The sequence below is a fragment of the Paenibacillus antri genome, from assembly GCF_005765165.1.
GTDB classification, from domain to species: domain Bacteria; phylum Bacillota; class Bacilli; order Paenibacillales; family YIM-B00363; genus Paenibacillus_AE; species Paenibacillus_AE antri.
Window position 1 is genome coordinate 1 of record NZ_VCIW01000019.1, and the last position, 57,671, is coordinate 57,671.

Annotated in this window: 52 protein-coding genes, 1 rRNA gene, 1 other RNA gene and 1 riboswitch (1 of these 55 running past the window's edge); of the genes, 16 read left to right on the forward strand and 38 right to left on the reverse strand. The window is 61.0% G+C overall.

The window, feature by feature from the left end:
• The 17 genes from FE782_RS23485 to rpoE form a co-directional block, all read right to left on the reverse strand.
• Positions 1-58 (reverse strand): 16S ribosomal RNA (locus tag FE782_RS23485); the annotation flags it as partial.
• A 270-nt stretch (positions 59-328) separates the two neighbouring features.
• Positions 329-598: a pro-sigmaK processing inhibitor BofA family protein gene (locus FE782_RS23490; RefSeq protein WP_238392634.1), complete on the reverse strand. Its 270-nt coding sequence runs from the start codon at positions 596-598 to the stop codon at positions 329-331.
• A gap of 7 nt (positions 599-605) precedes the next feature.
• Positions 606-959: a DUF2508 family protein gene (locus FE782_RS23495; RefSeq protein WP_238392635.1), complete on the reverse strand. Its 354-nt coding sequence runs from the start codon at positions 957-959 to the stop codon at positions 606-608.
• 202 nt (positions 960-1,161) lie between these two features.
• On the reverse strand, positions 1,162-1,761 hold the full coding sequence (gene recR, locus FE782_RS23500; RefSeq protein WP_138196797.1) for a recombination mediator RecR: 600 nt from the start codon (positions 1,759-1,761) through the stop codon (positions 1,162-1,164).
• Positions 1,762-1,774: 13 nt separating this feature from the next.
• A complete protein-coding gene (locus FE782_RS23505) occupies positions 1,775-2,095 on the reverse strand; it encodes a YbaB/EbfC family nucleoid-associated protein (protein ID WP_138196942.1) in 321 nt (106 codons plus the stop codon).
• 80 nt (positions 2,096-2,175) lie between these two features.
• Positions 2,176-3,963, reverse strand: coding sequence for a DNA polymerase III subunit gamma/tau (gene dnaX, locus FE782_RS23510; RefSeq protein ID WP_138196798.1), 1,788 nt, complete (start codon positions 3,961-3,963; stop codon positions 2,176-2,178).
• 116 nt (positions 3,964-4,079) lie between these two features.
• Positions 4,080-5,504, reverse strand: a complete 1,425-nt coding sequence (locus FE782_RS23515) for an ATP-binding protein (RefSeq protein WP_138196799.1) — start codon at positions 5,502-5,504, stop codon at positions 4,080-4,082.
• Positions 5,505-5,645: 141 nt separating this feature from the next.
• Positions 5,646-5,743: signal recognition particle sRNA small type (ffs, locus tag FE782_RS23520), an RNA gene on the reverse strand.
• 65 nt (positions 5,744-5,808) lie between these two features.
• Positions 5,809-6,204 carry a hypothetical protein gene (locus FE782_RS23525; RefSeq protein ID WP_138196800.1) on the reverse strand — a complete coding sequence of 132 codons (396 nt, stop codon included), beginning with the start codon at positions 6,202-6,204 and terminating at the stop codon, positions 5,809-5,811.
• 64 nt (positions 6,205-6,268) lie between these two features.
• Positions 6,269-6,466, reverse strand: coding sequence for a 50S ribosomal protein L31 (gene rpmE, locus FE782_RS23530; protein ID WP_138196801.1), 198 nt, complete (start codon positions 6,464-6,466; stop codon positions 6,269-6,271).
• Positions 6,467-6,579: 113 nt separating this feature from the next.
• The gene (locus tag FE782_RS23535) at positions 6,580-7,827 is read right to left on the reverse strand and encodes a radical SAM family protein (protein WP_138196802.1); all 1,248 of its coding nucleotides are present in this window, start codon (positions 7,825-7,827) and stop codon (positions 6,580-6,582) included.
• Between the two features lie 36 nt (positions 7,828-7,863).
• The gene (gene rho, locus FE782_RS23540; protein WP_138196803.1) at positions 7,864-9,228 is read right to left on the reverse strand and encodes a transcription termination factor Rho; all 1,365 of its coding nucleotides are present in this window, start codon (positions 9,226-9,228) and stop codon (positions 7,864-7,866) included.
• Between the two features lie 81 nt (positions 9,229-9,309).
• Positions 9,310-10,569, reverse strand: a complete 1,260-nt coding sequence (murA, locus tag FE782_RS23545) for a UDP-N-acetylglucosamine 1-carboxyvinyltransferase (RefSeq protein ID WP_138196804.1) — start codon at positions 10,567-10,569, stop codon at positions 9,310-9,312.
• A gap of 153 nt (positions 10,570-10,722) precedes the next feature.
• Complete coding sequence (gene fba / locus FE782_RS23550; protein ID WP_138196805.1) at positions 10,723-11,577, reverse strand: class II fructose-1,6-bisphosphate aldolase; 855 nt, start codon at positions 11,575-11,577, stop codon at positions 10,723-10,725.
• Between the two features lie 144 nt (positions 11,578-11,721).
• Positions 11,722-12,120, reverse strand: a complete 399-nt coding sequence (locus FE782_RS23555) for a response regulator (RefSeq protein WP_138196806.1) — start codon at positions 12,118-12,120, stop codon at positions 11,722-11,724.
• Between the two features lie 202 nt (positions 12,121-12,322).
• Complete coding sequence (gene pyrG, locus FE782_RS23560; protein ID WP_138196807.1) at positions 12,323-13,924, reverse strand: CTP synthase; 1,602 nt, start codon at positions 13,922-13,924, stop codon at positions 12,323-12,325.
• A gap of 198 nt (positions 13,925-14,122) precedes the next feature.
• A complete protein-coding gene (gene rpoE / locus FE782_RS23565; RefSeq protein ID WP_238392644.1) occupies positions 14,123-14,647 on the reverse strand; it encodes a DNA-directed RNA polymerase subunit delta in 525 nt (174 codons plus the stop codon).
• A 452-nt stretch (positions 14,648-15,099) separates the two neighbouring features.
• Here rpoE and FE782_RS23570 point away from each other — a divergent pair, with 452 nt between their 5' ends.
• Entirely contained in the window at positions 15,100-16,263 is a 1,164-nt protein-coding gene (locus FE782_RS23570) for a S8 family peptidase (RefSeq protein WP_138196809.1), read from the forward strand.
• 21 nt (positions 16,264-16,284) lie between these two features.
• Here FE782_RS23570 and argS read toward each other — a convergent pair whose 3' ends face one another.
• The gene (gene argS / locus FE782_RS23575) at positions 16,285-17,961 is read right to left on the reverse strand and encodes an arginine--tRNA ligase (protein ID WP_138196810.1); all 1,677 of its coding nucleotides are present in this window, start codon (positions 17,959-17,961) and stop codon (positions 16,285-16,287) included.
• On the reverse strand, positions 17,958-18,383 hold the full coding sequence (locus FE782_RS23580; protein ID WP_138196811.1) for a YwiB family protein: 426 nt from the start codon (positions 18,381-18,383) through the stop codon (positions 17,958-17,960). The genes argS and FE782_RS23580 overlap by 4 nt, the downstream gene beginning before the upstream one ends.
• A 137-nt stretch (positions 18,384-18,520) precedes the next feature.
• On the opposite strand from FE782_RS23580, the gene FE782_RS23585 reads away from it, so the two are divergent.
• Positions 18,521-19,351, forward strand: coding sequence for an AraC family transcriptional regulator (locus FE782_RS23585; protein ID WP_138196812.1), 831 nt, complete (start codon positions 18,521-18,523; stop codon positions 19,349-19,351).
• A gap of 32 nt (positions 19,352-19,383) precedes the next feature.
• Here the strand turns inward: FE782_RS23585 and FE782_RS23590 are convergent, their stop codons facing one another.
• The 3 genes from FE782_RS23590 to speE form a co-directional block, all read right to left on the reverse strand.
• Positions 19,384-20,007 carry a DedA family protein gene (locus FE782_RS23590; protein WP_238392636.1) on the reverse strand — a complete coding sequence of 208 codons (624 nt, stop codon included), beginning with the start codon at positions 20,005-20,007 and terminating at the stop codon, positions 19,384-19,386.
• A gap of 127 nt (positions 20,008-20,134) precedes the next feature.
• A complete protein-coding gene (gene speB / locus FE782_RS23595; RefSeq protein ID WP_138196813.1) occupies positions 20,135-21,004 on the reverse strand; it encodes an agmatinase in 870 nt (289 codons plus the stop codon).
• Entirely contained in the window at positions 21,001-22,035 is a 1,035-nt protein-coding gene (gene speE, locus FE782_RS23600) for a polyamine aminopropyltransferase (RefSeq protein ID WP_338016914.1), read from the reverse strand. The genes speB and speE overlap by 4 nt, the downstream gene beginning before the upstream one ends.
• Between speE and FE782_RS23605 the strand changes: the two genes are divergently transcribed.
• Together FE782_RS23605 and FE782_RS23610 are read left to right on the forward strand one after the other, a co-directional pair.
• Entirely contained in the window at positions 22,018-24,102 is a 2,085-nt protein-coding gene (locus FE782_RS23605; RefSeq protein ID WP_202914595.1) for a transglycosylase domain-containing protein, read from the forward strand. The genes speE and FE782_RS23605 overlap by 18 nt on opposite strands.
• A gap of 254 nt (positions 24,103-24,356) precedes the next feature.
• Entirely contained in the window at positions 24,357-25,184 is an 828-nt protein-coding gene (locus FE782_RS23610; protein WP_158299512.1) for an alpha/beta hydrolase, read from the forward strand.
• Positions 25,185-25,458: 274 nt separating this feature from the next.
• Here FE782_RS23610 and FE782_RS23615 read toward each other — a convergent pair whose 3' ends face one another.
• The 3 genes from FE782_RS23615 to FE782_RS23625 all read right to left on the reverse strand — a co-directional run bounded on the left by FE782_RS23615 (position 25,459) and on the right by FE782_RS23625 (position 31,926).
• Entirely contained in the window at positions 25,459-29,733 is a 4,275-nt protein-coding gene (locus tag FE782_RS23615; protein WP_138196816.1) for a carbohydrate binding domain-containing protein, read from the reverse strand.
• Between the two features lie 209 nt (positions 29,734-29,942).
• Entirely contained in the window at positions 29,943-31,340 is a 1,398-nt protein-coding gene (locus FE782_RS23620; RefSeq protein ID WP_138196817.1) for an extracellular solute-binding protein, read from the reverse strand.
• Between the two features lie 76 nt (positions 31,341-31,416).
• A complete protein-coding gene (locus FE782_RS23625) occupies positions 31,417-31,926 on the reverse strand; it encodes a YwhD family protein (RefSeq protein WP_238392637.1) in 510 nt (169 codons plus the stop codon).
• Between the two features lie 97 nt (positions 31,927-32,023).
• On the opposite strand from FE782_RS23625, the gene FE782_RS23630 reads away from it, so the two are divergent.
• The 6 genes from FE782_RS23630 to FE782_RS23655 all read left to right on the forward strand — a co-directional run bounded on the left by FE782_RS23630 (position 32,024) and on the right by FE782_RS23655 (position 39,187).
• Positions 32,024-34,069 carry a M1 family metallopeptidase gene (locus FE782_RS23630; protein WP_138196818.1) on the forward strand — a complete coding sequence of 682 codons (2,046 nt, stop codon included), beginning with the start codon at positions 32,024-32,026 and terminating at the stop codon, positions 34,067-34,069.
• A gap of 36 nt (positions 34,070-34,105) precedes the next feature.
• On the forward strand, positions 34,106-34,918 hold the full coding sequence (locus FE782_RS23635) for a hypothetical protein (protein WP_138196819.1): 813 nt from the start codon (positions 34,106-34,108) through the stop codon (positions 34,916-34,918).
• A gap of 454 nt (positions 34,919-35,372) precedes the next feature.
• Positions 35,373-35,518, forward strand: a riboswitch (cyclic di-AMP (ydaO/yuaA leader).
• A gap of 2 nt (positions 35,519-35,520) precedes the next feature.
• Positions 35,521-36,168, forward strand: coding sequence for a C40 family peptidase (locus FE782_RS23640; RefSeq protein ID WP_138196820.1), 648 nt, complete (start codon positions 35,521-35,523; stop codon positions 36,166-36,168).
• A 301-nt stretch (positions 36,169-36,469) separates the two neighbouring features.
• The gene (locus tag FE782_RS23645) at positions 36,470-37,585 is read left to right on the forward strand and encodes an HD-GYP domain-containing protein (protein WP_158299513.1); all 1,116 of its coding nucleotides are present in this window, start codon (positions 36,470-36,472) and stop codon (positions 37,583-37,585) included.
• 39 nt (positions 37,586-37,624) lie between these two features.
• Entirely contained in the window at positions 37,625-38,311 is a 687-nt protein-coding gene (locus FE782_RS23650) for a Crp/Fnr family transcriptional regulator (protein ID WP_138196822.1), read from the forward strand.
• A gap of 111 nt (positions 38,312-38,422) precedes the next feature.
• Positions 38,423-39,187 (forward strand): exodeoxyribonuclease III, encoded by a 765-nt coding sequence (locus tag FE782_RS23655; protein ID WP_138196823.1) that lies wholly within the window; start codon positions 38,423-38,425, stop codon positions 39,185-39,187.
• 72 nt (positions 39,188-39,259) lie between these two features.
• Here the strand turns inward: FE782_RS23655 and FE782_RS23660 are convergent, their stop codons facing one another.
• The 3 genes from FE782_RS23660 to FE782_RS23670 all read right to left on the reverse strand — a co-directional run bounded on the left by FE782_RS23660 (position 39,260) and on the right by FE782_RS23670 (position 41,182).
• Positions 39,260-39,712, reverse strand: a complete 453-nt coding sequence (locus FE782_RS23660; protein WP_138196824.1) for an SRPBCC family protein — start codon at positions 39,710-39,712, stop codon at positions 39,260-39,262.
• Complete coding sequence (locus FE782_RS23665; RefSeq protein ID WP_138196825.1) at positions 39,709-40,053, reverse strand: MerR family transcriptional regulator; 345 nt, start codon at positions 40,051-40,053, stop codon at positions 39,709-39,711. The genes FE782_RS23660 and FE782_RS23665 overlap by 4 nt, the downstream gene beginning before the upstream one ends.
• Before the next feature lie 271 nt (positions 40,054-40,324).
• The gene (locus tag FE782_RS23670) at positions 40,325-41,182 is read right to left on the reverse strand and encodes a sulfurtransferase (RefSeq protein WP_138196826.1); all 858 of its coding nucleotides are present in this window, start codon (positions 41,180-41,182) and stop codon (positions 40,325-40,327) included.
• 135 nt (positions 41,183-41,317) lie between these two features.
• On the opposite strand from FE782_RS23670, the gene FE782_RS23675 reads away from it, so the two are divergent.
• From FE782_RS23675 to trhO, 4 genes are all read left to right on the forward strand, one after another.
• Positions 41,318-41,851, forward strand: coding sequence for a GNAT family N-acetyltransferase (locus FE782_RS23675; protein WP_138196827.1), 534 nt, complete (start codon positions 41,318-41,320; stop codon positions 41,849-41,851).
• 106 nt (positions 41,852-41,957) lie between these two features.
• On the forward strand, positions 41,958-42,764 hold the full coding sequence (motA, locus tag FE782_RS23680; RefSeq protein ID WP_138196828.1) for a flagellar motor stator protein MotA: 807 nt from the start codon (positions 41,958-41,960) through the stop codon (positions 42,762-42,764).
• Entirely contained in the window at positions 42,739-43,509 is a 771-nt protein-coding gene (gene motB / locus FE782_RS23685; RefSeq protein WP_138196829.1) for a flagellar motor protein MotB, read from the forward strand. The genes motA and motB overlap by 26 nt, the downstream gene beginning before the upstream one ends.
• 117 nt (positions 43,510-43,626) lie before the next feature.
• Entirely contained in the window at positions 43,627-44,541 is a 915-nt protein-coding gene (gene trhO, locus FE782_RS23690) for an oxygen-dependent tRNA uridine(34) hydroxylase TrhO (protein WP_138196830.1), read from the forward strand.
• 70 nt (positions 44,542-44,611) lie between these two features.
• Here trhO and FE782_RS23695 read toward each other — a convergent pair whose 3' ends face one another.
• On the reverse strand, positions 44,612-45,616 hold the full coding sequence (locus FE782_RS23695; RefSeq protein ID WP_138196831.1) for a bile acid:sodium symporter family protein: 1,005 nt from the start codon (positions 45,614-45,616) through the stop codon (positions 44,612-44,614).
• A gap of 136 nt (positions 45,617-45,752) precedes the next feature.
• Between FE782_RS23695 and chrA the strand changes: the two genes are divergently transcribed.
• Complete coding sequence (chrA, locus tag FE782_RS23700; protein WP_138196832.1) at positions 45,753-46,934, forward strand: chromate efflux transporter; 1,182 nt, start codon at positions 45,753-45,755, stop codon at positions 46,932-46,934.
• Between the two features lie 70 nt (positions 46,935-47,004).
• Here the strand turns inward: chrA and FE782_RS23705 are convergent, their stop codons facing one another.
• From FE782_RS23705 to FE782_RS23740, 9 genes are all read right to left on the reverse strand, one after another.
• Positions 47,005-47,487: a nucleoside deaminase gene (locus FE782_RS23705; protein ID WP_138196833.1), complete on the reverse strand. Its 483-nt coding sequence runs from the start codon at positions 47,485-47,487 to the stop codon at positions 47,005-47,007.
• Between the two features lies 1 nt (position 47,488).
• Positions 47,489-48,694: an ATP-binding protein gene (locus FE782_RS23710; protein WP_138196834.1), complete on the reverse strand. Its 1,206-nt coding sequence runs from the start codon at positions 48,692-48,694 to the stop codon at positions 47,489-47,491.
• A gap of 115 nt (positions 48,695-48,809) precedes the next feature.
• The gene (locus tag FE782_RS23715; protein WP_158299514.1) at positions 48,810-49,523 is read right to left on the reverse strand and encodes a Na-translocating system protein MpsC family protein; all 714 of its coding nucleotides are present in this window, start codon (positions 49,521-49,523) and stop codon (positions 48,810-48,812) included.
• Between the two features lie 77 nt (positions 49,524-49,600).
• Positions 49,601-49,921 (reverse strand): hypothetical protein, encoded by a 321-nt coding sequence (locus tag FE782_RS32400; protein ID WP_158299515.1) that lies wholly within the window; start codon positions 49,919-49,921, stop codon positions 49,601-49,603.
• Between the two features lie 119 nt (positions 49,922-50,040).
• The gene (locus FE782_RS23720; RefSeq protein WP_138196836.1) at positions 50,041-50,574 is read right to left on the reverse strand and encodes a DUF420 domain-containing protein; all 534 of its coding nucleotides are present in this window, start codon (positions 50,572-50,574) and stop codon (positions 50,041-50,043) included.
• A 126-nt stretch (positions 50,575-50,700) separates the two neighbouring features.
• Positions 50,701-52,833: an ABC transporter ATP-binding protein gene (locus FE782_RS23725; RefSeq protein WP_138196837.1), complete on the reverse strand. Its 2,133-nt coding sequence runs from the start codon at positions 52,831-52,833 to the stop codon at positions 50,701-50,703.
• A 58-nt stretch (positions 52,834-52,891) separates the two neighbouring features.
• Positions 52,892-54,649 carry an ABC transporter ATP-binding protein gene (locus tag FE782_RS23730; RefSeq protein WP_138196838.1) on the reverse strand — a complete coding sequence of 586 codons (1,758 nt, stop codon included), beginning with the start codon at positions 54,647-54,649 and terminating at the stop codon, positions 52,892-52,894.
• 908 nt (positions 54,650-55,557) lie between these two features.
• Positions 55,558-55,815: a hypothetical protein gene (locus FE782_RS23735; RefSeq protein ID WP_138196839.1), complete on the reverse strand. Its 258-nt coding sequence runs from the start codon at positions 55,813-55,815 to the stop codon at positions 55,558-55,560.
• 36 nt (positions 55,816-55,851) lie between these two features.
• A complete protein-coding gene (locus FE782_RS23740) occupies positions 55,852-57,336 on the reverse strand; it encodes a catalase (protein WP_138196840.1) in 1,485 nt (494 codons plus the stop codon).
• A 195-nt stretch (positions 57,337-57,531) separates the two neighbouring features.
• Between FE782_RS23740 and FE782_RS23745 the strand changes: the two genes are divergently transcribed.
• A protein-coding gene (locus FE782_RS23745; protein WP_158299516.1) for a 5'-nucleotidase C-terminal domain-containing protein crosses the window boundary here: on the forward strand, positions 57,532-57,671 show its start. 1,897 nt of this gene lie beyond the right edge of the window; only the first 140 of its 2,037 coding nucleotides appear in the window; its start codon is at positions 57,532-57,534; the stop codon falls past the right edge of the window.

Sequence of the window (57,671 nt, forward strand, 5' to 3'; positions counted from 1 at the left end):
GCATGTATTAGGCACGCCGCCAGCGTTCGTCCTGAGCCAGGATCAAACTCTCCAAAAAGGGTAGTTCAAACTGCGCTCATTACAAGCTAGCTTTAAAACATTTGCTATGAGCCGAAGCTCATAGCGCGTATGCGCTCGTTGTTCAGTTTTCAAGGAACAAGCTGTCGGCTCAAGGCCGGACTATTAATTTACCACAACCGAAACCGTCATTGCAACCGGTAATGTCTTCCATCGCCGTTTGCCGCTTTGCATTTCGGCGCCATCGTTCTCACGACGACAAGCAATAATATATCACAGCCCAATTCTCGAAGTCAACACCCTTTTTATTTCAAACGACGACCAAAAATTTCAACCCGATCAGCGCCGCCAACCCCGGCACCCCGAGCGCGGCGACCGTCGTTATCGTCACCATGTTGATCGGCAGATGGAAATGCGTATATGGCTCGGCGAGCCCAAGGAAATATAGCAAAATGCCGGCGATCGCGATGTTCAGCGCGACGACGCCGAGCCAACGAAAGCCGATGCGTCGACGCAGCGTTACGAACGCGAGACCTAGGATCGATCCGACGAACACCCATAACCAAATCGAAGTCAGCATGTCCTCTTCACCCCTCCAATGTGCGTCCGCTTTCCCGAGCGCGGGTCGTATTCGTCGATTGCGCGTATACGCCGAACCCGGACGCCTTCATCGCTTTCGCCTGCTTCAGCAGCATGCCGTACCGCTTCTCCGCCGTCTCGAGCGCGAAGATCGCGTAATCGACTTCGTCGTCCCCGAGAACATGGTCGAGTCGATGCTGCGCGCACGCCCATTCGCGATGCGCGATTCGAAGCTCCCGCAACAGCTCTTCATGTTCGTTGCCCGCGGGCGCGAACGCGGCGGGCTTTGCCTTTTTCGCAGGCATCATCCGTGTTCCCAGGCTTCTGACTTGCTCCGTCCATCGCTTCCACTTCGCTTGCATGTCCCGTCCCCCGATATCTCGCAGATACCCGAACCTAACCGGGCTCTATATAGATATAAGTACGAGCTCCTCGAAATAGAACAGCAACCTGTCCCACCAACCTAGTCCCAATCCCGCCGGCGAACAAGAAAAGACCCGAGGCGCGTTCGCCCCGGGCCGTCCGCGATCCGACCGTACCCGGCCCGACGCGTATCCCAAAAACTTAACTTAACTCTCTTCTTCCTTCCAGCGCCTTCGACAACGTGACTTCGTCCGCGTACTCCAGGTCCCCGCCGACCGGCAAACCGTGCGCGATGCGCGTCACCTTGATTTGGAACGGCTTCACGAGCCGGGACAAGTACATCGCAGTCGCTTCCCCCTCGATGTTCGGGTTCGTGGCGAGGATCAGCTCCTGTACCTCGTCGTCGGCCAATCGCCGAAGCAGCTCCGCCACCCGGATATCGTCCGGCCCGATGCCCTCCATCGGAGAGATCGCGCCTTGCAGCACGTGGTACATGCCGTGATATTCCTTCGTCCGCTCCATCGCGACCAAATCCCGCGCTTCCTGCACGACGCAGATGACCGAACGGTCCCGCTGCTTATCGGAGCAGACGCGGCACGGATCCGTATCCGTAATATTGCAGCACACGGAGCAGTACAACAGATTCCGCTTCACGTTCACCAACGCCTTGGCGAAGTTCATGACGTCCTCTTCCTTCATTCGAAGCACGTAGAACGCCAAGCGAGCCGCGGTCTTCGGTCCGACGCCGGGCAGTCTGCTGAAGGAATCAATCAATTTCGCTATCGGTTCCGGGTAGAACAAAAAGAACGTCTCCTTAGAACAATCCCGGGATGTTCATGCCGCCCGTGAATTTGCCCATGTCTTGGTTCGCCAGCTCTTCGGCTTTCGTCAGCGCGTCGTTCACGGCCGTCAGCACGAGGTCCTGCAGCATCTCCACGTCTTCCGGATCGACCGCCTCCGGCTTGATCGTAACGGACAAGACGCTCTTCTGCCCATTGACGACGACCGATACGACGCCGCCGCCGGCCGTGCCTTCGACCGTCTTGGTCGCGAGTTCCTCCTGCGCCTTCAACATCTGCTCCTGCATCTTCTTCACTTGCTTCAACATCTGATTCATATTGCCGCCGCCGCCCATGCCGCCGCGATTTCCGCCCCGCATCATCCGTAACAGCACCTCACACGTAAGAATGGAATTGATTTTTCCTGAAAATGATCCTACTCTTTCACCACGACGAGGTTTTCGCCGAAGACGTCGATCGCCTCGTTAATCCAGTCTTCCTTGTACTTCTTCCCGTCGGCCGGTTCCGACCCGCCGTCGTCCGGCGTCAGCTCCAACACTTCCGCGGCGGCGGTCGTGCCGGCCGCCGTCTCCTCCGCCGCCTTCCAGTCCTTCAGCAGCATCGTCGCCAATCGAACCGGCCGCCCGAACACCTCGGCCATCGCGCTCTCGATCAGTTCCTTGTTCGCCGGCTTCTCGGTCGTGTCCCGATGGAACGTGTTCTTGAACGCCACCAAGACGACGTCTTCCGTCGCCGACACCGGTTCGCCGTCCACGAGCCAAGCGTGAACCGTGATCTTCCGCTCCTTGACCCGCTGCAGCACGTTCTGCCAATCCCGCATCGCGAGCCGATACGGCTCGGAATCGCGAGAAGCCAGGAACGGCTGCAACGCCGCGGGCGTCTTCATCGGCTTCGGCGGCGGCGGCGGCGCTTTCGCGGGCGCGGCTGACGCGGTCGCGCCGCCGGCGCTCTCCGCCGGCGCGGCCGGACGCGACTCGAGACGCTCGACCCGCGCCGCGAGCCGCCGCAGCTCCGCCGATAAGCCGCTCACGTCGGCGCCGCTAGAGGCGGCCGCGGCCACGCCGCTTCCGGCGGACGCCGCCGAAGTCGCAGCCGCCGCGGCGGCATCGCCCGGCCCCGGCACGCACAGCTTCAGCAGCGCGACCTCCAGCATCGTCTGCGGCATCGCGGCGTATTTCATCTCGCCGAGATATCCGTTCACGATGTCGATCATCTGGAAGAGACGATCGTTCGCGAACGCGCCCGCCACGGCGGAGAGCCGATCCCGTTCAGCGGGCGCCAGCCGGTCTGTCACTGCATTGGAGCCCGGCACGAGCTTGACCAGCAGCAGATCGCGCAAGAACGACAAGAAACCCTCCAGACACTTGTCCGCGCTCTTCCCGTCTCGCATCAGCTTGTCGACGAAGTCGAGCACGAAGCCGACATCCTGCTTCAGCACCGCTTCGGCCAAGGCGCCGTATTGCTCGCCGGCGACGCCGCCGGTCATCGCGAGCACGCCGTCCGCCGTCACGCGTCCGCCTGCGTACGACGTCGCCTGATCGAGCAGACTAAGCGCATCGCGCATGCCGCCGTCCGATAGACGCGCGATCAACGCCAGCGCTTCTTCGTCGGCGTCGATCGACTCGGCCTCGCAGATGCGGCGCATCCGCGCCGCCTGCTCGACCGGCGTAATCCGCCGGAAGTCGAACCGCTGGCAGCGCGAATGAATCGTCGCCGGCACCTTATGCGGTTCGGTCGTCGCCAGAATGAACAGAACATGCTCCGGAGGCTCCTCCAACGTCTTCAGCAGCGCATTGAACGCCTCCGTCGTGAGCATGTGCACCTCGTCGATGATGTACACCTTGTATCGCACTTCGGTCGGCGCGTATTTCACCTTGTCCCGAATGTCGCGAATTTCCTCGACGCCCCGGTTCGACGCGGCGTCGAATTCGCTGACGTCGATGCAAGCGCCCGACGTAATCCGCCGGCATGCGTCGCATTCGTTGCAAGGCTCCGCCGACGGGCCGCGTTCGCAGTTGACGGCCTTCGCCAAAATCTTCGCCGTACTCGTCTTGCCGGTGCCTCGCGGCCCGTTGAACAAGTAAGCGTGCGACAGCCGGCCTTCGCGGATCGAATTCTGAAGCGTCTGCGTAATATGCTGTTGTCCGATAACGTCCTCGAACGTCTGTGACCGCCATGCGCGGTACAACGCCATGCGCGCCATACGCTTCCCCTCTGACTTCCTCGGTCGCTCCCGCCGCTTCGGCAGTGCTCCTCATGATCCTTCTTATTATACCAGTTCGACGAAGAACGTAACAGGTCGGGAAAGACGAGACCTCCTTACGGCTTCGCGTAAGGGATCGATACGACGAAGATCGTGCCGTAGCCCTTCGAAGATACGCGAAGCGTCCCGCCCATATCGTGCACGATGCGTTGGCACACCGCCAGCCCGAGGCCGGTGCCTTCTTCTTTCGTCGTGAAGAACGGATCGAAAATTTTATCGATCAAGAACGGCGGGATGCCGGGCCCCGTATCCTGGACGTACACGTTTAACCGCTGCTGGATTCGGTCCGTCTTCTCCGTGATCGTCAGCGTGCCGCCTTCGGCGGCCATCGCCTCGATCCCGTTCTTGCTCAAATTAATGAACACTTGCTTCAGCAATTCCCGGTCCGCCACGATCGGCGGCGGATCGAGCTCCGCCCGGTACTCGACCGTCACGCCGTGGAGGATCGCTTCGTTATTGATGATCGGCAGAATTTCGCGAATAACGGCCGCCGCGTCGATCACCGAGAACGTCGTGTCCTTCGGCTTGCTCAGCAGCAAGAACTCGCTGACCAGATCGTTGATGCGATCGATCTCGCTGAGCATCAGCTCCGCGTAGCCGAATTCCTTGGTCATGCCGCGCTCCCCGAGCGACTTCTTCAAGACTTGAAGGAAACCCTTGATCGACGTCAGCGGATTCCGAATTTCATGCGCCGTGCCCGCCGCGATCTGACCGATCATGGCCAACCGATCGCTGCGCTGCACTTGTTGCTCGAGCGAGCGTAAGTTCGAGACGTCTTTGAAAATGACGTAAGCGCCCGCGACCCGCCCCTCGGCATCCTTCAACAAGCTCGTGTCCATGATCAGCTCGAAGCGTTCGCGATCGTTCGTCCAGGAGACGGCGTGATTTTTCACGACCATGCCGTCGAGCAGCGTCCGCTGCACGAGACGATGCTGCACCGGCACGCCCTCGAACACGTCGTCCATCGACCGGCCGATCGCCGCCTCGCGGCTCACGCCGAGAATGCGGCAGGCGGTATCGCTGATCTCGACCAGCTCGAATTCCGGATTGATCAACAACACGCCTAAGTTGACGTCCTTCATGAAGGCGCCGGCGAACCGTTGCAGCATATTCAGCCGGGCATCCCCGTTCAATCGATGCAGCGACAAGACGTAGCGAACACGCTCCGCACCTTCGACCCGGAACACGCTGTACTCGGTGGTCAGCGCGGCAACGCCGGGCGCGCGCAGCGCGAGCGTCGGGCGCGACGACCCGATCGCCCCCTCCAGCACCTCCTCGAACGAAGAAGCGTCTACGGTAAGCTCCGCGAACGGCCGGCCGACCAATTCCTCGGGGCGCAGGCCGAGCGCCGACGCCACGTCCGATTGCGCATAACAGATGCGGCCGTCGCCGTCGAGGACCAAAAACAATCCATCGAAGATGTTCGTTAATTCATCCTTCCGATTCGTCGTATGTACCGTCCACCAATGAGGTTCTAGCATGCCGCACACCGCCTTCCCAGTTGCCGGATATGGATATGTTTCGCTTCGGGCGGCGCCATTTCCTTCCAAGCCTAAGAAAAAACGCCCCGTCCGGCGGCGGGTTCCCGCAACCGGACGAGGCGTATGCTTTGTGAACGAAAGAAGAGGCCGGGAACCCCGGCACATGAGACATCCTACTTACGGCTGCTTCCTTCCGGACCTGACCGGGTTCGTAGGCACCCATTGCCAGGGCCCCGACCGAACTTAAGTATACTCCATCTCGATAGGAAATAGCAAGACGAGTCCAACCATTCCCATACCCATGTCACTCGAATCGGATATGGTAGTCGTACCGCGGCACATTGCCCTTCAGCAGCAAGTAAGCGTCCGACCGAATCGCGGCGGCATCCGCCGGCGTCAGGTTATCCATGCGGATCGTCACCGTCACGTCCGTGCCGCTCATGAGAATCGACGATCGCTTGTCGAGATCCATTTCTCGCAGCGCCTGCCGCATCAACTGGCGATCCTTCGTGTAGTTATGATGGGACGGGTTCGTCCGAAAATTCGGATTCGAATTGCTCATCCCGAGATATCCGTCTTCCGCGTATTGATTCGCGTCCATATGGTTCGGCTCGCTCCCGCAGCCGCCGACGAGCAGCAGCGCGGACAGCAATAACATCGTTAGGGGGATGCTCCGATTCGTTCCCCGATCGCTCTTCATAAGAAAAAGGCACCTCCTGCCGTTATCGTACCCGGCCGAGGCGCCCCTGTATGCTTGGTAATGATTAGATGCCGTATTTCTTCTTGAACTTGTCGACGCGGCCGCCGACATCCAAGAACTTCTGCTTACCAGTGAAGAACGGGTGGCAGTTGGAGCAAATTTCGACGCGAAGGTTCGGCTTCACCGAGCCCGTCTCGAACGAGTTGCCGCAAGCGCACGTTACCGTCGTCACATTATATTTCGGTTGGATCGCAGTTTTCATGTGGGAGTCCCCTCTTTCCGCCCTGAATCTGTGGTCGATCCAGAGTAAAATTCATAGCAGATGTGATTATATCACGCGCCCGCACCGTTTGCAACAAGACAAAATTCCCCTTGTCAAGTCCGAAGCGGAACGTGCGTGTACGAGCCGATCTTCACGTCGGGCAGCTCGGCTTCCAAAATTTCGATCGCTTGCTTCATGCCGAGCAGCTCGCCTTGCGGCTTCGGAATGATCGCGAGGTAGCTCTCCGGGTCGATGTTCAGATTGCGCAGCTGAATCAGCTTCAGCTTCGTCCGGCGCGCGAATTCGATCATCGCTTCGAGCTCTTCTTCGCGGTCGGTCACGCCCGGGAAGATCAAGTAATTGATCGACGTGTAGACGCCCTTGCTCTCCGCGTAGACGAGCGACTTCTCGACGTTCTTCAGCGTATACCCGCGCGGCTTATAGTATGCGTTGTAATGCTCGTCCAACGCGCTGATCGTGCTTACGCGCATCAGATCGAGCCCCGCGTCCACGATGCCGCGAATATGGTCGCTGAGTCCCGCGTTCGTGTTGATGTTGATGTAGCCGAGGCTCGTCTTCGCCCGGACGCGCTTGATCGCCTCGATGATCGTCGGCGCCTGCGTGGCGGGTTCGCCCTCGCAGCCTTGGCCGAAGGAGATGATGCTCTCCGGCGTTCGCAGATGCTCGAGCATGATCTCGACGACCTCGTCCACGGTCGGCTTGAACTTCAGGCGCGTCTGCGGCGCCGGGAAGCCGCTGTCGTCCGGCTGCTCCGAGATGCAGCCGAAGCAGCCCGCGTTGCAGGAGAACGAGACCGGTACGGCCCCCTCCCACCGCTGCAGGAACGTGTTCGACGCCGTCAGGCATTCGTATCCGAGCGCGCAGTGGGACAAGTGCTGGAACAAGCGATTGTCCGGATACGCTTCGGTCAGCCGCTTGACGCCCGCTTCCAACAGATCCACGTCGCAGTTCTTCGGATTCCACCGCTCCGGATCGTCCGATTGCCGCGCGGCGACGTAGAACGCGCCGTCCTTCCAGACGACGGCCGAATAGCCGAACAACGGCAGCGGCTCCGCGCCCGGCCGCTTCACGTACCCGGGCAACAGAAGCCGGGTAAACCCTTGCGGGAGCAAGGCGCCGACCGCGAAGACGTCGCCCTCGTCCAGCCGCACCATCTCCCCCGTTTCCGCGTCCGCGGCGACGGGGCGCGTTCCGGGCAGCGACACGAGCGTCGCTCCTTCGGGGAGGGGAATCAGCTCCTCCTCCAGAATGTCGGTGATCGCGTCTCCGCCGCGACCGAGCGCGACGTAATCGGGGTGATCGTATACGTTGCCATCCGCATCCGCATAAACCAATTGCATGGAACTTTCACCTTCTTCGTATCTTGCGAGATGTCGTTACGTCCTAGGCTGCGTGCTTACGGCCGAGCTCGTCTTGCGCACTCCGGTCGAGCGGGCTCCGGAGGACGAAGCGGACGTGCCGCCGGACGTGCCGGTCGTTCCGCCCGCGGAGGAGCCTCGCTTCGTCTCGATCGTCTTCAAGAACTCTTCGTTCGTCTTCGTATCCGCCAGCTTCTTCAGCAGCGCCTCGGTATATTCGTGGGAATCCTGCATCGACTTGCGGATCGCCCATACCTTCTCGAGCTCTTCCTTCGTCAGCAGCACTTCCTCGCGGCGCGTTCCCGAACGGCGAATGTCGATCGCCGGGAACACGCGGCGTTCGGCGAGCTTGCGGTCCAGATGCAGCTCCATGTTGCCCGTTCCCTTGAATTCCTCGTAGATGACGTCGTCCATCCGGGACCCCGTCTCCACGAGCGCCGTCGCGAGAATCGTCAAGCTGCCGCCTTCCTCCACGTTGCGCGCCGCGCCGAAGAATCGCTTCGGCCGATGGAACGCGGCCGGATCGACGCCGCCGGAGAGCGTGCGCCCGGACGGCGGAATGACGAGGTTGTACGCTCGCGCGAGACGCGTGATGCTGTCGAGCAGAATGACGACGTCCTTCTTATGCTCGACCAGACGCAGCGCCCGCTCGAGCACGAGCTCCGCGACTTTGATATGATTTTCCGGCACTTCGTCGAACGTCGAGGATACGACCTCCGCGTCGACGGAGCGCTGCATGTCGGTCACTTCCTCCGGACGCTCGTCGATCAGCAGAATGAACAGCTTGATGTCCGGGTAGTTCTTCGAGATGCTGTTGGCGATTTTCTTCAGCAGCAGCGTCTTGCCGGCTTTCGGCGGAGCGACGATCAAGCCCCGTTGACCGAGACCGACCGGCGTGAACAAATCCATCAAGCGGGTGGAAATTTCGTTAGGGGCGGTTTCTAAGACGATTTTCTCCTGCGGATACAATGGGGTAAGCGCGGGGAAATGCAATCGTTCGGACGCCGTCTCCGGGTCTTCTCCGTTGACCGCCGTCACGTGCAGCAAGCCGAAGTAGCGTTCGCTTTCTTTGGGAGGCCGGCATTTGCCGGAAACCAAGTCGCCCGATCGCAGGTCGAACTTGCGAATTTGCGAAGCCGAGATGTAAATATCCTCCGAGCTCGGCAAGTAATTGATCGGCCTGAGGAACCCGAAGCCCTCCGGCAAAATTTCCAGTACGCCTTGCATAAACATAAGTCCGGATTTTTCCGCTTGCGCCCTAAGGATCGAGAAGACCAATTCCTTCTTCTTCATCTGTCCGTAATAGGGAATCTGATACGATTTCGCAAGCTTGTACAGCTCCGTCAACTTCAGCGCTTCTAAGTCGGCTAAAGTGAGATCCATATCGTATGACCACCACATTTCTTATAAAAATAGCGTTCGTTCGAAACCTATCGTTCCAGTTATAGACGAGAACGCGCGGTTCTATTCGCGCTCCAGCCACACTTCCGCGCCGAGGCGCGACAAGTTGTCCGTCAGCAGGTCGTACCCGCGTCGAATGTATTCGTACCCGGTAATTTCCGTCACGCCGCCGTTCGGGACCATCAAGCCCGCGACGAACAACGACGCGCCGGCCCGAAGGTCGGTCGCCCGCACCTTGGCGCCGTTCAGCGCGCTCTTCTGAATGATGGCCGACCGGCCTTCGACGCGAATGTTCGCGCCCATGCGCTGCAGCTCCGGCACATGCTTGAATCGACTGCTATAGACGTAGTCCGTCAAGATGCTGACGCCGTTGCCGCGGGTGAGCAGGCTCGTCATCGGCGACTGCAGGTCCGTCGCGAAGCCGGGATACACGAGCGCCTTCACGTCGATGTGCGCATATTCCGGCTGCCCGACGACGCGGATCGCTTCGTCCATCTCGTAGACGTGAGCGCCCATCTCTTGCAGCTTCGCCGTGAGCGCCTCCATATGCTTCGGAATGACGTTATCGACCAGTACGTCGCCGGACGTCGCCGCCGCGGCGATCATGTACGTGCCGGCCTGGATCCGGTCCGGGATGATCGAGTGCCGGCAGCCGTGCATCTCCTTCACGCCTTGGATGCGGATCGTCTCCGTGCCCGCGCCTTTGATTTTCGCCCCCATGGAGCTCAACAACGTTGCTACATCTATGATTTCAGGCTCTTTTGCCGCGTTTTCGATAATCGTGACTCCGCTCGCGCGAGCGGAAGCTAGCATAATATTGATCGTTGCGCCGACGCTGGCGACGTCGAGGTAAATTTTCGCGCCTTGCAAGGATTTGGAGGTGATGTGAATGGAGCCGTGTTCGTTCTCGACGGTGGCGCCGAGCGCTTCGAACCCTTTGATATGTTGGTCGATCGGGCGAGGCTCGAAGTTGCAGCCGCCCGGCATGCCGATCAGCGCTTCGCCGAATCGGCCTAACAGTGCGCCCATTAAGTAATAGGAAGCCCGAAGCTTCTTCACGTTCCCGTTCGGGAGCGGCTTCGAGCGCAGCCCGCTCGGGTCGATCGTCATCTGGCCGTCCGCGTAGTGCACCCTTGCGCCCAGCTCCTCGAGCAATTCGGCGTAGATGGCGACGTCGCTAATATCGGGCAGATTGTCCAAGACGACGGTCGTCTCGGCGAGAAGCGCCGCGGGGATTAGAGCCACCGCGCTGTTCTTCGCGCCGCTTATCGTAACCGTTCCGCGCAGCGGTCGGCCGCCGGCGATCATGAGCTTATCCGTCATTCGTAACTGTTCCCCCTGCTCGAAATGAAAACCCCGCCTCTCCCACGGTCGGCAAGGTTTTCCGGTTAGAAAAAAAGAGACAGGGAAACCACTCGGCGCCGGAATGTCCGTCGAATGAATTTCCCCGCTTCGCCTGACGCTGTATTGTTGCCCTTACGCCTGGTTGCTGCTGCCGAACAATTGAATCTTCGATCTGACGACCTCGACCATCGCGTTCTTCGCCGGCGTGAGGTATTTGCGCGGATCGTATACTTTCGCGTCCTTATTCAGCACTTCGCGGATCGCTTCGGTGCATGCGACTTGGTTTTCCGTGTTGACGTTGATCTTGCCTACGCCGGCCGCGATCGACAAGCGAATCGCTTCGTCCGGTACGCCCGAACCGCCGTGAAGCACGACCGGAACCGGAATCGCCTTCGCCACTTCCTCGATGATGTCGTAGCGGATCTTGACTTCGCCTTTATACATGCCGTGCGCCGTGCCGACCGCGATCGCGACGCAATCGACGCCCGTCTCTTCGTAGAATCGAATCGCTTCTTCCGGCTTCGCCAGCGCGGCATCCGCTTCGTCGACGCTGATGTCGTCTTCGACGCCGCCGATCGTGCCGAGCTCGCCCTCGACGGACACGCCCATCGCGCGAGCCGCTTTCACGACTTCCTTCGTCAGGCGGATGTTGTCTTCGAACGAATGGTGAGAGCCGTCGAACATAACGGACGAGAAGCCCGCGCGAATACACTTCATCGCGACTTCGAACGTGCTGCCGTGGTCAAGGTGAAGCGCGATCGGCAGACCCGATTGCTTCGCCGCGGCTTCCGCGATCGCGACCGTGTACTCGATGCCCATGTATTTCAACGCGCCTTCGCTCACGCCGAAAATAAACGGGGATTTCTCCGCCATAGCGGCTTCCGTAATGGCTTTCGCAAACTCCAGGTTGTTCATGTTGAATTGGCCGACGGCGAACTTGTTAGCTTTCGCCTTCGGTAAGAACTCGTTCATAGAAACAAGCGGCACAAGTATAACCTCCCTAGTATGTATCTCCTATTCGAAGGCCGTGCCCGAACACGCACGCGATACTTGTCCGCCGGACGCGACCCGAAGCAAATTATAACACAATCGCGCCGCGAATGGTATTGACGGAAATCACTGCGAATTTTCTTACGACTCCACCGCCATGCGGGAATAGGACGATCCGCCGCGCAGCTGGTCGTTGACCGCCGAACGAAGCTCGTCGATATCGAACGGCTTCGTGAAGTGCATGAGCGCCCCCGATTCCGTCGCTTCCTTGATCATATCGAGCTCGCCGTACGCCGTCATCATGATGACCTTGATGCTCGCGTCGATCTTCTTGATATGCTTTAAAATTTCCAGCCCGTCCATGCCCGGAATCTTCATGTCCAACAGCACGAGGTCCGGCTTATCGTTCCTTACGATGTCCAAAGCGAGCTTTCCGTTGGATGCCTGATACGTCTTGTAACCTTCGCTGCTGAACACTTCGGTCAGCAGCACCCGGATGCCATTCTGATCGTCCACGATGAGCACTTTATTGTTATGCATGATGGCTTCTCCTCCCGTCGCCAAACCCTTGACAAAGGGCTGACGGTCCGACTGTTAAACAATATAGTTCGCGTCTCGCGCACGTATTCCTTCTCTTTTTTTCAAAAAAAACCATAGGAAAGCATACAATTTGCAGAGATGGAAAAAAGGTCGCCATCAAGCGACAAAATCCGCTAGAAGGCAACCTTTTTCTACATTTTATTTATTGTTGCAGGCGGAGCGCCGCGCTGACGAACTCGCGGAACAACGGCTGCGGACGGTTCGGTCTCGACGTGAATTCCGGATGGAATTGCACGGCGAGAAACCACGGATGATCCGGAAGCTCGACGATCTCGATGAGGCGGCCGTCCGGCGACGTGCCGGAGAATCGGAGACCCGCCGCTTCCATGCGGTCCCGGTACGCGTTGTTGAACTCGTACCGATGGCGGTGACGCTCGTATACGAGCTCGTCGTTGTAGCAGCGCGCCGCGAGCGACGATTCGTCGAGTTTGCACGGGTACAAGCCTAGCCGCATCGTGCCGCCGAGATTTTCGATATCCTTCTGCTCAGGAAGCAGGTCGATGACCGGGTACGGCGTCGCCGCGTGAATCTCCGAGGAGTTCGCGCCCCGAAGGCCGAGCACGTTGCGCGCGTATTCGATGACGGCTACTTGCATGCCGAGGCAGATGCCGAAGAACGGAATACGCTGCTCCCGCGCATAGCGGATCGCCGCGATCTTGCCTTCGATGCCGCGGTCGCCGAAGCCGCCCGGCACGAGAATGCCGTGCACGCCGTCGAGGAGCTCCGCTACGTTATGATCGTACACTTCCTCGGCGTTCACCCAGCGGATGTTCACTTCCGTGTTCGCGTCGATGCCCGCATGGCCGAGCGCCTCGACGATGCTCAGGTACGCGTCGTGCAGCGCGACGTATTTGCCGACGATGGCGATCTCCGTCCGGTGCGTGAGCGACTTCACGCGGCGCACGAGGTCCTGCCATTCGGTCATGTCGGCCGGAGGCACGTCCAATCCGAGATGACGCAGGACGATGTCGTCGAGGCGCTGCGCTTGCAGCATGAGCGGCACTTCGTAGAGCGTCTCGGCGTCGATGCACTCGACGACCGCGTCGGAATCGACGTCGCAGAACTGCGCGATCTTCCGCTTCATGTCGTCGGCGAGCGGATGCTCGGTCCGGCAGACGATGACCTGCGGCTGGATGCCGATGCTGCGCAGCTCCTTGACGCTGTGCTGCGTCGGCTTCGTCTTCACTTCGCCCGCCGCTTTCAGGTACGGAATCAACGTCACGTGTATGTACATGACGTTCTGGCGGCCGATGTCGTTCTTCATCTGGCGAATCGCCTCGAGGAACGGCAAGCTCTCGATGTCGCCGACGGTGCCGCCGATCTCCGTGATGACGACGTCCGGCTGCGTCTCCCGGCCGGCGCGGAGAATACGCTCCTTGATCTCGTTCGTGATATGAGGAATGACTTGGACGGTGCCGCCCAAATATTCGCCGCGCCGTTCTTTCGTAATGACGGAGGAATAAATCTTGCCCGTGGTGACGTTGTTGTTCTTGCTCAGGTTGATGTCGATAAAGCGCTCGTAGTGGCCGAGATCGAGGTCGGTCTCCGCGCCGTCGTCCGTCACGAACACTTCGCCGTGCTGGTACGGGCTCATCGTGCCCGGATCGACGTTAATGTACGGATCGAACTTCTGAATCGTGACCTTCAGTCCCCGGTTCTTCAACAGACGGCCGAGCGACGCTGCGGTAATGCCCTTCCCGAGAGACGATACGACACCTCCGGTTACGAAAATATACTTCGTCATGACGTGATTCCTCCTAAGACGCAACCTCTGTCGAGGCGAAATTTACGAAAATTATGCGAATAAACAAAGAAAAAGTGACACCGCGGGTGCGGGGCACTTTATCATTATTACCTATATCCGGCTGAAGCCCAAAAGATAGTTTACCTTGCCGGGAGGAGCATGTCAATACATGCTCCTCGCAAGATAACGGCGCTTCGCTTACTTCTCGTCGTCGTCCTCGAGGTCGTCCTCGAAGTCGTCGACTTCTTCGTCGGCCTCCTCGGCTTCCGCGTCCTCGTCGAGGTCGGCTTCTTCCTCCGCGTCCTCGTCGTCCAGCTCCTCGTCGACTTCTTCCTCTTCTTCCTCCAGGAACTCGTCGCGATCCTCGTCCAGCGCGTCGAAATCTTCGCCTTCCTCGCGATCGCCGTCGTAGGTTTCCTCTTCTTCCTCCGTGTACAGATCGTCGTCGTCGTCATCGTCGTCGTTGATGATGCGCGGACGCTTGGCGCCGCCGGTGACGGCTTCGTCGCCCTTCTCGACCGGATACCAGCGCTTCAGGCCCCACAGGTTCTGCCCGACGCACGCGAAGCGCCCGTCGATGTTGATCTCCGTGTACACCTGCGCGATGACTTCCTTCGCTTCTTCCTCGGAGAGCCCCTTGAACTTCGCGATCTCCCGCATCAAATCCCGGTAATAATACGGCGTATTGGCCGCCTTTAAGATTTCAAACGCCACGTCGACCATCGGAATTTCCTTCGCTTGATCGGGCGTAAACTTCAGCTTGTACTCGCTCACGGTATGCACAACCCTTTCGGTTCTCCGGCCGACGAGACGCATCGGACGCGCGAGAATATGTATACTGCTACCCTTTCCATTTTCACATCTTAGTAAAACCTATTTTTTAGAAAAAAGCAACTGACCCCCTGGAAAAAAGCGGAGGCGAAGGGGGGCTCCCTTCGCCTTGACTGTATCCGCTTCGCCGGCGCACGAGCGGGGCGCCGGCGGTCGGTCAACGGGAGTTTCTCAACTCTCCCTATATTGTATGACGCGCGGCGCGGCGCGCTACGTATTCATGCCCATTTCTTGAAAAAACGGCGAACGCTCATCCCTCCGTCCCATCAACCACATACAATGTGACATTCCATTCCCTATTGGCAACTAACGGATTGAAGCTACATTGTGTTGGGGGGTCGTTCATGGAAGCCGTTGCCTTTGTGAAAATGCTCCATCAGGCGCTAACCCGCCCGAAGAGAAGGGAACCCGACCGCCACATCCTCCGGGTGGCGAACGCCGCCGATTACTATCGCATCGCAAAGACGATCCAGGAAACCAAGAGCGTCTTCCGGCGTCTCGCGTCCGTCCGTCCGCTGCCGCTCATCCACGCGTTCTCGTACAAAGGCGTCCTGAACCCCGCCTTCCTGCGGAGATTCGCCGGCCTCGTTACGATCGAAGACGACGTCGCCGTCTCCGTGCACGCCCTGCCGGGGCACGGGGCCGGCTCGCCCGTTTCGCCCGGCCGCGTCAAGCGCCCTTTCGTTCCGTCCGGCATCCGAACCGTGCGCGTCCCCGCCGTGTGGAAGCATTCGCTCGGCGACCGCGTGAAGATCGGCGTCATCGATACCGGCGTCGACTACAACCATCCGGATTTGCAGCCGGCGCTGTCCCGCGGCATCAACCTGGTTCACCCGCGCACGCTGCCGTACGACGACAACGGGCACGGCACCCATATCGCCGGCACGATCGCGGCCGCCGGCCGCTACGCGATGACGGGCATCGCCCCGCACGCCGTGCTGCTGCCGGTGAAGGCGTTCGACCATGAAGGCTCCGCGTACGTCTCCGACATCATCAAGGGCATCGATTGGTGCGTGCACCAAGGCGTTCACATCATCAACATGAGCTTCGGCATGAAGCAGCGGAGCGATTCGATGCTGGAGGCGGTCCGCAACGCGAAGCGGTCGGGCGTCATCATCGTCGCGTCGTCGGGCAACGACGGACGCCGCGGCTTCATCGATTACCCCGCGCGCTTCCCGCAGACGATCAGCGTCGGCGCGATCGACGCGAAGGGCGCCATCGCCCCGTTCAGCAACCGGGGCAAGCGGATCGACGTGTTCGCGCCCGGCGAGAAGGTGATGTCGACGTGGCCGAAGGGACGCTACCACGAGATGAACGGCACGTCCATGGCGACGGCGCACGTGACCGGGGTGCTCGCGCTGGCGATGGCCGCGCGTCCGGGACTGACGCCGATGCAGGCGAAGCGGCTCATCGCCGCGGCGCAAGTGCCGCTCAAGCTGCCGAAAAAAGCGACCCGGTATCCGGGCCGCCTCGATGCGGTGCGCGCCTTCCGGCACTTGAAGGGATAAGGCTCGCTCCCGGCCGGCGACTTACATCCGGTCGGGGGCATGTACGCCGATGAGGCGCAAGGCGTTAACGAAGGCGTGCTTCAGCGCGAGGAACAACGCGAGCTTCGCTCTCGTCTCCGCCTCGTCCTCGGTCAGCACCCGCTCCGCTTTATAATAGCTGTGGAACTGGGACGCCAGCTCGAAGACGTAACGGACGACGCGATGCGGCGCGAGCGACTCGGCCGCCTCGGCGACCTCGGCCGGCAATTCGCCGATCTTGCGCAGCAGATCGTAAGCCGCTTCCGACGCGAGCGGCGACAGGTCGACGCCCTCGGCCGTCGCCGGCATGGCGATGCCCTTCTCCTCGGCTTGGCGGAACACGCTGCAAATGCGGGCATGCGCGTATTGTACATAAAACACCGGGTTTTCGTTCGATTGCGACACGGCGAGATCCATATCGAAGTCGAGATGCGAGTCGGTGCTGCGCATCGCGAAGAAGTATCGGGTCGCGTCCACGCCGACTTCGTCCATCAAGTCTTCCATCGTGACCGCCTTGCCGGTCCTCTTGGACATCTTGACCTTCTCGCCGCCTTGGTACAAGCTCACCATCTGCGCGATGAGCACCGTCAGCTTCGCCGGATCCTCGCCGAGCGCTTCCATCGCCGCCTTCATGCGCGGCACGTAGCCGTGGTGATCGGCGCCCCAGATGTTGATCATGCGGTCGTAGCCGCGGCTGTATTTGTTCAGGTGGTATGCGATGTCCGGCAGCAAGTACGTGTACGAGCCGTCGTTCTTGATCAACACGCGGTCCTTGTCGTCGCCGAACGGCGTCGTGCGCAGCCAGACGGCGCCCTCGTGTTCGAACACATGACCGTTCTCGCGCAGCTTCGCCAGCGTCGGCTCGATGAGCCCGTCGGCGTAAATCGACGTCTCGCTGAACCAGTGGTCGAAGCGGACGCGGAACCGCTCCAGGTCGCGCTTGATCTTGTCCAGCTCGCGCTCGAGCCCGTACTGCCGGAAGAAGGCGAACCGTTCGCCGTCCGGCAGCGACAGCAGCGCGTCGCCCTTCGACTCGGCGAGCTCGCGCCCGAAGGCGACGATGTCTTCGCCGTGATAGCCGTCTTCCGGCATCGCCGCTTCTTGCCCGAGCGCCTGCTTGTAACGCGCCTCGATCGAATACGCGAGGTTCGCGATCTGATTGCCCGCGTCGTTAATGTAATACTCCCGCTCGACGTTGAAGCCGGCGAAGTCCAGCACGTTGCACAGCGCGTCGCCTACCGCCGCGCCGCGCGCGTGCCCGAGATGCAGGCTGCCGGTCGGGTTGGCGCTGACGAACTCGACCTGTACCTTCGCGCCCTTGCCGAAGTCCGTGCGGCCGTAATCGTCTCCCTGGCTTACCGCCTGAACGACGATCTCGCGCAGGTACGACTTGTCCATGAACAAGTTAATGAAGCCGGGGCCCGCGATCTCGGCGCGCTCCACGCCGGCCGCCTTGCCGTCGAGCGCCGCCAAGAGCGCTTCGGCGATCGCCCGCGGCGGCTTCTTCGCCGTCTTCGTCATTTGCATCGCGAAGTTCGTCGCGAGATCGCCGTGCGCCTTCTCCTTCGGCACCTCGAGCGTAATGACGGGCGCTTCCCCTTCGGCAACGAACCCCGCCTTCACCGCCGCCTGCCGCAGCGCGTCGGTCACCTTCTGTTTTTGCTGCTCCAATGCGTTCATCTTGCTTCTTCCGCCTCCTGCACGTCCAAGTTCGCTTGAAACCGTCCCGCTTCCGCGCCCCCGACCCATAGCTCGTACGACCAAGTCGCGACGCCGACGCCGCTCTCGAAGCGGACGTCGACGCGGTCCGTCTTCGTCTCGAGCGGGAACGACCCGTGCGCGGTCTCGTAGTAGCCGACCGCGACGCCGTTCGGGACGAACCGCTGCTCCGCGCGCACGGCGCCCTGCCGCAGCACCGCGACGCCGCCCTCCCCGAGCTTCACCGTCGTCGTGACGCCGGCGAGATCCGGGGACGTCTCCTGATATCGAATATACGTGTGACCGCCCCGTAAATACGCTACGCCGTCGGTATCGACGATCGACTTCTGTCCGTCGTTCACGGTGGTCAGCCGGACGCGGACGTTCCGCTTGTGCTCATTCATGGTTTTCAGTGTACTCTAACGATCTTCCCCTTTGCAACCGGGCGCCCGGACGCGTCTTCAAGCGTCTCCGCTTTCTATCTATCCAACATTGTTCTTGATAATATAACAATATGAAACTTTTCCGAGGGGGGTGGACGATGAGAGACCGTAATTTCTTCCCGGTGTTGACCGAACTCGAACTGCAGCTGCCTATGTACCTCACGAGCGCGGGCGGCTGGATCAATCAGGAGCGGACGGACCGGCCGGACGGTTTTTTCTCGTTCCAATGGATTCAATGCTTGAGGGGGCAAGGTCGGCTCGAGCTCGGCGGCGCGGCCGCCGACGTCGGCGAGGGGCAGGGCATGCTGCTGTACGCGGGCGTCCCTCATCGCTATTACGCGGTGCAGGAGCCTTGGAGCGTGGTGTGGGTGACGTTCCACGGCAGCGTCGTACCCGAGATGTTGGAGCGTCTAAGGCTGAAGGAGTCGGGCGTCTATACCGTGTCGGAGCCCGAGTCGCTGCTCGAACAGCTGGACCGCGCCGCGGAGGTCATGTCCGGGAGCGATCCGCTCCGCGGCTACGAAGGCTCCGCCTTGCTGTACCGTCTGCTGCTCGACCTGGCCAAACGGAGCTCGTTCAAAGCCGGCGGCTCGCGGCAGCAGCACCTGCAGAGCATCGCTCCGATGCTGCGGTTGATCGAAGAGCGGTACGCGGACGACTTGTCGCTGGACGACCTCGCCGGATCGCTCGGCGTTACGCCGCAGTACGCCTGCGCGCTGTTCCGGCGTTCGTTCGGCATGCGTCCGTTCGAATACGTGACGAAGCATCGGCTGCGCCGCGCGAAGGAGCTGCTGCTCGCCGACTTCTCGCTCGCCGTGGCGGAGGTCGGCCGCCGCGTCGGTTATGGTCACACGAGCTATTTCATCAAGCTGTTCAAGCAGCAGGAGGGCATGACTCCGAGCCAGTTCCGGCAGCTGTTCCTCGGCTAAGGGGCGTCGGGCATTACGCGGTAATACCGGAACTACCCCGCCTTCCTTCGCTTTTTATAGAGCGCCCATGCGACGTACGCCGCCGCGACGACGCCGGCCGCGATGCAGACGAAGAGCAAGTACCGCTCGGCCAACAGGAACGCGGCCTCCCACTGCTCGCCGAACGCATACCCGATCGCGATGAACGCCCCTGTCCAGCACGCGGCGCCCCCATAGGCGTAGAACGCGAACGTGCGGAACGGCACCCGCAGCATGCCGACCGCGTATCCCGCGAATTGGCGCACCCCCGGGATGAAGAAGCTCGCGAACAGAAACCGGTTGCCGTACCGCTCGTAATACCCCCTCGACTTCTCAAGCACGTCCGGGCGGATCATCAGCCGCCTGCCGAACTTCTCGAGCAGGCGCGCCCCCGCTTGATAGCCGATCGTATACGTCGCCGTCACGCCGATGGACGCGCCTAGGAACGCCGCGGCGACGGCCGCGACCGGCGACAGCGCTTCTTTGTATATTAAGTACCCCGTATACGCGAGCGTCGTCTGCCCCGGCGGCAGCGGCAGCGCGATGAAGTCGACCGGCAGCCCGATCAACAGGACGAGGTAGCCGTATTGTTCGAAAACCCGTTCCAGCCAAGCCAACGCTTCCAAACGAACGTTCACCTCCGTTCTCATTATGGCGCGTTCGACCCTTCCCGAACCATGGTTCCGGGTCGAGCGCGCGGCCGGACCTAAGTCTTGCGCGCATGAAAAAAACGGCCCGCCTCGCATTCCCGAGGGGGCCGTCATCTTATTTCAAGAACCCGAGCAGCATCTCGCGAATGAGCTTCGCGGCCACGATCGGCGTCTGCTCCGTAGGATCGTAGATCGGCGCGACCTCGACGAGGTCGAAGCCGACGACGTTCGCGCCGCTCTTCGCGATCGCGTGCACCGCGCCGAGCAGCTCCTTCGACGTAATGCCGCCCGCTTCCGCCGTGCCCGTGCCCGGCGCCGCCGACGGATCGAGCACGTCGATGTCGATCGTGACGTAGACCGGCTTGCCTTCGAGCTGCGGCAGAACCTTCTGCAGCGGCTCCAGCACGTCGAACGGGAAGAAGTTGACGTTCTCGCGGCCCCACGCGAATTCCTCTCGCATGCCCGAGCGAATGCCGAACTGATACACGCGCTTGCCGCCGATCAGCTCGGCGGCCTTGCGGATCGGCGTCGAGTGCGACAGCGGCTCGCCCTCGTACTGCTCTCGCAGGTCCGCGTGCGCGTCGATGTGGATCAGGTGCAGGTCCGGATATTTCGCGAACACTTCGCGAATGACCGGCCACGACACCAGATGCTCGCCGCCGAGTCCGACCGGCACCTTGCCGTCGTTCAGCAGCCGCCGCACGTACTCGCCGATCAGGTCGAGGCTCTTCCCCGCGTTGCCGAACGGCAGCAACAGGTCGCCCGCGTCGAAGTACGTAATTTCCTCCAGGTGCTTGTCCAAGTAAGGGCTGTATTCCTCGAGACCGATCGAGGAACGGCGGATCGCCGCCGGCCCGAAGCGGGAGCCCGGACGGAAGCTGACCGTATAGTCCATCGGCATGCCGTAGATGACGGCCTGCGACTTCTCGTAATCCACGGAGCTTAGGATGAAGACGTTGCCCGAATACGCTTGATCGATTTTCATTTCACCAAATCCTCCACGAACTTCGGCAGAACGAACGCCGCCGCGTGAAGTCGAGGCGTGTAATACTTCGTCTCGAATTCCGGAATGGACGCCGCTTCGACCGCCAGCGGATCGTGTTTCTTGCTGCCCATCGTGAACGTCCAGAGACCGCTCGGATACGTCGGGATGTTGGCGCCGTAGACGCGCACGATCGGGAAGATTTCCTTCACGTCGCGGTTGACCGTCTGAATGAGGTCCGCCTTGAACCAAGGGTTGTCCGTCTGCGCGACGAAGATGCCGTCTTCCTTCAGCGCTTCGTAGATGCCTTGATAGAAGCCCTTAGAGAACAGCTCGACCGCCGGGCCGACCGGCTCCGTCGAATCGACCATGATGACGTCGTAAGCGTTCTTGTGCTTTGCGATATGCATGTAACCGTCGCCGACGATCACTTCGACGCGCGGATTGTCGAGCTCGCCCGCGATCGTCGGGAGATACTTCTTCGAATATTCGATGACTTTGCCGTCGATGTCGACGAGCACGGCCTTCTTCACCTTCGGGTGCTTCATCACTTCGCGGATGACCCCGCCGTCGCCGCCGCCGACCACGAGCACGTTCTCCGGGTTCGGATGCGTCACGAGCGCCGGATGCGCCACCATCTCATGGTAGACGAACTCGTCGCGCACGCTCGTCATGACCATGCCGTCGAGGGTAAGCATCGTGCCCCATTCTTCCGTCTCGATCATCGTCAGATGCTGGAAGTCCGTCTGCTCGTTCTCGTATGTTCTCGTCACCTTCATCGTGATGCCGAAATTGTCGGTTTGCTTCTCCGTATACCATAAATCCATGGTTAAATCCCTCTCTTCGTCCATATCCGTAAGGTTCCAAGTTCTTCCGCGCGAAACCGCAACAAGATGTATTATAGAGAACTTGCCTAAAAATGCAACCAAAGTATAGCCCGTAACGTTTCCTCCCATAATGGGGAGTAAGGTATCATTTTCCTTAAGGAGTGTCAGATCGGCGAAGGAGCGATTCCCATGGACGAACCGTTGCATCAACCGCCGCGTCTCGCGGCGCGCCGCGAACCCGCTCCGCTTCGATTCCTGCGGGTCGTGAAGCGGCTTATCGTATTTTCGATCGCTATGATCGTCTTAGCGTGCGTCCTGTTCGCGGGACTGCTGCTCTACTTGCGCGTGCAGCCGATGCCGCCGGTGTCGTTCTCGCAGTCGACCGAGCTGCTCGACGTTCACGGCACGCTCATCGATTCGTTCCACAACGGGCAAAACCGGCACATCGTCGACCTCTCCAGCATCTCGCCCAATATGCTCAAGGCGACGCTCGCCATCGAGGATAAGCGGTTTTACCGCCATTTCGGCATAGACCCTAGGGGGCTCGCCCGCGCGATCTGGTATAACATTCGCTCACTCGACGCGAACGGCCAAGGCGCCAGCACGCTGACGCAGCAGCTCGCGCGCAACTTGTTTCTCACCCACGAGAAGACGTTGTCGCGGAAGATCAAGGAAGCGATGTACGCGCTGCAGCTCGAGATGGCGTATACGAAAGACGAGATCCTCGCGATGTATTTGAATCAAATTTACTTCGGACACGGCGCATACGGCATCGAAGCCGCGTCGAATTTGTATTTCGGCAAGCGCGCGTCCGAGCTGAACCTCGCCGAAAGCTCGATGCTCGCCGGGGTCATGAAGAGCTGGAAGTACTATTCGCCGCACATGGATTACGAGCGGTCGCGCGAGCGGCAGAAGCTCGTGCTGACGACCATGGCCGGGCAAGGGATCATTACGGACGCGCAAGCGAAGGCCGCTTATGCGGAAGAACCGAACCTCCTGCCCCTGACGGAAAAGGAATCCTCCAAAGCCCCCTACTTCCGGGACTATGTCCGCAGCGTCGCCGTCGGCAAGCTCGGCATCGACGAGCGGCTGTACGACTCCGGGGGACTCCGGATCTTTACGACGCTCGACCTGCACGCGCAGGCGAACGCGGAGGCCGCGGTCGCGAAATATTTGGAGCCGCACGAAGAGCTGCAAGCCGCGCTCGTCTCGATCGACCCGCGCAACGGACATATCCAGGCGATGGTCGGCGGCCGGAATTACGAGGAGAACCAATACAACCGCGCGTTCGCGACGACGCGGCAGCCGGGATCTTCGTTCAAGCCTATCCTGTATCTGACGGCGCTGCAGCAGGAAGGCTTCACGGCCGTCACCCGATTCATGAGCGAGCCGACCGTCTTCACCTACGACGACGGAAGGAAGACGTATTCGCCGCAGAACTACGGGAACAAATACCCGAACAAGCTGGTGGACCTGCGTTACGCCATCTCGAAGTCGGATAATATCTATGCGGTGAACACGATTATGCAAGTCGGTCCGGAACGGGTAATCGAGACGGCGAAGAGCCTCGGCATCACGAGCGAGATGGAGCCGCTGCCGTCGCTCGCCCTCGGGACGTACCCGGTCAGCCCGTACGAGATGGCGTCCGCGTTCGCCACGATCGCGGGCGGCGGCGTCCGGCGGGAGCCGGTCGCGATTTTGCGGATCGAGGACATGTACGGCCGGGTGCTGTACGAGGCGAAGCCGCGCGAGCAGCAGGTCGTGGCGCCGCAATACGCGTACATTCTCACGCACTTGATGCAGAGCGTGTTCGACGACGGCGGCACCGGGCGGCGCGTGTCCGACCTGATCAAGCGGCCCGTCGCCGGCAAGACCGGCACGACGAACACCGACGCTTGGATGGTCGGCTACACGCCGGAGCTCGCGACGGCCGTCTGGGTCGGCTACGACAAAGGCCGGGCCGTCACCTCCGTCGAAGCGCACACCGCCTCGCCGATCTTCGCGGACTTTACGGAGCGGACGCTGTCGGCGGTTCCGCCGAAGCTGTTCGAGGTGCCGGAGGGCGTGACGACCGTATACATCGATCCGGCGACGGGGCTGCTGGCGACGGCCGACTGCCCGAATCCGCGGTTAGAGTCGTTCATCGCCGGCACCGAGCCGACCGAATCGTGCGCCGGCCACGGCGCCGAACCGCTGCCCGGGCAGCAGGACGCGCCGCATCAGGAGCAAGAGCGCAATTGGTGGGACGATCTGAAGCGTTGGTGGAACAGCTAGCCTTGTTGCGAACCCGGGGAGCTTACGGCTCTCCGGGTTTCTTTTCTTTTCCCGCCCCTTCTCCCCGACTTCCCTTCGCTCAGCTCCGCGGCCGGGACAGCGTTACTCGGCGCACCGCCGCGCAGCGTTCGCGCCGCGTCGCATCGCGTCGCATCGCGTCCGTCGAACGGGGATACCTCCCGTTTTCCCCATTTTCTTTTGCACGGAAACCTTATACTATGGAAGCAATTAGAATGTATCGGAGGCGGATAGCAATGGCAGGGGAACGATACCGGAAGGATTGGCCTACTTCGACCGAGACGCCCGCGAAGGCGACGGTCGTGCTCGTCCACGGGCAAGGCGAACACAGCGGACGCTACGCGCACGTCGCTGCCGCGTTGAATGCGGCGGGGTACGACGTCGTATCCGGCGACTTGCCGGGACACGGCCGTTCCGGAGGGCTGCGCGGCCATATCGACCGGTTCGACGAATTCGTCGACGTCGTCTCGTCTTGGATCGAGGACGCCCGGAGCCGTCGACCGGATATGCCGGTCTTCCTGCTCGGGCACAGCGTCGGAGGGCTCGTCGCCGCGCGGCTGCTGCAGACGTCGCCGCTCGTCGGCGCGCTGTCGGGCGTCGTCCTGACGTCGCCGGCCTTCCGGCTGCGATTCCCGATCCCGCCATGGAAGGAAGCGCTCGGCCGGCGGCTCGACGGCGTGCTGCCCCGGCTGCGCATGCCGAGCGGCTTGAAGCAGCAGCGCGTCACGCGCAGCGAAGACGTTCTGCTCGCGACGGCCGCCGACCCGCTGATGGTGTACGTCGCGAGCGTACGCTTCTACAACGAGCTGCTGCGCGCGCAAACGGCGGCTCTCGCCGAAGCCGAGGCGATCGCGCTGCCGCTGCTCCTGCTGCACGGGGGCGCGGACGAAATTATCGCGCCCGAGCCTTCGCTCGACTTCGGGCGCCGCGTCGCTTCGACGGACAAAGACGTACGCCTGCTGCCCGGCCTGCATCACGAAATCATGAACGAGCCGGAGCGGGACGACGTGCTGCGCGACATCGTCGGTTGGCTCGACCGTCATGCCGGCGCAGCGGAGACGTAAGGCAACGCAAGCCGCGGCGTCCCACAATAAAGAAGACTCGTCTGGCGACGAGTCCTTAGGGTTCGAGCGTTTGCATCATGCGAGCAGGGGGCGTGGGTCATACGCTCCGCATGCTTCGCACGATAAAACGAATTCGCGCAACATGAGAAAAACCAACCGCAATCGTTCGGCTGAACGAAGGTCAATCCAGGAGAAGGAGCGCGGGAACAGGCGCACTTCCTCCTCATGGAATGCTTCAAGCTTTTTTACTTCCTGATATGTTAATAATAAATCGTCATTCCTCTCCGGCGGGCGGCATGGAGCCGCGCTTCGGTCCGTTCGGTTCCGGCGGACCGTTCGCATCTCGGCTTCGGACGACGATCGCGGCGGTAGCCGTCTTCCCGCCGTACTCGGCCCGGATGAACGTATGCCCCTCGCCGATCCCCGTCAACGTCAAGCCATCGACGCTTACGACCCCGGAAGCGACGGCGGAGAGCGCGACGTCTTCCGTCAACGCGACCGGCGTCGTTGCCCCGGTGTATATCCCGAACACTTGAGCGGTCGCGATCTGTCCGACGTCGATTCGAGTCTCGGAGAGATCCAACCGAATCGCTGCAAGTCTAGGGGCTTCCGGATCCGGAGGACCGCCTGTATCGCCGCGCTCGACGACGATCTCGGCGGACGCCGACAAGCCTTCGTATTCGATTCGGATGACTGCATTGCCTTTCGTCGCGCCCGTCACGGTCAATCCTTGGATCGAGACGACGCCGGCGGGCTCCGCGGTCAACGCAACCCCTTCCTTGAGGACAACCTCCTCTCGATCCGCGTCGAACGGATTGTCGTACGTACCGTACACTTGAACCGTCACCGATTCTCCGATCCCGATCGTCGACTTCGGCAGCGCGATGCGAATCGATTCCAGCGCGCCTCTGCCGACCGACGCGCGAAGCGTCTTCTGCATACCGCCGTAAGCGACGCTCAGTACGGCTTCGCCCGCGGCGACGCCCGTCGCCGACGCGCCGCTGACGCTCACGGCTTCGCCCGACGCCACCGTCACCTCCGGCACGACGTCGACGGCCAAAGGCCCGAACCAAGCCGTCGCGGCAATCGGCTTCGTCTCGCCGGTCAGAAGCTCCAGCGCATCGGGAACAAGCGCCAGATCGCTCAATGCGTGAACCGTCGCGGAGATCGCGTACGGCGCCGACCGGCTGATTCCCTTAACCGCGTACGCGATGTAGTCGTGCGATCCCGCCTCGGGCGACGGGACCGTAACGGACACCGGCGCGTCGAGACCGGCGGCGGGCGCCTCCGCCACGACGACGCCGTTCTCTTCCACGACGATGCTCGCACCCTCCGACGCCGCCGCCTTAAATACGACGTCGCTGCCCGCCGTCAGGTGCGAATACGGCTCCTCGTACATGCGGAACGACGCCACCTCGCTTGGCTCCAGCGCGGTCGACACCTGCACATTGTCGATATAGGCGTTGGCCACGTAAGTCGCCGGCACGACCATAAACACGCGCATATATTTCGCGGCGGCATGCGCGGTATTCGTCAACGCTTCCGTCCCCCAACGGCCCTGCGGCACGGTCGCTTCTTTGCTCCACGGGCCGGGATTCACCGCGGCGCTAGTGCTCAACATGACCTTGTTCGCGTCGTAATACCGCGTCTGCAGAATCGGCCGGTTGGAGCTGCGCCCCGGCGGATTGTCCCCTCGGTACACATCGACGGAAGCCGTATACGTCTTTCCGCCGACGACGGGAATGAAGTCGGATTCGGCCGCCACTTCGATGGTCGTACTATTATCGTAGAGAAGCAAGCTTTGCGTTCCGCTTTTCACCGTGTCTTGCGACAACCGCACGTAGGCGTCCGCCGTATACTTGTCGAGATTGCGCTGCGTCCACCCCGGAATCGCCCCGTCCGCGCCCGCGCTCTCGAAGCCCGGATTCGTCAGCTTCAGCTGACCGAGGACCGGCTGCTCCGGCGGAAGCTCGAACGGAACGCTCTTCGTCACCTTCACGTTATCGTAATACGCGTCCGTCGCCCATCCGAGCGAGCAGAACAACACGATTCTTCCCGCGACGGCCCCTTCCGGCGCGATCGAGCTGAAATTCGCGGAGCTCCATGCGCCGAGCGAGCCTTGATGGTACGCGGCCGGCGCCGGCGTCAGCTTGATCTCCTGCCCGTTCGCGTCGTAATACCGCATCGCGGCGATCGTTCGACCGGACGCCAAGTAGATGTCGGCCGAGACTTTGTACTCGGCTCCCGGCTCCACGGCGAACGGGAGCGAGATGACGCCGACTTCTTGCGTATCGGTCGAATCGAAGACCCTAAGGCTGCTCTCGCCTTCCGACGCGCGAGACCCGCTGATTTCGTAGTAGCCCGCCGTCGTCGACCGGCCGAAGTTGTCCCAACCTGGAATCGTGCCGTCCGCCGTTTGCGTTTCGAAGCCGTTATTGACGAGCGGAACGGCAACGTCCGCATACAGCGGCGGCATCTCTTGCGAAACCGTAATTTTCTTCAGCATATCCGCCGTGTTGAAATACAAGTTCCCGTCCGGCCCGATCGTCATCAGGTTCGTCTTCGTCCCGGGAACCTGCGCGTGCGCCATCGTATTCGTGTCGACCGCGGTTACGGCGCTGCCTAGCGTCGTGTACAGAACGCCGTCGCCCTTCGGGTCCCACAGCAGCTTAACCGGCACCCAATAGTGGCTGAAATCCCAGTTGGTCGGATAAATTTCCTTCTGCTTCGCAACCTTGTACCCGTCGGCCGGATCCATCGCGAAAATCGTCCCGTAGGCGGCCGCCCACAGCAGACCGTCCGGTCCGACCGACAAGCCGCCGATCGACCGGGCCGCCACGCCGCTCGCTTGCGCGACATCCGGGGAGAACGCGGTCACCAGCCGTTCCTCCGCCACGTCCCAGACGAACACCTTCGCCTTGTCCGCCGCCGGATCGATGCCCAGACCGCCCCATACGGTCGTGGAACCGTACAACATCCCGTCATGATACGCCAACCCCATCACGCTCTGATATTCCAGCGGGCCGCCGGGCTGGAACATCTCGGCGAATACTTTCCATTCCGTGCCGTCGTAGACGGTCAGGGCGCCTCCGAGCTCCCCGGTCTTCGGGATCGTTCCGATAAACAACCGGTCGGGGGAAACCGCCAATGCGAACGGGCGATCCTGCTTGCCGCCGATATGATAGATCGACTTCGGGTTGTCGTCGCCGATCGGCTGCTTCGTGTCGAGCTCGTAGATATAGCCTCCGGGGTATTCGCCGAAGACGACCTTGTCGCCCCACGCGATCATCCCTTCGGCCTGCCCCATCCGAAAATGCTCGATCTCCCCGGTGTCGATGTCGTACCGGGCGCCCTTCGTCCCTTGGTAGCCGGTGCTGTAAATCAACCCGTCGGGTCCGGTCGCGATCGATTGAATCGATACCGGAGTCCCCGAGATAATAGACGGGAAGCTGGTCGCGACGCCCTTCTCGACATTCGCGATTAACGGAGCGCCGTTGAACGTCACCGTGACCAGCGACGCGCCCGGGAACTGCTCCTGATCGTCCAGCTCGACCCAAGCGCCGGTCCGGATGTACGTGCCGAACGCGATTCCGGTGCCCGCCACTTCCTCCGTCGTCAGATCGAACGTCTTCAGCTCTCCGTCGGCCGGGAAATACACTTTGCCGTCTTTCTCCGGAGACACGAACAAGCCTCTATAATTTTCAACGATGTCGACCCAGCGCTCGTTCTCCAAATCGTAGATGAAGAGCGACGTCGGACTCGTGCTCATCATGACGAACAAATAATGACCGACGGCATTCATGGAATACACGGTGGGAGCGTCGGCGGGCGAGAACAGAGCATTTTCCGGAAAAGGGATTTGCGTCTTCGCGCCGTCGGCCGGATCGATCCGAAACAAGCCGCCCTTCGTCCCGGTTCCCGCGTACAAATACCCTTCGTAATACGCGATCCCCCGCACGTATTGCTGCGCCTCGGCCAGCCGGTCGGTCAGCAGCGTCAGCTCGTCTTGCGCCGGGTCGTACACGAACACCTTCCCGCTCGGATATCCGCCGCCATAGACGCGATCCGATTCGTCCACTACGATCGAATACAGCGATGTCGCCTCCGGCACGGCTCCGATCGTTCGAACCTGCTTCGTTACGGGAGAATACACGTACAATGCGTTGCCCGCCACGGTGTACACATTGCCTTGAGAGTCGATGGCATGACCCCAGGATTGGCCTCCGCCGCTTAAGGGAAGCTCCCGGACGACCCGGTTCGTATCCAGATCGACGACGCTGAAGATGGCGGAATGCACGGCGGAACCCGCTACCGTGGTGTACATCACGTCTTTCCCGTCCTCCGCGCCGAACGCGGCATTGAACGTATTCGGCGCCGTGACCTGGGTGCCGAGATCCTCGGGAACCGAGAACGTTCTCGGAACGACGACGGCATCCGCCGCCGACGCGTTCGAATCCGGCGCGGCCGGTAAGACGACCGCGCCGATCAACGCCGCGGACAACGCGACGGGAGCGAATTTTTTCCAACGACCGATAACGCTTTCAAACATCGCATCACAACCTTTCGAATTTGTCGCGCAAAACCTAGTTTACACGTGGATCACATAAAAGGAATTAACTTCTATTAACCTCCTAAAATAATAGTTGTGGTTCATTTGTAGTTCATTTTAAAGAAACAAAAACGGAATATCAACGTGAAAATGTGCGTGAAAACAAAAAAAGTCCATCCTGCACCCTTTGTGGGCTGCAAGATGAACCTTCATCCTTGCGTATGCGTTTTCCCTTCCCTGATCAACGTATGAAACATTTGAATAAGGCCTTCTTCGTCGATCAGCTTCGAGTAGTATTGCCCGAGACACTTCCCGAACGTCTCGATCTCCTCGGGAACCAACCCCAACCGGTCGTGAGCGGCGAAGCTCGGGATCATTTCGCGGTAAATATCGAACCGCCTCGGCGCGTTCGGCAGCTCCGACGCGATCCCGTCCGCGACCCGCTTGTTCGCGGGAAGCGTGAACGTGCCGCGGCGAATCGTCGTCGCCGCTTCCTCCGATAAGAGAAAACTCGCCAGGCTTTCCGCCTCTTTCTTCTGCGCCGACGACGCGTTGACGCCGACGCCGGTGCACAGCAGCAGCGTATCGGCGCTTCCGCCCTCGGATCGCGGCAGCTGCGCGATGTCGAACGGAAACCCCGCGTCCGCCAGCTCGTTCAACCGATAATACGTCGTCAGAATGACGGACACCTTCTCCTGCTTGAAGAGCAGCTCTACGTCGTGCAAGCTGAACGACAGCATGCGCGGAAACAAGCCGTCTTCGTGGATGAGCTCCCGCACGTCCCGGAACGCTTCCAGCCGGTTCGATCGTCCCGGATGCGGAAGCCCGTCCTCCCGGGCGAAGGAGACGCCGTTTTGCAGCAGGAAGATCGGCCACCGGTTGTTGGAGGATAAGTGGAAGAACAAGCCGTACCGGCTCTCCCCGGCCAGCTTCTTCAACGTTTGCCTCAGGTCGCCCCACGTCCAGCTGCTGTCCGGCTCGAACGCTCCCGCCTCCCGGAAGTGATCGCGATTGTAGCACAGGATCACGGGCGAAAACACGAACGGCCGCAAGAAAACCCGATCCGGCTCCGTATGTTCCATAAAAAGCTTATTTAAAAAGGGGAACGAGCTTGCCTGCGGAGCCTGGGGCTCGAATAACGAAAGAAGGCTGTTGTCCCGGAAATATAAATAGTCCAGATTGTTCAGCAGCACGACGTCTACGACGCCGTACGCCAACAGCTGCCGGATGGAATCCGGATTCGAGTACGGGAGCGTGACCGTCTCCACGCGAACCTCGGGATGCTCTCGCCGATACGACGCCAACAAGTCGTTCAGCTTCGCGTCCGCGTATAACGACGGGTACAGCCCGAGGCGCAGCGCGTTCTGCCGGCCCGACGCCGCCACCTGCGTGCCCACGCGCGGGACCTTCCGGATCAAGCCTTCTTCCACCAGCTTCCCCATCGCGGCGCGGACGGAGTTTTTGCTCAGATCGAACTGTTCGGCGAACGCGACCTCCGACGGCAAATAATCGCCGACCTGATAGGTGCCGTTCGCCAGATTCGTTCGGATATGGGCGATCAGTTGATTGGAACGATCTACGAATGTTTTACGATCGGGCTTAGCCATGACATAGTCCCCTTCGACCGGCTCCACGCGAAAAACCGCCCCCGCGCGACGCCTCGCGCGAAAGCGGCCGATCCGTCTACCCCAGCTTCTCCTTCAACTCATCGGTCGAAGCGTCCCACATGCCTTCGTTGTACTCGATCAGGCATCGCTTCAACGCCGCCTTCTCCCCGTCGGATAACCCGTCCAAGACGATGCGCCGCTTCATCGCGTAATCCATCTTGTTCACGTGATCCGCGAGAATCTTCCACCCGCGCCGCGCTTCGGTATCGACCAGCATCTCGCAAGCCGTCGCTCCCGCGTAATACATGCCTTCTTCGCGCTTGTCGACCGCGATCCACACGATCCAACAGCGGCGGCCGTTCGGCACGTCTTCCTTGTTCGCGGAAAACTTGATGCCCTTCTCCACCTTGCTCTTCGCATGCAGGGCGCCCAGATCGATGTAAGCTTCTTCCCCGTCCTTATCGATAATGACGGCCGATACGTTGTTCAAATCGATGGAGCCCGCGCCGAACCCCTTATGCTCCTTATTGCTGACGACGTTCAGCGCATTGATCTTCTTCCCGCCGACTTCCACGTGCGCCCCCACCTTCGTTCCTCGTTAGAATTTCTTCTATTGTACCCGAAATAATCCCCGGGGGACAAACATATACATCCACTAGACGCTTGTCAACGGGGTGAAAATCATGAAAAAGATGAAGTTAGGCCGCTGGCGGCCGGTCGCGATCGCCGGCGTCGCCTTCGCGGTATGGGTCGCGCTTTGGGGAGAGCTCGGCGCCCCCGCCGACGGCGACAGTTCCTTCGGCGAAGCGGTCGCGACGTTCGGCGTCGCCGGCCCGGAGAAGGCGCCGGCGCCGAAAACGAATGCGGGCCCGAATCCGAACCCGGCTCCGAACGTGGCGCCCCCGGTCCCCGAAAAGCCTCCCGCTCCGAAGCCGATGAGCAACCGCGTCGTGGAATATCACATCGGCGTCGCGCTGGACGCGGACAACCATGCGCTCCACGGCACGCAGACCGTGACCTGGCGCAACCCTGGCAAGGAGAAGGTGCAAGAGCTGTACTTCCACTTATACCCGAACGCGTTCGAATCCGACAAGACGACCTTCATGCGGGAGTCGGGGGGCAAGCTGCGCGAGGATAAGCGGACGGCCAACAGCTATGGCGGCATGACGATCTCCTCGATCGAGACGACCGAGGGGCTCGATCTGACCCATCGTCTCGCGTTCGAGCAGCCCGACGACGGCAACAAGGCGGACAAGACGCTGGCGAAGCTCCGCCTGCCGAAGGCGGTTCCCCCGAACGGAACGGTGACGCTGAAGATGTCGTTCACCGTGCGGCTGCCCGAAGTTTTCGCCCGCATGGGGTACAAGGACGACTTCGTGATGGCCGGGCAATGGTTTCCGAAGATCGCGGTTTACGAGCCCGCCGGGACGCGCGGCCGCACGGCCGAGGGGTGGAACGCTCACCAATATCACGGCAACTCCGAGTATTACGCGGACTTCGGCATCTATAACGTGAAGATCAAGGTTCCGACCGATTACGTCGTCGCGGCCACCGGCTTTCCGCCGAAGCCCGCCGTCGTCGATAAGAAGTCGGGCACGAAGACGTACCACTTCTATGCGGACGACGTGCACGACTTCGCCTGGTCGGCGTCGCCCCACTTCGTCTACGCGGAGGAGCCGTATTCGGCGCCGAACGTGCCCGGCGTCAAGATCAAGCTGTATCTCGATCCGACGCATCTGGAGCTGAAGGAGCGGTATCTCTACGCGGCCAAGAAGTCGCTGCAGCACTTCAGCGAATGGTACGGCCCTTATCCGTACAGCACGCTTTCGATCGTCGTGCCCCCGGAAGGCGCGGGCGGCGCGGGCGGCATGGAGTACCCCACGCTCGTCACCGCCTGGGCGGCCGATTCGGCGGACGTCGGGTACGAGCTCGAACGCGTCGTCGTGCACGAGATCGGCCATCAGTATTGGTACGGCATGGTCGCCAGCAACGAATTCGAAGAGGCGTGGTTGGACGAAGGCTTCACCTCGTACGCCGAGGATAAGCTCATGGAAGCCGAATACGGCTTGACGCCGAGCACGACGCTGGAAGCGAGCTACATGACGAACCCGGCCTCGCTCACCCGCTTCGCCTGGAACTTCGACAGCCACGATCATTACGCGGACAACGTGTACATTCGGGGGAAGCTCGTGCTGCTGGCGATGGAAAAGGAGATCGGCGAAGCGAAGATGAAACGCGTGCTTCGCGCCTACTTCGACCGGTGGAAGTTCCGGCACCCGTCGACGGGCGACTTCCAGAAGACGGCGGAAGACGTAACGAAACGAAGCTGGGCTCCGTTCTTCGATCAGTTCGTGTACGGCGACCAGATGGCCGATTACGCGGTGGAGCGCATCGAACGCGCGAAATCGGACGCCGGGACGTACGCCTACCGCGTCACCGTATCGAGCCGCGGCGGCAAGGACGGTCCGGTATCCGTCCGGTTCCTCTACGAGGACGGTCAGACGATTCGAGAGGAATGGCCGGGGAAGGAAGACAGCGTCGTCTTCGCGCTGCCGCCGCACGCCGCGAAGCTGAAGCACGTCGTCGTCGACCCGGAGCACGGCGTCGTTCTCGAGCATAAGCGCATTAACAATTTCATGAAGACCGACGTGGACGATAAGCTGGAGACCCGCTGGACGATGGGCGTCGCGAAGCTGCTCGAAGCGCTGTTCGGCACGGTGGTCTGGTAACGAACGAGCCGAAATTACGGAGAGGAGGCGCGCTTCATGTGGTCGTACGCGAAATCGGGATGGGCCGCCGCCCGTCGCAGTTGGTTTCTATTGTTCCTCATTTTCTTCTATCAGTATGGATGGGGCTTCGCGCTCTATAAATATGTGAAGTCGATCGTCGTTCCGCTGCTTCATCGCTACCCCGGCGGCGAATTGGCGCAATCCGCGGATCGCCTGTTCTGGCTGGAGGCCGAATTCCAGCTGACGAAGACAGGCTTGATCGCCCCTTACGCGTGGACGATTCTCGTCCTGCTGCTCGTCCGCATGCTGATCACCCCGCTGCTGAACGCCGGGATTTACAACGCGCTGGCGAACGGCGGAGACGGCCATCGGAAAGCGTTCGTCCGCGGGGCGAAGACGTACGCGAAGCCGTTCCTGCTGTTGTACGGATTGCAGACGCTGTTGACGTTCGCGCCGCTCGTCTGGGCGATTCCGCGCGCGCTTGCGGCGGCGTCGACCGCGTACGATTGGCCGTCCGTCGCGGCCGCGGCCGCGCCGTATGCGATCGGCTGGCTCGTCTACCAAGGCATTCTGGATCTCGCCTTCATGTATATCGGCTTCGGCATCGTGGAGGGTCGCGGCGGCTGGGCCGGACTCGGGCTGTTCGCCCGCCGGGGGTTGCCGATCGCGGCCCTCGCGCTCGCGACGTTCGCGGTCGGCCTCGCCGTCAGCTTGGCCGCGAGCGCGCTGTCGCTCTGGTGGGCCGGCTTCCTCGCGGTCGTCGTCCACCAGTCGTACCCGATCGTGCGCGCCTTGCTGAAGCTATGGGGCATCAACGCCCAGTATCACCTCTGGTCGGCGCATCGGTAAGCTTCATATATAAAGGGGGACATCTGGCGCCATGCGCGCTCGATGTCCCCCTCGTCGTTATCGAGCTTGCAGCCTTCCATCGCTTCCTCGCACGTCTACCCGAACAATGCCGCGTAAAGAGACATCGTTCGCTCCGGATGTCTCGTTTCGATCTCGAAATGCGTCGGTTCCGACAATTCGACTCCTCCTTCGAACTTTGGCTGTTTCTAGCGCCTCATGCCAGTTTGCAGCGTCAGCCCCCCGTCCCCGACCCATGCCTTCATCCGTTCGACGATCCGTCGTACCGCTCGTTCGTGCCCCAGACGCATCGCGTTCATGTTCCCGCCTCTCCTAACCTAGCAGGATCGACCGCCTCTTTTTTCGACCGTTGGTCACTATCATTTTATCGCCTGAATATTTTACTAGAATAGGAGGATTCCGACGAAAACTGTCGAATATAACGGAGGTCGAAAAAAATCGATTATTGCCTAATGTCCGCGTCGCATTCGACCCGGGCTACGGGGGAACCAGTCTTGGGTGAATTGATCTCGCAACTAGGGATCATAGGGAACCTTCAACCGAACCCTTAAGCTAACCTCGTCGGCATCGGAAGGGGTATACAATTGAAGAAGGCAGCATCTCTGGTGTTGGCATTGTCCATCGGGTTCGGCGCGTTCGCCGGCAGCGCGGCCGCGGCTACGGAACTCGAGACGGCCGTCGATCGATTGGTCGGCGTCGACTACAAGTACGGAGGTACGACGACGAAGGGCTTCGACTGCTCCGGGTTTACCGGCTACGTCTTCGAGAAGCTCGGCATCGATCTGCCTCGTCGGTCCGCGGATCAAGCGACCGTCGGCGCGAAAGTCGGCAAGGACGAGCTTCGTCCGGGCGACTTGGTATTCTTCAACACGGACGGCAAGGGCATCTCGCACGTCGGCATCTATATGGGAGACGGCAACTTCGCCCATTCCTCCAGCTCCCGCGGCGTGTCGATCGGCAAGATGAACGACAGCTATTATTCCAAGCGCTACGTCACTGCGCGTCGCGTCCTCGACGAGACGCAATATGTCGCCCTCGCGACGGAAGCCGCTCCGGCGGCGCCGGTCGTCGCGGAAGCGCCTCCAGCTCCGGCACCAGCCCCGGCTCCCGAAGCGGCCGCCGTGACGGAAGATGTCGCGCTTTCGACGGAAGCGGCGGAACTCGCGGCGGAGCATGCCGGCGAGAACGTCGCGGTCGAGGACGTCGTCGAAGCGTTGCGACAGCTCATGTAACACCGAATCCCCGACGCGCTCCATGCGCATCGGGGATTTTTCTTTTCCGTTACCCAAGACCAAAGACATCTATTGCCCGCTTGAAGGCGACTCCAATTCCGCCCCGCCGAACCTCCGTCGCGCGCGATAGAGTCGTTAATCCTGGATGAAGCCGGTTCCTATTTCCCATTTTCATGCAGGAATGTGACGGATTTGTTGTGTTTTGTTACCCAACTCACAGAATCCCTCGGCCTCCTGTGACATAATACATAGGCGGCGGATGCCGACCGATTCAAGCGGTTTACCGAGGTGTGAGAAAGACATGAGATTAGTAACGATCGAATCCTGCGCTCCGGGCATGAAGCTCGGCAAAGCCGTTCTGACGGAGCATGGGCAAGTACTGCTCGGGTACGGGTACGAGCTGACCCAACCCGTTATTCTGCGTCTGCGAAATATGGGCATTCATCAACTATATATCGACGATCCGCGGACGGACGACATCATCGTCGAAGAGACGATCCGGGAAGAGACGCGGCGTCTGGTGCACGGTTCTCTCCAACAATGCATGGACTACGTCCGGGCGGGCGGTCCCGCCGGCGGCGGACGCGTCGTGACGTTCTCTCGGCTCGTCTCGGACAGCGTCAAGCATATCGTAGACGACATCGTCGCGAACCGTAACATGCCGATCGTCCACATTCGGGCGACGGCCGCGACGGGCGACAAGCTCGAGCACCATTTCGTCAATAACGCCTTGAACGTCTCCGTCTTCGCGACGAAGCTCGCCATGGCCGAAGGCGCCGCCGCGGACGAGCTGCGCACCGTATGCGCGGCCGCGCTGTTCCACGATATCGGCAAGCTGCTCGTCCCGCAGGAGCTGCTGTCGAAGCGTACGAGACTGAGCGACGAGGACCTGCGGACGCTCCGCCGCCATGCGGAGCTTGGCTACAGGCTGCTCAAGGACGATGGCAGCGTCTCGCTCGTCGCCGCGCAATGCGCGCTGCAGCATCACGAGCGGGTGGACGGCCTCGGCTACCCCTTCGGGCTGCGGGGCAATGCCATTCACCCGTATGCCAAGCTCATCGGCATGATCGACGCCTACGATGCGCTCGTCAGTCACCGCAGCTACCGGAACGCCATGCTGCCGCACGAAGCGATGGATTATCTTTACGCGAACGTCGAAAGCGCGTATGATCGTGGTAAGGTAGAGCAATTTAGAAACAAGGTAGCGATCTTCCCTCCAGGTACGACGGTCACGTTGAACACCGGCGAGAAGGGGGTCGTCTCCCGCCTCGACTCGTCGTGCTTGCAGCGGCCGACGATCCGCGTATTGACGAACCCTAACGGAGAAGAATTGAAAATCCCCTACGAACTCCAGCTCGCGAAGCATCTCAACATCATGATTCGATCCGTGGGCGACATCCGATCCTACGCCGGATAACAGGTCCTAAACCTCGCTGCAGAAAGGCCAGGGTTCGTCATGAGCGCCCTTATCGGGCTATTGCGCAACGTCCCTTTGTTTCAGGATTTGACGGAGGAAGAGCTGCGGACGATCTCTCCCTTGTTCCAAGAGAACAAGTGGAATCGCGGGAAGCTGCTCTTCATGGAGGGCGACCCGGGCGACGAGCTGTTCGTCGTGAAGTCCGGCGTCGTCAAGATTTATCGCTTCGACGACGAGAAGGAAATCATTCTGGCGCTGTTCGGTCCCGGAGACTTCTTCGGCGAAATGGCGGTCATTCAACCGGCTCTCAACCGCTCCGCCACCGCGGAAACGTTAGAGTCTTGTTCGATTTATACGATGAAGCGATCCGTCTTCTACGAGTTCATGGAGAAGCATCCGCGCATCTGCATTAAGCTGCTCGAGGTGACGGTGCAGCGCCTCCGGAACGCGAACGATCAAATTTACAACCTGACGTTTCTCGACGTCCGGTCGCGCATCATCCGCACGATTCTCCGTCTCGCGGAGGAGCGCGGCGTCAAGCTCGGCGACGGCCTGCTGGTCGACATTCGCATGACGCACCAGCAGCTGGCGAGCTTCGCGGGCACGGCGCGGGAATCGGCCACGAAGGTGCTGCAGGAGCTGTCCGAGGAAGGGATGATCATCGTCGAGAAGAAGCGGATTTTCCTCCCGGACCATGAGAAGCTGAAGGAACTGGCCGGATTGTGAATCGCGCGAGGTCGGAGGACCGATAGCCGCAGCGTTAGCCGGAGGGCGAGCCGCTGCGGCTATTTATCGTATATACTAGGATAGATCACTTAGGAGAGGCGCGAGATTCGGATGAAGTTGGTTTCTTGGAACGTGAACGGCCTGAGAGCTTGCATGAATAAAGGGTTTATTGACTTCTTTCGACGGTCGGAGGCGGACGTCTTCTGCGTGCAGGAGACGAAGCTGCAGGAAGGCCAACTCGACTTGGCGCCGTTCGAAGGGTATGAATCGTATTGGAACTATGCGGAGAAGAAGGGCTACTCCGGGACCGCGGTATTTACGAGGGTGAAGCCGCTCTCGGTTCGATACGGCCTCGAGGAGAACGCCGAACCGGAGGGTCGGGTCATTACGCTGGAGTTCGAGGACTTCTATCTAGTGAACGTGTACACGCCGAACGCTCGCCGCGACTTGTCGCGGCTCGACTTCCGCATGGAATGGGAGGATCGGTTCCTCGCATACCTGCTCGAGCTCGACGCCAAGAAGCCCGTCGTCGTCTGCGGCGATCTGAACGTCGCGCACGAGGAGATCGACATCAAGAACGCGAAGGCGAACCGGGGCAACTCCGGCTTTACGGACGAAGAGCGCGAGAAGATGACTCGGCTGCTGAACGCCGGCTTCGTCGATTCGTTCCGCAGCCTGTATCCCGATCGAGGGGACGTCTATTCGTGGTGGTCGTACATGCCGAAGGTGCGCGAACGGAACGTCGGTTGGCGCATCGATTATTTCTTGATTTCCGAGCGGCTGAAGCCGCGTCTCGTCGACGCCTCGATCGAGTGCGAGGTCATGGGCAGCGACCATTGCCCGGTCGCGTTGGAGCTGGCCGACGAGCGCGGATAAGCGCGTCGGTCGACAGACAGGCTCGGGCGGGGTACGTGCGGGAGCCGCCCCTCCCTCCCCCGGCGCCCGAGACTACTTCCCGGTTGCTTCCCGCTCCACCTTCTCCAGAAAGTCGGCGACGACCTTCCGGTTGTTGCTCTCCCCGCCGAGCTTCATCATCGCCCGTCCGACGAAGTTGACGCCCCGATTCGAGCCTTCGTACGCGAACCTCGTACGATCTTCGCTTATTCGACTCAGACGGAACATGAATTCGACCTCGAACGCCTTGGCGAGAACGAAGGCGAGACGCATCCGCTTTTCCTCCGGCGCGTCCTTATAATCCAATACGGACACTTCGTACGTCTCCGATCTCTTGCCTTCCCGGTACGTTTGCAGGAATGTGGAGCCGACGACCCCTTCCTTCCGCTCTTTCCACCGATTTTCCGCGATGTTCGGCATGATCCGATGCATGTTTTCGACGGCGAACAACGCCCATACCGTCTCGATGCCCGCATCGATGACGATCTCTTCCTTCCATTGAATCATGAGTCGTTCTCCCTTCCCGATGCCAGAAATTCGTCGATGTCTTTCATTTTCGCTTGGAGGCCGTCGATTTGCGACTGGATGCGAGCTCGCTTCTGCAGCAGCAAGCTCTCCAGGTTGGCGAACGACTCGTCGTTCATGACGGACACCATCTCTTGGATCGTGAACCCGAGACTACGCAGCTTGACGAGAAGAACGGCGAGGACGTACGAGCCGTTGTCGTAATACCGGTAGCCGTTGCTCGGATCGATGCGGGCCGGCTCGAGCAGCTTGATCTCGTCGTAGTATCTCAGCGTGTCTCTGCTGAGTCCCGTCATGGCCGAAAATTCGCTGACCTTGTACATTCTTCCGCCTCCTTTCGCAGCTTACACCTTGGGGCGCACCCCAAGGTCAACGGGGATTCGCCGGACAATTTTAGTTTCCCGTTCGGTAAGCGGAATCCCGCTCTGCTGCTGCGAATGAGAGGGACGACTTCCTGTTCGGGACAGAGCTCCTCGACGGCCCGAAATTCGCGGTTATGAAGGCTTTCATATGCCGCTTATCGCGCGAGAAGGCCGCGACAGTCAGCCTTCCCGGCAGACATCGCGGCCTCAATATCCCTAAATCGCTGTATACTTACTTCTCCCCCATGACGACCGGACGCGACGCGTCGCTGATCCAATCGCTCCAGCTTCCCGCGTACAGCTTCACGTTCGTGAATCCGACCTCGCGCAGCGCCAGCACGTTCGGGCACGCCGTCACGCCGGAGCCGCAATAGACGATGATCTCCTCGGCGCCCTGGTACGGCTCGAACCGCTTCATCTGCTCCTTCACGGAACGGTAGCGGCCTTCCGCGTCCAAGTTCGCCTTCCAGAACAAGTGACGAGCGCCCGGAATATGACCCGCGACCTTGTCGATCGGCTCCGCGATGCCGCGGTAGCGCGAATCTTCTCTCGAATCGAGCAGGACGACCTTCCCCGATTCGATCTTCTCCCGCTTGGCGGCGATATCCTCCGCGGTGACGAGCCAATCGCGGCGTACCTGCGGCACGAACCGCGTATCGACCGTCGGCGTCTCTTCGGCCCCGCTCGCCGTCGGATGTCCCGCCTGCTTCCACGACGCGAAGCCCCCGTCCAGGATGCAGGCTTCGTCATGACCCATATACGCGAGCAGCCACCAGAGGCGCGACGCCATCGCGCCGCCTTGATCGTCGTAGGCGACGACGCAGCGGCCCTTCGTTATGCCGATGCGAGACAGCTTGTCGGCCAGCTCGTCGACGTCCGGCAGCGGATGCCGTCCGCCGGCGCCGTCTTCGCGCTTCGGGGCGGAGAGGTCCTTCTCCAAATCTAAATAAAAGGCGCCCGGAATGTGCTCCGTCACGTAAGCGTCGGCACCCGATTGCGGTTGTCCCAGCGCGAAGCGGCAGTCCACGAATACCGCCCCCCGGTCCTTCCACTTCGCATACGCCTTCTCCAAACTTACGATATGCCGCATTCACTACACCCTTTCCGTTTTCCGTACAACCTGACACAAGCGCTTTCTGCTATATTAGCAGAGAGTCCGAATCGTGAGAAGTGTCGTCCGCACATTATAATCAAACTGTAATATTTCGAAAAGGAGTCCGAAGCTATGCATCCGACCGAGCCGATCGAGCCGACCGACGCTTCCGAATATATGTTAACGCCGATGACCGAGCGCGACGCCGCCGAAATCTGCGAATGGCGGTACCCCGCGCCGTACGATATTTATCAATGGCCCGCGTGGGGTGTCGCCGTCCGCGAAGGGCGCGACTTCGCCGACCCGGCGCTCCGGGAGCGCCATTACCGCGCCGTGCGGCGCGACGGCCGACTCTGCGGCTTCGCGCAGTGGCTTCCGCTCGTCGCCGAAGACGGCCCGCCGGTCGTGCGCCTCGGCTTGGGGCTGCATCCGGACGACTGCGGCTCGGGCCGGGGCGCCGGCTTCGCGGCGTTCCTCGCCCGGGAAACCGCGGCGCTTCACTCCGGCTGCGTCGTCGACCTCGAGGTCGAGAAGGACAACGTTCGCGCGATAAGAGCGTATGAACGAGCCGGCTTCCGCGCGGTCGACGAATACGAGCTGCCGATTCCCGGAAGAGGCGCGGGCTTCGTCGTCAACATGATTTATCTTCCATTGGCGCGAAGCTAAAAAAATAGCGAATCCTGCCGATATATATCGTAGATTCTTTCATCGTGTCGAAAGTTAATATAATATAGGAAGTATTGGTACATACGGCAGAGGAGCGTGCTTTGACATGGAGAAGTCAACGATTATCGGTTTGGTGCTGGCGTTCGTCTCGGTATTCGTCGGGATGGCGCTGAAGGGGGCGCCGCTTTCCAATCTTATTAATTTACCTGCGTATTTGATCATATTCGGGGGAACCGCGGCGACGGTATTCATCGCGTTCCCGATGTCCGAGCTTAAGAAATTCCCGAAATTAATGAAGATCGCGATTCTGGGCCAGAAGCACATCGGCAAGCCGGAAATCATCCGGATGTTCATGGAATGGGCGACCATTACGCGCCGCGAAGGACTGTTAGCGCTCGAGAGCAAGGTCGACGAGATCGAAGAGCCGTTCCTGCGCAACGGCATGCGGATGATTATCGACGGCAACGATCAGGATTTCGTCCATGACGTGCTCATGGAAGAGGTGCACGCGATCGAGGAACGCCATAAATCCGGCGCGCTCATCTTCACCCAGGCCGGTACATACGCGCCGACGCTCGGCGTCCTCGGGGCCGTCGTCGGCCTCGTCGCCGCCCTCGGCAATCTGTCCGATATCGAGAAGCTCGGCCACTCGATCGCGGCGGCGTTCATCGCGACGCTGCTCGGCATCTTTTCCGGCTACGTACTGTGGCATCCGATCGCAAACAAGCTTAAGCGGTATTCAAAACAAGAGATCGAACTGAAGACGATGATGGTCGAAGGTCTCCTCTCCATCCAATCCGGCGTCTCCACGGTCGCGATCAGTCAGAAGCTCTCCGTCTATCTAACCCCAAGCGAGCGGGCGGCAGAGCAGAAGGGGGAAGCGGCCGGTGAGCAAAAAACAGCGCAAGCATGATCATGAAGAGCATATCGACGAGTCGTGGCTGATCCCGTACGCCGATCTGTTGACGCTTCTGTTGGCCTTGTTCATCGTATTGTTCGCCTCCAGCCAGATCGATCAGAAGAAATTCGAACAGATCAAGATGTCGTTCCAGGCCGCGCTTAGCGGCGGACCGAGCTTTATGGAGAACGTCTCCCCCGTCCCGAGCCGCGACAGCGTCGGGATCGACAACGAGGGCAAGCGAGAGAAGGACGAGCAGAGCGAGAGCCAGCTGGAGGAGCAGCTGCGGAAGAAAGAGACGGAGCAGCTGCTCGAGTTGAAGCGCAAGATCGACCGATACATCGACGAGAACGGCTTGACGACCCAGCTCGAAACCCAGCTCGACAACCAACAGCTGAAGATCACGATCAGCGACAACACGCTGTTCGCTTCGGGGAGCGCGCAGCTGAAGCCGGAATCCCGCGCGTTGGCCGGCACGATCTCGGAGCTGCTCGAGCAGTACCCGAGCTACGAGGTCGTCGTCTCGGGCCACACGGACAACGTGCCGATCAAGACGTCGCAATTCCCGTCCAACTTCCATCTGAGCGCCGAACGCGCGCTCACGTTCATGGCCGTGCTGCTGGAAAATCCGGACGTCGGCGAAGACCGCTTCTCCAGCGTCGGATACAGCGAGTACAAGCCGGTCGCCTCGAACGACACCGCGGAAGGACGGGCGCAGAACCGCCGCGTCGAAGTGTCCATCGTCCGGAATATTCAATAGCCGATTTTCTCGTTCGAACCCCGCTCCCGGCGGGGTTTTTGTATGGGTCGTTCGAACTGTGGTATCATAGGGACAGCGCGGCATTTTCGAAATTAAGAAGGAAAAAGGTGTGAACGCATGACGACCGAAACGAAACCGTACAGAGTCTTGCTCTACTATAAATATGTGACGATCGAGAACTACGAAGAATTCGCGAAGGAGCACTTGGCGTATTGCAAGGAGCTCGGCGTGAAGGGACGCATTCTCGTCGCCCGCGAAGGCATCAACGGAACGCTGTCCGGAACGGTGGAGCAGTCGCAGGCGTACATGGATTACATGCATGCTCATCCGTTGTTCCAAGACATGATCTTCAAGGTGGACGAGGCGGACGGGCACGCGTTCAAGAAAATTTTCGTCCGCCCTCGCCCCGAGCTGGTGACGTTCCGGCTGGAGGACGACATTAACCCGAACGAGCTGACGGGTAAGCGGCTGAAGCCGAAGGAGTTCATGGAGGCGCTGCAGCAAGAGGACGTCATCGTCCTCGACGGCCGCAACGACTACGAGTTCGACGTCGGCCACTTCCGCGGCGCGATCCGACCGGAGGTCGAATCGTTCCGGGAGTTCCCGGAGTGGATTCGGGAGAACCTGTCGCAGTTCAAGGACAAGAAGGTGCTGACGTATTGCACGGGCGGCATCCGCTGCGAGAAGCTGTCGGGCTTCCTGATCCGCGAGGGCTTCCAGGACGTCAGCCAGCTGGACGGCGGCATCGTGACGTACGGCAAGGATCCGGAAGTGCAGGGCCGGCTCTGGGACGGCAAGCTGTACGTGTTCGACGAGCGCATCACGGTGCGCGTGAACCAGACCGACGAGGAGACGGTCGTCGGCAAGTGCCTTCACTGCGGCACGCCGTCGGAGAAGTACATCAACTGCACGTACGACTTCTGCCACAATCACCATATCGTGTGCGAGGCTTGCGAAGAAGCGAAGAGCGGGTACTGCTCCGAGGAATGCGAGGAGAAGGACGCGGCGCTGCAATCGACGAGAGCGAATTAAGATGCAAGGGGCCGTTCCCTCAAGTAGATCCACTCTACTTGGGGGGCGGCCCCTTGCTCGTTCTTCCCTTTTACAACGACCCTCCTGTACTCCGACGATGCGGCTCGGCGGATACCGGCGGCGGCGCAGGCGACATCCGCGGCGTTCGCTCCCGGCTTAGCAGCCGGCCGAAGAACGAGGCGAGCGACTGCTGGAACAGCATGCCGAGCACGACGGGCACGGCGACCGGCGGCGCGAAGTACGTCACCGCGAGCACCGCTCCCGCGCTAATGTTGCGCATGCCGCCGTTCAGCGTCAGCGCGACGATCGTGCCCCGATCGGCCTTCAGCCATCGCCCGGCCAGCCAGCCGAGCCCGTAGCCCGCCGCCGCCAGCGCGAGCACCGTCCCCGCGATGCCGAGCAGCCGGGCGTCGACGCGCTGCAGGTACGGCGCGACGACCGATGCGTTGATGGCGACGACGACGCCCATCGCCACCTTCGAGAACGGGCTGAGACGCGGTCCCCACACTTCCTTGACGCGGCCGCGCGTCCACTGATTCAGCGCCATGCCGAGCAGCGACGGCAGCACGATCATCCAGAACAGCCCCTGCATCATCGCGGCCGTATCCATCTGCACCTTCGCCCCGATCAAATAAGACACCGTATGCGGCACGACGAACGGAGCCAGCATCGTGTCGACCAGAATGATGGAGAGCGTCAACGGCGTGTTGCCCTTCAGGATGGCGACCCAGACGAAGCTGGTGATGCCGGTCGGGATCGCCGCGGCGACGACGAGGCCGGTAATCGTATACGCGTCGTTCGGGTACAACGCATGCCCGACGGCGAGCGCCAGCAGCGGCATCGCCGCGTGGAGGATGCCCAGCGTAACGAAGAGAGGCATCGGATGGGCGAGCACGCCCATGAACTGCTTCAAGCTCATGCCGATGCTGCCCGAGAACGTCATGAACGCGAAAATCCAAGGCGTCCACTCCCGGTAGCCCGAGAGGTAGCCTCCAAGCAGGACGCCGATGCAGACGCTGACCGGCGTAATAAGCGGGAGCGCCTTCTCCAAGCCCGCATTGATTCGTGCCAACATATCGCGAACGCCTTCTTTTTCCGTTGTTGTCCCCTAATCGTAATGATCGACCGCCGCGCCGTCAATGGTTTTTACCCTCGCTTAACACATGAATCCCGGCGCTATGCTAGAATGCTTCTGAGAGGAAGGGATTCGGATGAAACACGGATGGCTGCAGTCGTTCGCGACCGCGCTGAAGCTGGGGCTGCTCTCGTTCGGGGGGCCTACGGCGCATATCGGATATTTTCGGGAAGAGTACGTAAATCGGAAAAAGTGGCTCGACGACCGCAGCTTCGCCGACCTGGTTGCGCTCTGTCAGCTGCTGCCGGGACCGGCGAGCAGCCAGGTCGGCATCGCGATCGGCTGGATGCGCGCCGGCTGGCTCGGCTCCCTCGCCGCATGGATCGGCTTCACGCTGCCGTCCGCGGCGATTCTCGCCGCCTTCGCCTGGGTGCGGTCGTCCGTGCCGGGCGCGGCGGACGCCGGCTGGCTTCGCGGCCTCGAGCTGGCGGCGGTCGCCATCGTGGCGTCCGCCGTGCTCGGCATGGGCCGCACGCTGGCGCCGGACAAGCCGCGCGTCGCGATTCTCGTCGCGACCGCGGCCGCCGTGCTGCTGCTGCCGTACGCCTGGACGCAGGTCGCGGCCATCGCGGCCGCCGGCGCGATCGGCTTCGCGCTGAAGCGCGGCGCGGCACCGGCCGCCGAGGCGTCGCCTCCCGCCGCCGCGGCGCGCGGGCGCTTCGGCGCGGCGGCGCTGCTGCTCCTCTTCGCCGCGCTGCTCGTCGGGCTGCCGATCGCCCGCGAAGCCGGCGCCTTGCCGCCGCTGCTCTCGCTGTTCGAGAGCTTCTACCGCGCCGGGTCGCTCGTCTTCGGCGGCGGCCACGTCGTGCTGCCGCTGCTCGAGCGCGAGGTCGTGCCGAGCGGCTGGGTATCCGCCGAATCGTTCGCGGCCGGTTACGCGGCGACGCAGGCGATGCCGGGACCGCTGTTCACGTTCGCGTCGTATCTCGGCGCCGACTCGCACGGCTGGGCCGGCGCGGCCGTCGCCACCGCGGCGATCTTCCTGCCCGGCTACCTGCTCGTCATCGGCGCGCTGCCGTTCTGGCAGTCGCTTCGCCGCATCGCCGGCGTCGCGCACGTCGTCTACGGCATCAATGCCGCCGTCGTCGGTCTGCTGCTCGCGGCGCTGTACGACCCGCTCTTCACGGGCGCCGTGACCTCGTCCGCCGACTTCGCGATCGCCGCGGCGCTCTACGCCTTGCTCGCCTACTGGAAGCTTCCGCCGTGGGCGTTGGTCGCTGTCGCCGCGCTGACGGGCGCGGTCGTCTTCGGCTGGTAACGCGATCGACGAACGAATAAATCGACGCATCGATCCGGATCCCCGGTCGATGCGTCGATTTCGTTTGCCTTCAATATTCCACTTTCCGTACCGAAGCGGCCCACGCCTCGAACGGCGCGGCGTAGCCCTCCGGCGTAATGCGAACCATCGGCAGCCGCCGATCCGCCATCGGCCGCTCCAGCTCGTCGTAAATAAACTTATCGTCGAACGCGATCGCCGCGGCTTCGTCCTTCGTGCCGGCGAAATATACCGCCTTCGGGCGCGCCCAGTAAATCGCCCCGATGCACATCGGACACGGCTCGCAGCTCGTGTACAGCTCGCAGTCCGAGAGCTGGAACGATCCCAAGACGCGGCACGCCTCGCGAATCGCCTGCACCTCGGCGTGCGCCGTCGGATCGTTCTTCTTCGTCACCTCGTTCACCCCGGTCGCCACGATGCGACCGTCCTTCACGATGACGGCGCCGAACGGCCCGCCGTTCCCGGTCGTTACGTTATTCTCGGCGAGTCGGACCGCTTCTTCCATGAAGCGCCGTTGCTCCTCTGTTCCGTTCATGTCATGCCCCCTTGGTTTCAATGATCGGCAGCCGAATGTCCACCTTCGTGCCGACGCCTTCCTCGCTCTCGATCGCGAGACGCCCGCCGTGCTGCTCGATGATGTTGAAGCTGATCATCAGCCCGAGTCCGGTGCCGTTCTCCTTCGTCGTGAAGAACGCCTGGCCGAGCTTCGCGAGTTGCTCTCGCGAGATGCCGACGCCTTGATCCGCGACGGTCACTCGCACGAAGGCGCCCTCGCGCTCCAGCGCAATCGTCAATTCCCCCCCGTTCGGCATCGCCTCGACGGCGTTCTTCAACACGTTCAAGAACACCTGCTTGATCTTCGTCTCCTCGCAGCGCACGACGACGCCCTCCGCTCCGGGCCGGACGAGCGTCGCGATCTGCACGTTGTACAAGATCGCTTGCGTGTTCACGAGCGTTAGGATCGCCTCGAGCAGAGGCATCAACGCTTTATTTTCGAAATCGAGCGCCTTCGGCTTCCCGAGCAACAGCAGCTCGCTGGTGATCGCGTGAATCCGGTCGATCTCCGAAAGCATGATCTGCGTGTAGTACGTCGGGTCGTTCTTATGGGACAGCTGCATAAAGCCCTTCAGGCTCGTAAGCGGATTGCGGATTTCATGCGCGATCCCGGCCGCCAGCTCGCCGACGACGGCCAGCTTCTCCGATTGCTGCAGCAGCTCGCGGTTCCGCTTCATCTCCGAGATGTCCTTCAGGATGCCGTACACGCCGACGATGCGGTTGCCTGACAACACCGGAACGTACGACACTTCGACGTCGACGTTCGTCTTGTCCTTGCAGACGCAGACGGAGTCGAAGTGCTGCGGACGTCCCTCCGCGGCCATGGCGAACGCCTCGCGGGCCCGGGGACGCCGATGCTCGGGGAACCAGGCATCGAACGGCATGCCCTGCAGCTCGCCCTTCGAATATCCGGTAAGCCGTTCGCTCTGCTCGTTCGTATCCATCGACTGCCCTTGCAGCGAGTACAGGCTTACGGCTTCCCGGGTGAATCGCATCAGCCCCCGTTCCGCCGTCCGGATGTCCCGATAGAGTTTGCGCAGCGCCAGGCCGAAGACGGCGAAGAGGACGGCGTTCGATCCCGCGATCCATACGTACCGCGCAGGCCCGACCAATACGCTGCTGAGCCACCAGTCGATCGCAAGTGCGACCGACGCCAAGGCGACGTACGCGACCGTTCTCATCCCCATCCTCACTCACCTGCCTTCCGGTTCTTCGGAACATAAAGAAGACCTAACTCCCGTTTAGAAAGCTAGGCCATGATAAGACGGCATCCAACGGATGTTTCTCTCATTTACCGTTCCCTTATTTCAATTGAAAGCAGACGATGCCTTCGTCGTTCAGGAAATTCCAATCGACGAATACGTTCTCCAGCGGTCCTCCCAAGAGACGGGCGAAGACCGGGCTTTGCTGGAAGTGCTCCTTCTCCAGTCGATCCTTCGCGATGCGCAGCTCTCGGTCGAAGCCGCGTCCGAGAAGGGCTTTCTCGATCGGGATCAGAATTCCGACGCGCATGACGACGATCAGCTTCGGCGCGATCGCGTGGATCTCTACCCCTTCGGGCACCTTCTGCACGTACCCGCTGATGCGATTCACTTCCTCGCGGAACGCCTCGACGTCCATCGCGGTGCGCAGCGGCGGCAAGTCGATCGTCCGCGCGAAGGGGAGCTCCTTCTCGAAGACGGCGATGACGACGCCCGCGTTGTTGGCGTAGTTCCAATCGTGATAGAAGCGATCGACCTCGACGCCGAGCGATACGCTGATCACGCCCCTGAGCTCGGGAAGCATCGAGGAGACGATGATCGACCGCGTCGTGTCGACGCTGTCTTCCTTGCCGTGCTGCAGCAGCACTTCTTCCATCGGGGAGAGAAATCCCCGGATCGTAATGACCAAAAATCGGCTGCCGGCCGACGCGAAGCACGCTTCCGGGCCGCGCCCGAACTTCTGCCGCAGCAGCTTACTGACATAGCTGCTAATCTTCTTCAATTCCTCTTGAATCATCATGTCCGCTCGCTTCACCGAATCCTCTTGGTCTGTTTCCATTCCAGATGAATCAGCGACTTCCATGACGCCAATCATGTCCATATTAGCATATTTTAGTACGTCCGGGAAGTCGTACGCGCTCCGGCGCATCGGCATTCCCGTTCCTCCGCGGCGTCTCGCCATTGCAATACCGCCCCCTCTACTCGTTTGATCCCTCGGATGCCGGCCGAATCCTCCGCGAGACGGAAGCATGCGAGGTCCTTCCGTTTCGCCTCCGCCATGACGTCGATCCGCGGCAGTCCCGCCTCGCGGCATCCCTGGAGGAACGCGGCGATCGGCCCCAGCGCGCCGAAGCGCTTATAAGCGAACGTGGAACTCGGCGTATTATTGAAGAGGGCGAGCGCCGTCGACACGTAACCGAGACGTATTTCCATGACGTCAGCGTCCTCCGTCGACCGTTGTACCTTTACTTTTTCCCAGAATCGAACAATTCACCCGTAACGACGACGAGCCGGCCCGGGATGTTCCCGGGCCGGCTCGAAACGCGCCTTCGTTATGCGTAATACGGCGAAATCATCAAGTAGACGACGACGCCCGTCAAGCTGACGTACAGCCAGATCGGCATCGTCCACCGCGCGATCTTGCGATGCTTCGCCGTCTGATTCGTCAATCCGCGCGCCGTCGTCACGAGCGCCAGCGGCACGATGGCGATGGCGAGCAGGATGTGCGTGATCAGGATGAAGAAGTATACGTACCGAAGCGCGCCTTCGCCGCCGTACGCCGTCGATTCCGTCGCGTAATGGTATGTCACGTACGACAGCAGGAACAGCGTCGTCGACGCGAACGCCGCGAAGATGAAATTGCGATGCATCCGGATGTTGCGCTGCTTAATGAAGAAGAGCGCCGCCAGCAGGAAGACGAACGTGAAGCTGTTGAAGATCGCGTTCAGCATCGGGAGGATCGTCCAGTCGATATGATCGAGCCCCTCGGCCTCCGGCAGGAAAAACAGGATCGCCACGAGCGCGTTGATCGCGATGGACAGCGTCACGATGAGAGGGGTATAGTTCCGTTCTTGAGTCGGTGCCACTTGATTCCCGTCCTTATCCTTGGAATACGTGCTACCTCCATCATAATGAAAACGAACCGCCTCGCGCAAACTCCCGCCCCCGATGTAACCAAACGTTCACACTTCGACTTCCGCCGCGAATCCGGATTACGCCTGCGCCGCGATGGCGGGCGTACCGGCGGCCGTCCCGGAGGACGTCGGCGCGCCGGCTTCCGCTCTCGCTCCGCCCTGCTGCAGCTGATACATCTGGTAGTACTTCCCGCCGAGCGCCATCAGCTCGTCGTGGCTGCCGCGTTCGGCGACGACGCCCCGATCAAGCACGAGAATCTGGTCGGCGCTCTTGATCGTCGACAGTCGATGCGCGATGACGAACGTCGTGCGCCCTTGCTTCACGACGTCCAGCGCCTCTTGGATGACCGCTTCCGTCTCGGTGTCGATGTTCGACGTCGCTTCGTCCAGAATCAGAATGGCGGGATCGTAAGCGAGCGCGCGGGCGAACGAGATGAGCTGGCGCTGGCCTGCGGAGAGCGTGCTGCCCTTCTCGATGACGGGCTCGTCGATGCCGTTCGCGAGCGATGCCAGCATCCGCTCGCCGCCGACGTCCTTCAGCGCCTTCTCGATGCGCTCGCGCGAGATGGACGGATCGTCCAGCGATACGTTCGAGGCGATCGTGCCCGTGAACAGGAACGGATCCTGCAGCACGATGCCCATATGGCGGCGCAGCGTCTGCCGCGGCAGCGTGTTGATGTCGACGCCGTCCACCGTAATCCGGCCGGAGTCGACGTCGTAAAACCGGAAGAGCAGGTTCAAGATGGAGCTCTTGCCCGAGCCGGTATGCCCGACGAGGGCCACCGTCTGGCCTTGCTTCGCCTCGAACGAGATGCCCTTGAGCACCGGCTCCCCTTCCTTATAAGAGAAGCAGACGTCGTCGAATTTCACGTCGCCGCGGTACCGAGGCATCGTCTCGTCCGATACGTCCTCTCCCTTCTCGTCCAGCAGAACGAACACCCGCTCCGCGCTGACGAGCGCCTGCTCGAGGTTCGGCAGCTGGTTGACGATGTTGACGACCGGCTGGAACATCCGGTTCAGGTAGTCGACGAACGCGTACAGCACGCCGAGCGACACCGCGCCCTGCACCCCGTTGATCGAGACGCCGCCGAAATACCAGATCATCGCGACGAAGGCGACGTTCCGGAACACGCCGACCAGGTTGTGCGACGTCAGCGAGTTCAGGCGCAGCATCTTGTTGCGGTAGTCGAAGTACCGCGTGTTCATCGTCTCGAACTCCGTCTCCGTCTGCTTCTCGCGGCGGAACGCCTGGATGATCGGCATGCCTTGGATCGATTCGTTGATCATGCCGTTCATCTCGCTCAGCGTGGACCGAATGACGCGGTTGTAGCCCGCCGCGAACTTCCGGTACACGACGATCCACAGCGCGAGCAGCGGAATGACGATCGTGCAGGCGAGCGCGAGCCGCGCGTCCAGGAAGAACATCGCTCCGATAATCGCCAGGATATATAAGGTCCCTGAGAAAAAGTTCGCGAGCACCGTCACGTACAGCTCTTTAATCGCTTCGGTGTCGTTCGTAATACGCGAGACGACCTTGCCGGCCGGCAGGTTGTCGAAGTAACGGATCGGCAGCTTGTTGATGTGCGCGAACACGTCGTCGCGCATCTTGCGGATGATCCGGTTCGCCGACGCCTGCAAATAATACCGCTGCCCCCAGCTGAAGCCGGCCGAGACGAGCAGCAGTCCCAGATACAGCCAGGACAGCTGCAGAATGCCGTCGACCTCCGGGCGGTAGAAGGCGAAGATGTCGGCGTTCGATAAGACGCTCGCCTCGTAGACGCGGCTCTCGCCGCCGCGTACGATACGAAGGCTGCCGTCCTCGGTGATCGACCGCTCGCCGTCCGTTTCGATCCCGCCGGGCACGAAGACGAACCCGCGGCCGACCTGCAGCACGCGCGCCTCCTCGCCCCGGGCTTCGCCTTCGGCGAACCGGTCCGCCCGCTTCCAGAGCGCGCCTTCGAACGGCACCGTCTTCGCGTCCTCGGCCGTCGCGCGGTACCACGATTGCTCGATGCCCGCGATGTGCACATCGATCATGCGCTTCGCGATGAACGGGCCGACGAGCTCCGTGCCGATCGCGATCAGCAGCATCGCGAGCGCGAAAATAATCGTTTTCTTATAGGTCATTGCATATTGGAACAGTCGCTTCCCCGGCTTCGCGCGTCGTACCGCGTCCCGGTCCAGCTCCCATTCGAAGTCCTCGTCATGCATACGTTGGGATCCCTCCCGCTTTCTCTATATTGTCTTCGGCATAGTCTTCGGCGGTCCGCTAGACGACCGCGTCCGCGCTATTGGATGCCTCCGCCTGCTGCCGTTCGTATTGCTCCTTGTACCAACCGCCTCGCGAGAGCAGCGCCTCGTGCGTGCCTTCCTCGACGACGCGTCCTTCGTCCAACACGAGGATGTGGTCGGCGTGCTGGACGGCCGAGATGCGGTGCGTAACGATGATCGTCGTCTTCCCTTGGCGGGAACGGCGAATGTTGCCGATAATTTCCGCTTCCGTCTTCGCGTCGACCGCCGACAGCGCATCGTCGAGAATGAGAATTTGCGGATCGGCGAGCAGCGCCCGCGCGATCGATACCCGCTGCTTCTGGCCGCCCGAGAGCGCCACGCCCTTCTCGCCTACGAGGGTGCCGATTTTGCTCGGCAAGAACTCCAAGTCCTTCTTGAACGCCGACAGCTCGATCGCTTCGTCGAGCCGATCCGCGCCGGCCTCGCCCTTCGCGTACAAGATGTTCTCTCGCACCGAACGCGAGAACAGGAACGGGCTCTGCGGCACGTAGCCGATCCAGCCCTTCAGGTCGTCGTACGCGAGCCGCTCGATCGGCACGCCGCCGATCGAAATCTCGCCTTCGCCGGCCGGGTATTCGCGAAGCAGCTGCTTCACGAACGTCGTCTTGCCGCTACCCGTCCGTCCGACGATGCCGAGCGTCCGGCCCGGCTCGAGCGTCACGCTGACGCGGTCGAGGTTGACCGTCTCCGAGGTCGGGTAGCGGAACGTGACGTCGCGGAACTCGATCGCGCCCGCTTGCGCCGCGCGCTGCGGCTCCGGGTGCTCCCGGACGTCCGGTTCGTACGACAGCGTCTCGTTCACGCGGTCGAGCGACGCGTTGCCGCGCTGCATAATGTTGATCAGCTCGCCGATCGCGAACATCGGCCAGATGAGCATGCCGAGGTAGACGTTGAACGTGACCAGCGCGCCGACCGTCAATTCGTTGTGGAAGACGAGGTAAGCGCCGTACCCGATGCCGATCAGGTAGCTCAGGCCGACGACGATCTTGATCGTCGGCTCGAAGAGCGCGTCGACGCGGGCGACGGCGATGTTCTTATCGAGCACGTCGCCGGTCACGCCGGCGAACCGCTTCTCCGCGGCCCGCTCCTGCACGAACGCCCGGATGACGCGCACGCCGGAGATCGTCTCGAGCACGCCGTCGTTCATGTCGCCGAAGGCGTCCTGCGCTTGCTTGAACCGGGTGTGAATCCAGTTCCCGTACACTTGAATGCAGATCGCCAGCACCGGCAGCGGAATGATCGCCGCGAGCGTCAGCTTCCACGAGACGAGCGTCGTCATGACGACGAGCAGCGTCAACATCCACACCGTCGAATCGACGAGCGTCAGAATGCCGAATCCGGCCGTCATCGAGACGTCCTTCAGGTCGTTCGTCGCGCGGGCCATCAGATCGCCGGTCCGGTTTTTCTCGTAAAACGTCGGCGTCATCTTCAGCAGATGCTTCATGAGGCGCGACCGCAGCAGCCGCTCGACGACGAAGGCGCCGCCGAACAAGCGCGACATCCATATGTACGTCACGCCGTACACGACGACGGCGATGCCGCCTAATAACAGAAGCGTCTCCGCCAGCTTCGGCATCGTCAGCGCGCCCTGCTGGATCGAATCGATCGTGTCGCCCACCAGCTTCGGCGGAATAATTTCCAGAATCCCGACGAAAATCAACAGCGGAATCGCGATCGCGTACCGCTTCCATTCCAGTCGGAAAAACCAACCTAGTTTTCCTAATACGGATAACATGTTACAATTCCAACCCCTCTCCTATGCGAAAAAAAAGCACACCGCTCTGACGTATGCGCGGTGTGCTTCGTTCATTCCTCGAATGAAATGAAAAAGCGCACGCCACGAATGTGAAGATTCGTGACCTGCGCTTGTGAATCCGTATATGACGCGTGCCGGAGACGCTATGCCGACGAGGCGAGCGTCCCGGTACGCGAATCCGGAGACAAGGAGGTCACGCAATGGCCGACGAATCCATGGAGACGACGAACGCGCATTCCTGCATTGACGTTGGACAACATTGCGATCCCTCCCTTCCGTTTCACTCGAGTAGTATGTAGCCAATTGTTTACAAGTGGTAAATTACCATGCCCTCGTCTACGGTGTCAACTTCTTTTTTTGTGCGCTTGTCCGGGCGAGGTCGGCAAGGGCGTAGTCCTGCCCCTCCGGTTCTCACCGATCGAACGCCGATATCAACTGCTCAAATTTTGACGCGTTCGCCGCAAACTACTCAAATTTTGACACGTTCCCCCGCCGCCGATCGGCGCCGTCCCGCTCCACCGCAGCCCGCCAACCGAACGCCTCTGCCAACTGCTCAAATTTTGACGCGTTCGCCGCGAACTACTCAAATTTTGACGCGTTCCCCCGCCGACGATCGGCGCCGTCCCGCTCCACCGCAGCCCGCCAGCCGAACGCCTCTGCCAACTGCTCAAATTTTGACGCGTTCGCCGCGAACTACTCAAATTTTGACACGTTCCCCCGCCGACGATCGGCGCCGTCCCGCTCCACCGCAGCCCGCCAACCGAACGCCTCTGCCAACTGCTCAAATTTTGACGCGTTCGCCGCGAACTACTCAAATTTTGACACGTTCCCCCGCCGCCGCGCGCACGAAAAAACCTCCCGAGGGATTGCCTCGAGAGGTTACAACTTCAGCCCGCCCGGCTCGATCCGTCGCCGTCCGACGGCGGCAGCAAGCCCAGCTTGTCGAAGACGAGCACCGCGTTGCGGACGGCCGTAGCGTTCACGCGCGGAAATCGGGGGCGGAGGAGCCGGCACAACGCATCGACGGACGGACGCGCGGCCTCCCCGTGCATCGTCTCCAGCACGGCGCGGCGCAGCGGCGTCAGTCGAATGTGCAGGCGCTCCAGCTTCTCGCGAGCGGCCGCGAGCGTCGGCGCGGATTCCATCGGCGACCCCTCCCCATTTTCCACAGTTTCAGTATATTATTGATGCCTCGCCGCAGCCACCTGCGACAAGTAACCGGAGATGTCGACGCCGAGACCTGACGCGATGCGCTCCCCGAGCTCCCGATCGCCGCGGAAGAAGTTGCAGATCGCAAGCAGCCGCGTCCGCTCGTGGACCGCGCTCAATTCGTCGACCAAGTTCGCGACCAGATTGTCCTGCTCTTCCTTCGTGAACTTGCGATACGTGTAGCCGACTTGCCCGAAGTCGTTCGTCTTCGCGATTCTTTGACGGCCGGCGTTGCCGCTGAGCGGCATGCTGCTGTCGCGGTACTCCGGCGCCTCCTTCGGCGCGTCCGCGTGGCGGTTCGGCTCGTAGTTGATCGACGAGTCGTTCTGCTTCGTCTGCATGAAGCCGTCGCGCTGATTGTTGCGCACCGGCGCGTACGGACAGTTGATCGGCAAGTGCAAATAGTTCGCGCCCAGACGGTAACGTTGCGTATCCGGATACGAGAACAGCCGGCCCTGCAGCAGCTTATCCTCGGACGCTTCGATGCCGGGAACGAGCGCGCTCGGCGCGAACGCGACCTGCTCGACCTCCGCGAAGAAATTGTCCGGATTGCGGTTCAGCGTCATCGTGCCGACCTTCTGCAGCGGAATTTGCTCCTCCGGCCACAGCTTCGTCGGATCGAGCGGATCGAAGTCGAAGCTGTCCAGATCCTCCGGCGCGACGATCTGCACGCACAAATCCCACTTCGGGAAGTTGCCCGCGGCGATGTTGTCGTACAAGTCGCGCGTCGCGTGATTGAAGTCGTTCCCTTGCACTTCCTTCAGCTGCGCCCGCGTCAAGTTCCGGATGCCTTGATGCGGCACCCACTTGTATTTCACGTACACGTAGTTGCCGTGCGCATTGATCCACTTGAAGGCGTGGACGCCGTTGCCCTCCATCTCCCGGTAGTTCGCCGGCGTGCCGTAGTCGGACATGACCCACGTCATCATATGCGTCGACTCCGGCGTGAGGCTCATGAAGTCCCAATAGCGGTCGCCCGATTGAATGTTCGTGTCCGGCGCGGGCTTGAGCGAATGTACCATGTCCGGGAACTTGATCGCGTCGCGGATGAAGAACACCGGCAGGTTGTTGCCGACGAGATCGTAATTGCCTTCCTCGGTGTAAAACTTCGTCGCGAAGCCGCGCGGATCGCGCGCCGTCTCCGGCGAGCCTTGCCCGTGGATGACGGTGGAAAACCGGACGAAGACCGGCGTCTCCGTGCCCGGCTCCTGCAGAAACTTCGCTTTCGTATATCTCTTCATGCTGTTCTCGAGGACGAAGACGCCGTGAGCGCCCGAGCCTCTCGCGTGCACGACGCGCTCCGGGATCCGCTCCCGGTCGAAGTGCGCGAGCTTTTCGATGAGATGATAGTCTTCTAGCAATGTCGGTCCGTTCGGACCGGCCGTGCGGGAATTCTGGTTGTCGCCGACGGGGACGCCTTGGTTCGTCGTGAGAAAATTACGTTCTTGTTCGCTCATCGATTCCTTCACCTCGTTAATATTTTTCATAATTATTATTTTATAATAATTCTAAACTAGTTATGATTATAATTCTATTGAGAATCGTTGTCAATAGATAGAATTAACAATCGGTTAACACGCAACCCCCGAAAATATAGTATGCTAATAGAGTATTTTCATATCTTTATAGAGCGTATAGGAGGAAAGAACCGAATGCCCTATCTCACGACGAAGAAAGCTCCACGGAAAGCCTTGATCGTGGCCGCCGCCACGAGTCTCTTGGCCGGCCTGTTCGCCGTCCAGCCGCAAGCCCGGGCCGCGGATCCGAGCGACCTGACCGTCATCTTCACCAA

Excerpts from the sequence above, each read along its gene's own strand:
- FE782_RS23490 (WP_238392634.1), bottom strand. The coding sequence starts at position 598 with ATGCTGACTTCGATTTGGTTATGGGTGTTCGTCGGATCGATCCTAGGT.
- FE782_RS23495 (WP_238392635.1), bottom strand. The coding sequence starts at position 959 with ATGCAAGCGAAGTGGAAGCGATGGACGGAGCAAGTCAGAAGCCTGGGA.
- FE782_RS23505 (WP_138196942.1), bottom strand. The coding sequence starts at position 2,095 with ATGGGCGGCGGCGGCAATATGAATCAGATGTTGAAGCAAGTGAAGAAG.
- dnaX (WP_138196798.1), bottom strand. The coding sequence starts at position 3,963 with ATGGCGCGCATGGCGTTGTACCGCGCATGGCGGTCACAGACGTTCGAG.
- FE782_RS23515 (WP_138196799.1), bottom strand. The coding sequence starts at position 5,504 with ATGCTAGAACCTCATTGGTGGACGGTACATACGACGAATCGGAAGGAT.
- FE782_RS23525 (WP_138196800.1), bottom strand. The coding sequence starts at position 6,204 with ATGAAGAGCGATCGGGGAACGAATCGGAGCATCCCCCTAACGATGTTA.
- rpmE (WP_138196801.1), bottom strand. The coding sequence starts at position 6,466 with ATGAAAACTGCGATCCAACCGAAATATAATGTGACGACGGTAACGTGC.
- FE782_RS23535 (WP_138196802.1), bottom strand. The coding sequence starts at position 7,827 with ATGCAATTGGTTTATGCGGATGCGGATGGCAACGTATACGATCACCCC.
- rho (WP_138196803.1), bottom strand. The coding sequence starts at position 9,228 with ATGGATCTCACTTTAGCCGACTTAGAAGCGCTGAAGTTGACGGAGCTG.
- murA (WP_138196804.1), bottom strand. The coding sequence starts at position 10,569 with ATGACGGATAAGCTCATGATCGCCGGCGGCCGACCGCTGCGCGGAACG.
- FE782_RS23555 (WP_138196806.1), bottom strand. The coding sequence starts at position 12,120 with ATGCATAACAATAAAGTGCTCATCGTGGACGATCAGAATGGCATCCGG.
- pyrG (WP_138196807.1), bottom strand. The coding sequence starts at position 13,924 with ATGACGAAGTATATTTTCGTAACCGGAGGTGTCGTATCGTCTCTCGGG.
- rpoE (WP_238392644.1), bottom strand. The coding sequence starts at position 14,647 with ATGGTCGACGTGGCGTTTGAAATCTTAAAGGCGGCCAATACGCCGTAT.
- FE782_RS23570 (WP_138196809.1), top strand. The coding sequence starts at position 15,100 with ATGGAAGCCGTTGCCTTTGTGAAAATGCTCCATCAGGCGCTAACCCGC.
- argS (WP_138196810.1), bottom strand. The coding sequence starts at position 17,961 with ATGAACGCATTGGAGCAGCAAAAACAGAAGGTGACCGACGCGCTGCGG.
- FE782_RS23580 (WP_138196811.1), bottom strand. The coding sequence starts at position 18,383 with ATGAATGAGCACAAGCGGAACGTCCGCGTCCGGCTGACCACCGTGAAC.
- FE782_RS23585 (WP_138196812.1), top strand. The coding sequence starts at position 18,521 with ATGAGAGACCGTAATTTCTTCCCGGTGTTGACCGAACTCGAACTGCAG.
- speB (WP_138196813.1), bottom strand. The coding sequence starts at position 21,004 with ATGAAAATCGATCAAGCGTATTCGGGCAACGTCTTCATCCTAAGCTCC.
- FE782_RS23605 (WP_202914595.1), top strand. The coding sequence starts at position 22,018 with ATGGACGAACCGTTGCATCAACCGCCGCGTCTCGCGGCGCGCCGCGAA.
- speE (WP_338016914.1), bottom strand. The coding sequence starts at position 22,035 with ATGCAACGGTTCGTCCATGGGAATCGCTCCTTCGCCGATCTGACACTC.
- FE782_RS23610 (WP_158299512.1), top strand. The coding sequence starts at position 24,357 with ATGGCAGGGGAACGATACCGGAAGGATTGGCCTACTTCGACCGAGACG.
- FE782_RS23615 (WP_138196816.1), bottom strand. The coding sequence starts at position 29,733 with ATGTTTGAAAGCGTTATCGGTCGTTGGAAAAAATTCGCTCCCGTCGCG.
- FE782_RS23620 (WP_138196817.1), bottom strand. The coding sequence starts at position 31,340 with ATGGCTAAGCCCGATCGTAAAACATTCGTAGATCGTTCCAATCAACTG.
- FE782_RS23630 (WP_138196818.1), top strand. The coding sequence starts at position 32,024 with ATGAAAAAGATGAAGTTAGGCCGCTGGCGGCCGGTCGCGATCGCCGGC.
- FE782_RS23635 (WP_138196819.1), top strand. The coding sequence starts at position 34,106 with ATGTGGTCGTACGCGAAATCGGGATGGGCCGCCGCCCGTCGCAGTTGG.
- FE782_RS23645 (WP_158299513.1), top strand. The coding sequence starts at position 36,470 with ATGAGATTAGTAACGATCGAATCCTGCGCTCCGGGCATGAAGCTCGGC.
- FE782_RS23650 (WP_138196822.1), top strand. The coding sequence starts at position 37,625 with ATGAGCGCCCTTATCGGGCTATTGCGCAACGTCCCTTTGTTTCAGGAT.
- FE782_RS23655 (WP_138196823.1), top strand. The coding sequence starts at position 38,423 with ATGAAGTTGGTTTCTTGGAACGTGAACGGCCTGAGAGCTTGCATGAAT.
- FE782_RS23660 (WP_138196824.1), bottom strand. The coding sequence starts at position 39,712 with ATGATTCAATGGAAGGAAGAGATCGTCATCGATGCGGGCATCGAGACG.
- FE782_RS23665 (WP_138196825.1), bottom strand. The coding sequence starts at position 40,053 with ATGTACAAGGTCAGCGAATTTTCGGCCATGACGGGACTCAGCAGAGAC.
- FE782_RS23670 (WP_138196826.1), bottom strand. The coding sequence starts at position 41,182 with ATGCGGCATATCGTAAGTTTGGAGAAGGCGTATGCGAAGTGGAAGGAC.
- FE782_RS23675 (WP_138196827.1), top strand. The coding sequence starts at position 41,318 with ATGCATCCGACCGAGCCGATCGAGCCGACCGACGCTTCCGAATATATG.
- motA (WP_138196828.1), top strand. The coding sequence starts at position 41,958 with ATGGAGAAGTCAACGATTATCGGTTTGGTGCTGGCGTTCGTCTCGGTA.
- trhO (WP_138196830.1), top strand. The coding sequence starts at position 43,627 with ATGACGACCGAAACGAAACCGTACAGAGTCTTGCTCTACTATAAATAT.
- FE782_RS23695 (WP_138196831.1), bottom strand. The coding sequence starts at position 45,616 with ATGTTGGCACGAATCAATGCGGGCTTGGAGAAGGCGCTCCCGCTTATT.
- chrA (WP_138196832.1), top strand. The coding sequence starts at position 45,753 with ATGAAACACGGATGGCTGCAGTCGTTCGCGACCGCGCTGAAGCTGGGG.
- FE782_RS23705 (WP_138196833.1), bottom strand. The coding sequence starts at position 47,487 with ATGAACGGAACAGAGGAGCAACGGCGCTTCATGGAAGAAGCGGTCCGA.
- FE782_RS23710 (WP_138196834.1), bottom strand. The coding sequence starts at position 48,694 with ATGGGGATGAGAACGGTCGCGTACGTCGCCTTGGCGTCGGTCGCACTT.
- FE782_RS32400 (WP_158299515.1), bottom strand. The coding sequence starts at position 49,921 with ATGGAAATACGTCTCGGTTACGTGTCGACGGCGCTCGCCCTCTTCAAT.
- FE782_RS23725 (WP_138196837.1), bottom strand. The coding sequence starts at position 52,833 with ATGCATGACGAGGACTTCGAATGGGAGCTGGACCGGGACGCGGTACGA.
- FE782_RS23730 (WP_138196838.1), bottom strand. The coding sequence starts at position 54,649 with ATGTTATCCGTATTAGGAAAACTAGGTTGGTTTTTCCGACTGGAATGG.
- FE782_RS23735 (WP_138196839.1), bottom strand. The coding sequence starts at position 55,815 with ATGGAATCCGCGCCGACGCTCGCGGCCGCTCGCGAGAAGCTGGAGCGC.
- FE782_RS23740 (WP_138196840.1), bottom strand. The coding sequence starts at position 57,336 with ATGAGCGAACAAGAACGTAATTTTCTCACGACGAACCAAGGCGTCCCC.